Raw genomic sequence first — 57,671 nt, forward strand, 5'->3', positions numbered from 1 at the left:
GTCGAGCGGCCGGTAGGCGGTGAGGCGGTGCAGGTGGGCGGCGCCGTCGACCTTGGGGCGCAGCACCTGTGCGAGGCGCTCGGGGGTCAGGTCGGCCACCACGCCGTCGGCGAGTACCCCGGCACAGTGGACGATGCCACGCAGCGGTGACTCGTCACCGATGCCGGCCAGCAGCTCGGCCACGGCGGCACCGTCCGCGACGTCGCACGCGGCGATCACGACGTCGGCGCCGAGTGCGGCCAGTTCGGCGACGACGTCCGCCGCACGGGGGTCGTCGGTTCCTTGACGGGACGTCAGCAGAAGGCGGGGTACGCCGTTCTCGGCGAGCAGCCGGGCGATGCTGCGGCCCACCGCGCCGAGGCCTCCGGTGATCAGCACCGTGCCGTCGGCGGGGATCGGGGCCGGGCGGCCGGATGGCGCGGGGCGGGCCCGTACGAGGCGCGGGGCGAGCAACTCCCCATCTCTCAGGGAGAGTTCCGGCTCGTCGGCGTGTGCTGCGGCGGCGAGCAGCGGCGGTTCGTCACCGTCGAGGTCGAGGAGGATCAGCCCGAGGTCGGGGTGTTCGACGCGGAAACCGCGGGCGAGACCCCACAGCACCGACTGGGCGAACCCGGGAACCGAGTCCCCGTCGGCCGCCGCGACCGCTCCCCGCGTCACCCAGACGGTGCGCGCGGGCGCCTTGTCCGGTGGAAGATCGATCAGCGCCTGGAGTTCGGCGAGCGCGAGGGCCGCCAACTCCTGTGCCGCTACGGCTGGTTCGGCATCGGGTGCGGTGCGGGGCCAGACGCGTACGACGGTGTCGGCGCCCTCGTCGGTGATCTGGACGCCTGCCGCCCGCAGGTCGCGCAGGGCTGTCGCGACGGCCGGGTCCGACGCCTCGCCGTGGACGGCCCATGCGGAGCCGGGTGTGCCGGCCGGCACCTGCGGTACGGCCGTCCACGCCACCTCGTACAGATGGCGGCCGTTCTCCGAGGCACTGTCGAGGTCGGCCGGGTTCGCGGCCCGCAGGCGTACGCCTTCCAGTCGGCCTGCCGGGAACCCGTCGGTGTCCCACAGGGTGACGTCCAGAGTGATGTCCGGACCGGAGCCGCCGGCCCGGCGCACGGACACGATCAGGTCCGTCGCACTGCCGGGCGGCAGGACACAGCGTGCCATGGCGACGGGCAGCAGTATCCGCTGCTCGGAGCTGTCGAGGGCGGCGGCCACGTGGAGGGCGGCGTCGAGGAGTGCCGGGTGCACCGGGTAGGGGTCGGTCGTGTCGCGGGCCACGGGTGGGAGGGCGAGGCGGGCCAGCAGGGTTCCGTCGCCGGTGACGGCAGCCTGTCGTACGCCCTGGAAGGCCGGGCCGTAACGGAGACCGAGGCCGGTCAGCCGCTCGTAGGTGTCCTCGTGCCAGGCCGGTTCGGCCGTGTCGGGCCACGCCGGTGGTTCATCGGCCGCGGTGGATGCCGGCTCGGCGGCGGACGCTGTGGCGTGCAGGGTCCAGTCCGTGGCCTCCTGGCCGCCGGGGCGGCTGTGGATCGTGATCTCCGGGGCGGCCCCGGCGGTGACCACGTCGACGGACACCTCGACCGTGCCGGTGGCGGGCAGGGTGAGGGGCGCGAGGAGGAGCAGGTCGCAGACGTCTGCGGGGGTGTCCGGGCGGGCGGCGGCGAGCGCGGCGCGGCAGAGTTCCAGCAGGGTGGTGCCCGAGACCACGGTCCGGTCGAAGACGGTGTGGTCGGGCAGCCAGTTCGCGGTGGCCGGGGACCACTCGTCGCGGAAGGTCCAGCGGGTCCGGTCCGCCGACTGGAGCTGGATGCCGAGCAACGGGTGCGCGGCGCGGTCGAAGAGGCCGGGCGCGGCGGCGCAGGCGGCGGGCTCGATCCAGTGGCGCTGTGCGTCCCAGGCGTAGGTCGGCAGGTCCGCCGGGGTGGTGTGCGGGACCGTGCGGCGCCAGTCGATCCGGCCTCCGTGGACGTGGAGTTCGGCGGTGGCGCGGTCCAGGCAGGCGGGGCCGTCCTCGTCGCGGCGGAGTGATCCGACCGCGACCAGATCCTCATCGATGGTGCGCAGCGCGGTGAGGAGCGAGGGGTGGGGGCTGAGCTCTACGAAGCAGCGGTAGCCGTCGGCGGCCATGCGCTCGACGGTGGGCGCGAAGCGGACGGGTTCGCGCAGGTTTGAGTACCAGTAGCCGGCTTCGAGCTCCTCGGTGACCGGCTCGCCCGTGACCGTTGAGTACCAGGTCACGGGCGTCGGGTGGGCGGTGACCCCGTCGAGTTCGTCGAGGATCGTGGTGCGCAGAGGCTCGACCTGGGCACTGTGGGAGGCGTAGTCGACATCGAGGCGGCGGACGAAGACCTGCTGCCGGTCGAGGTCGGTGAGCAGGGCTTCGACGGCGTCCACCGCACCGGCGATCACCGTCGAGCGGCCGCTGTTGACGGCGGCGACGCCGATCTCGTCGCCGTGAGCGGCGAGTCGGGCCTCGACCTCCGAGTGCGGCAGGGCGACGACGGCCATGGTGCCGGTGCCGGACAGTTCGGTCAGCGCCTGGCTGCGCAGGGCGACCACGGCCGCGGCGTCGTTGAGGCTCAGCGCTCCGGCGACGCAGGCGGCGGCGACCTCGCCCTGGCTGTGTCCGACGACCGCGTCCGGCCGTATGCCACGAGCGCGCCAGACGGCGGCAAGCGACACCATCACGGCGAACAGGACCGGCTGGACGACGTCGACACGCTCCGGGTTCGGGGCGCCGGCGTCGCCGCGCACGACGGAGGTCACCGACCAGCCGGTGATCGGTCGCAGTGCGGCGTCGCAGCGGTCGAGTTCGTCGGCGAACACGGGGTCCCGGTCGAGCAGATCGCGGGCCATGCCGTCCCACTGGGACCCCTGGCCGGGGAACACGAACGCCAACTTGCCTGTGGTGAGGGCGCGTTCGGGGCCGGTGAGCAGCTCCGGTGCGGGGCGGTCCGCGGCGAGTTCCCGCAGGGCGGAGAGCAGTTCGTCTCGACCGCTCGCCCGGACGACGGCCCGGTACTCGAAGTGGGTGCGGTGGTGGGCCAGGGTGGCGGCGACTGCGGGGAGCGGCGACTGCGGCTGCTGTTCGAGGCGTTCCAGAAGGCGGCCGGCCTGTGCGCGCAGGGCGGGGAGGCTGCGGGCGGAGAGCGGGAAGAGGGTTGCCCCGGGAAGGCCGCCAGCCGGTTCGCCCGTCTGTTCCTCGGGCGCCTCCTCCAGTACCACATGGGCGTTCGTGCCGCTGATCCCGAACGCGCTCACCCCGGCGCGCCGTACCCGCTCGGGGTGCCGTGGCCAGGCCTGCGGCTCACCGGTCAGGCGCAGTCCGCTGTGCGCCCGGTCGATGTGCTCGGTCGGGGTCTCGGCGTGCAGGGACGCCGGTATGCGTTCGTGGCCGAGGGCGAGGACGGTCTTGATGACGCCGGCGATGCCCGCGGCGGCCTGGGTGTGGCCGATGTTGGACTTCAGGGAGCCGACGCCGAGGGGGCGGTCCGCGGGGCGGCCGGGTCCGAAGACGGCGGCCAGTGCGCCGGCCTCGATCGGGTCGCCCAGCGGGGTGCCGGTGCCATGGGCCTCGATGTGGTCCAGGTCGTGCGGCTGGAGCCCGGCCGCCTCGAGCGCGGCCCGCACCACCCGTTCCTGCGCGGGGCCGTTGGGGGCGCTGAGGCCCTGGCTGCGACCGTCCTGGTTGATCGCCGAACCCTTCACTACGGCGAGGATCCGGTCGCCGTCGCGCCGCGCGTCCGCGAGCCGCTTGAGCAGCACCACACCGCAGCCCTCGGCCCACACGACGCCGTCCGCGTCGGCGGAGAAGGGACTGCACCGTCCGGACGGCGACAGCCCGCGCAGCCTGCTGAACTCGACGTGCCCGCGCGGGGTCACCAGCAGGGTCGCGCCGCCCGCCAGCGCGAGGTCGCACTCGCCGCCCGCCAGGGCCCGCGCCGCGAGATGCAGGGCGACCAGGGAGGACGAGCAGGCGGTGTCGACGGTGACGGCGGGGCCCTGGAGGCCGAGGGTGTAGGCGATCCGGCCGGACGCCACGCTGGACGCCGAGCCGGTGCCGACGTGCCCGTCGAGCTGGTCCAGGGCGGCCGAGGCCAGATAACCGCTGTCGTAGAGGCCGACGTAGACGCCCGTGGAGCTGCCGTTCAGTGTGTCCGGGACGATTCCGGCGCGTTCGATCGCCTCCCAGCCGGTCTCCAGGAGCAGCCGCTGCTGGGGGTCCATGGCGGCGGCCTCGCGCGGTGAGATCCCGAAGAAGGGCGCGTCGAAGCGGTCGATGGCGGAGAGGTAGCCGCCGCGCAGGGAGTACGTCCTGCCGGTGGCGTCCGGGTCCGGGTCGTACAGCCCCCGGGTGCCCCAACGGCCCGCCGGTACCTCGGTGATGGCGTCCTCGCCCGCGGCGAGCAGCCGCCAGAGCGCCTCGGGGTTGTCGGCGCCGCCGGGGAAGCGGCAGGCCATGGAGATGATCGCGATGTCGTCGCCGGCCCGCGGGGCTGTGGGGTCCGTGGGCGGGGCCCCTGCCGCTGCGGGGGTGGGTGTCTCGTCGAACACCGCCTGGGCGAGGGCCGCGATGGTGGGGTGGTTGAAGATCAGGGACGGGTCCGTGGCACGGCCGGTGGACGCGGACAGCTCGGCGGCGAGTGTCACCAACTGGCGTGATCCCAGACCGAGTTCGGCGAGGGGACGCTCCGGGTCGACGGCCGGCGGGTCGAGCCCGGCCGCCTCGGCGACGGCCGACTCCAGCCAGGCCCGCACACCGTCCGGTGTGGTGAGCGACGGCTCGGAGAAGTGCTGCTTCGGGGACTCGTGCGCAGGCATCTGGAGAGGTGTCCTCGTGGATTCGGGCAGGGGTGGTGGCCGTACATCCCGCAGGGCGCGCGTGGCGGCGCGGCGGGACCTACGGCCGGACGGCGGACGGCGTCCGACGCTCGACCGGGCGGTGTCAGCTCGGGTCGGGCGCGGGGACGGCGGCGAGGGTGCCGTTCAGGTAGGCCGCCCGGGTGGCGTGACGCTGGATCTTGCCGCTGGACGTCTTGGGGATGGTGCCCGGCTCGACCAGGACGACGTCACGCACCGACAGGCCGTGGGCCTCGCCGATCTCGCCGCGGACCACATCGGTGATCTTCTCGCCCTCGGGCGCCGCGTCCGGGGCGACCTCGGCGACGATGACGGGCTGTTCCCCACCGGCTCCCGTCCCCGTTGCGTCGACGGAGAACGCGGCGGTGCAGCCGGGGCGCAGGGCCGGGTGGGCCATTTCGGCGGTCAGTTCCAGGTCCTGCGGGTAGTGGTTGCGGCCGTCGATGACGATGAGGTCCTTGAGGCGGCCGGTGACGAAGAGTTCGCCGTGGTGCAGGAATCCGAGGTCGCCGGTGCGCAGGAAGCGTCCCTCGTGGCCGGCGAGAGTGGCGCGGAAGGTCTCGCGGGTGGCGAGGGCGTTGCGCCAGTAGCCCTTGGCGACGCTCGCGCCGCGCACCCAGATCTCGCCGACCTCGCCGTCGGGCAGCTCTTCGTGCCGCTGGGGATCGGCGATGACGACGGTCACGTGCCGGCCGGGGCGGCCGCAGCTGACGGTCGCTGCGTCGGTCTGGCCGGCGTGCGGGCCGGATTCGGCGGGCTGGAGGAGGGTGGGCGCGGTGTGGGCCGTGCTCCCGGTGACCATCAGGGTGGACTCGGCGAGGCCGTAGCAGGGGTGGAGCGCCTCGCGGCGGAAGCCCGCCGGGGCGAAGGTCTCGGTGAAGCGCCGCAGGGTGGCGGCCCGGACCGGTTCCGCGCCGTTGACGGCGACCTTCCAGCTGCTGAGGTCGAGGCCGTCCAGGAGTTCGGGGCCGGTGTGCTTCAGGCAGAGTTCGTAGGCGAAGTTGGGGCCGCCGCTGGTGTGCGGGCGGTAGCGGCTGATCGCGGTCAGCCAGCGCTGGGGCCGCTGGAGAAAATGCAGCGGCGAGAAGAGGGTGGCGGTCACGCCGAGGTAGACCGTGTTGAGGACGGGGCCTATGAGGCCCATGTCGTGGTACACGGGCAGCCAGCTGACGAACATCTCATGGCCGTACTCCTCGATGGTGTCCGGCGTGTGCCCCATGGACTCGGTGAGGATCCGCTCGTTGTCCAGCAGGTTTTTGTGGGTGACCATCACGCCGCGCGGGGCGGAGGTGGAGCCGGAGGTGTACTGGAGAAAGGCGACGGAGTCGGCGGTGAGATCGGGCTCGCGCCAGGCGGCGGACGCCTCGTCGGGGATGTCCTCGGTGGCGACGCAGGTGATGTCGGCGAGCTCGGGCAGTTGCGCCGCCATGCCGGACAGCGCAGTGATCACCGCGCGGTCGCCCAGGATCACCTTGGCGTCGGCGTCGGCGATGAGCCGCTTCATCCTGGTCAGGGCCCGGTGGTTGTGCACACGGCCCTGCGGCGGGACGCCCGGTACGGCGACGACACCCGCGGCGAGGCAGCCCAGGTAGCCGCAGATGAACTCCAGGCCGGGCGGGTAGAGCAGCATGGCGCGGGTACCGGCCAGGCCGCGCCCCTGGAGCCAGGCGGCGACGGCACGGGAACGGGCGGCGAGAGGGCCGTAGGAGATCTCCTGGATCTCGCCGTCGCAGTCGCCGGTGACGAGGTGGCGGTAGGCGGTTCGGTCGGGGTGGTGCGCGGCGTGCTGGGTCAGCAGATCGACCAGGGATCGAACCATGTGGCGAGTCTCACCTGTCTGGATCGGTGGGCGAGGAACTGGAGTTCGAGAGCCGGGCACTGGACGGGCACGGCAACCTCGGTCGACCCGGCCCCCCACCCGTCCCCGTTCGACTTGCTACCGGCGAGTAGCACCATAGCAACTCCGTTCGGTCGACGGGCCGAACGGAGGTAAACCCTATGTGTCCACGGTGGGTTCGCGAAGTGACGCACGCCGCCCACGGCCCGTCACCACTCCCGGCCGGGCGAAGGCCCGCAGGGGCAGACGAAGGCCCGGACACCGGCTTCGCGATGTCCGGGCCTCGAACCGCCGCTCGGTCAGCCGCCGTTCAGCCGCCTGCGCAGGAGCGTCTTCCCCAGCTCGGCGCCCTTGCGGCTGTCCGCCTGGGCCTTGCGGAACAGGTCGGCCACCTCGGTGTCCTTGCCGCGTTCCGCGTCCTCGATGTAGCCCTCCAGCCGCAGGGCGTTGCTGAGGCACGCCTCCACGTACCAGATCAGGTTGTAGTCCTTGTCCTGTGTACCGGTCACGCCACCGGTCTCGATGCCGCTGGTCATTGAGGGCCTCCTCCGGCGTGGTCGTTCCTGGCCTCGCCGAGTACCCGTCGTCCGAGCGGACACACACCGCGCCGGCCGGGACAGACATCCGCGTCAACTCCCGTATGTTGTACGCCAATTCAGACAGTCCGCGCAGAAGTGAGCAGAGTCCCGGCAGTTTCGAAATGAAGTATCGATCGACCGTGCGAGATCGGTCGATGACGGTGTGTACTGTGCTCCGAGCGCCTCGCCCCACGGCCGTGGAACCAGCCCTGCCCGACTGTCCCCGAACCGACTCCTGGGAATCCGACTCGATGATCGAACTACCGGACCTGGCGACCGGCGGTCTCGCCGTCGGCATGCTGTCCGCGCTCGCCCTGGGCGGCGGTCTGCTGCGCGCACAGCGGCAACACGCGAAGCAGCGTGCCGAGATCGACGGGCTGCGCCGCCAACTCAAGGCCGTGCTCCAGGCGTTCACGGCCGAGGTGGAGCACCTGGCGCAGCAGCGCGTCCCCGCCGCCGCCCGGCAGCTGGCGCACCCCCATGTCACCGTGCCGGGGCCGCTGCATCCGCAGACCGCGGGCTCCGAACTGGACCTCGCCCTGGAGCAGGTGCTGACCGGGCTGCGCACCGAGCTGGCCGCACAGCGCACGCGGATCGACGCCGCCGCACAGGCGGGCATGCGCGGGGCGACACGCGAGATCCAGGCAGCCCTGTACCGGCTCCAGGACGCCTTGCGGCAGCTCCAACAGAAGTACGACGACCCCGAGTTGGCGCAGACCCTGTTCCAACTGGACCACGAGAACGAGCAGTCGCTGCGGCGGGCGCAGGTCGCAGCCGTGGTGTGCGGGGCGTGGGTCGGGCTCGCCCGCGAGGATTCGCACCTGGTGGAGGCGGTGACCGGAGGTCAGGCCCGGCTCGCGGGCTACCACCGGGTCCGTGTCCACAACCATCTGGCCGCGGGCACCGGGCTGGTGTCCCACGCGGTGGAGCCGGTCGCGATCATCGTCGCCGAGCTCCTGGACAACGCGCTGCGGCACTCCGCGCCGGACACGGATGTCGTGGTCAACCTGGAGCACGTCCACCACGGCGTCTGCGTCACCGTCGACGACTCGGGCCTGGGCATGACCCAGGACGAACGCGCCCGCGCGCAGCGGCTGGTGGCGGGGTCCGAGCCGATCCTGCTGACCGACCTCGGCGATCCACCGCGCATGGGGCTCGCCGCGATCGGGCAGCTGACCCGGCAGTTCGACCTGAGCGTGGATCTCTCCTCGCCGTCGCCGTACGGCGGGGTACGGGCCGTGCTCCGGGTCGACAGCCATCTGCTCAGCGCCATCGACCCGACCGAACGACCGCCCGCGGCGAGCGCTCCGCGCTCCACCCGGAAGGCATCCCGCGACGAGGCCGCCGTCGAGCCCCGGCCGGAGGCGTCCGGCACCGCGCACGGTCACGGCTACGGCGCCGAGCACGACGAAGCCGCTGACGCCCTGCCCGGCCATCACGCTCCACGCGACGCCGGTGGTCTGCCCCGGCGCCGGCGTCGTACACGCGTGGCCGCCGCGGCGCGGGACGTGCCCGAGGCGCGGCCCGCGGTGCGCCGGCCGGAGCAGGCCGCCGCCGCCCTGGGCGCGCTCCAGGCGGGGACCGCCGCGGCCCGCTCCGACGGTGAGCGCACCGACGGTGCCTCCACCGCCGTACCGGAGACCGAGCGAGCGGCCGGACAGCAGCCCGAAGCCGCAGCGGACCACCTGGACCGGACCGACCAGAACCAACAGAGCGACCAGAACGACCAGAGCGACCCGACCGACCAGAACGTCCACGAAGGGGGGACGGCTCGATGACCAGCCGCGACACGGGAGACACGGCGTGGGTGCTCGAACCGATCCTGGAGGTACCGCACGTGGTGGCCGCCGTACTGCTGACGCGGGACGGGCTGGTCACCGGGTACACGGACGCCCTCACCCAGGCCTCGGCCGAGCGGGTGGCCGCGATCACCAGCACCGTGCAGGGGGCGTGCCGTACGGCGGCTGCCGCGTTCGCCGACCTGGACCGGGCCGAGGTACGGCAGGTCGTCATCGAGTCGGACCACGGATATGTGCTGATCGTGCCGACGGACCACGGCACCTGCGTGGCCGCCTACGGGGACGAGGAGGTGCGCCTGGACCTGCTGGCGCACCGGGTGCACTCGCAGGTGGCGAGACTCGGCGAGAAGGCGATGGCCGCGGCGGCCCGGCATGCCGACGGCGGCGCACCGGCATGACGGGCCGCCCTGGCGGCCGTCCCCTGGTTCCCGCGTACCTGTCGACCGGTGGCGTGGCCCGGCCCAGCCGGCCTCAGCTGGAGCGGCTGTCGGTGCTCACCGGCACCGGAACATCGCCGCCCGCCGGTCTGCCCGCCGCCCAACTCGCCCTGCTGGACGCCCTGGACGACGGGTCGCTGACCGTCGTGGAGGCCGCGGCGCTGCTGCGGCTGCCGGTGTCGGCGGTGCGGGTCCTGGCGGGCGAACTCGTCGACCGGGAGCTGGTGCTGGCCCGCGCGCCGATCCCGCCCGCCGGACGCTTCGACCCCGACCTGCTGGAGAGAGTGGCCGATGGCCTTCGCGCCCTCAAGCACGACTAGCCCCGCACCGGGCACGGCGCAGGGCATCCACCTGCCCGACACCGCCCGTGACCTGGTCAAGATCCTGGTCGCCGGCCCCTTCGGCGTGGGCAAGACGACCCTGATCGACTCCGTCTCCGAGATCCGGCCGCTGCACACCGAGGAGCCGCTCAGCGAGGCGTCCGCGCAGGTGGACGATCTGGCCGGGGTGCGGGACAAGTCGACGACCACCGTCGCCGTCGACTTCGGCAGGATCAGCCTGCCGGGCGGGGTCGTGCTGTATCTGTTCGGCACGCCCGGGCAGGAGCGGTTCCGGGCGCTGTGGGACGACATCGCGTACGGGGCGCTGGGCGCCCTCGTCCTGGTCGACAGTCGTCGGATCGACGCGTCCTTCGACGTGCTGGGGCTGGTGGAGGAGTCGGGGCTGCCGTACGCCGTCGCCTTCAACGCCTTCCCGGACGCGCCCCGGCACCACACCGAGGAGCAACTGCGCGCCGCCCTGGACCTGGAGGCGGGCACGCCGATGGTGACGTGCGACGCGCGGGACGCGGGCTCGTCGGTCGACGCGCTGCTCGCGCTGGTCCAGCACCTGATCGACCGCAACGTTCCGGAGGACGCCCGGTGACCACCCACACCCCCGACCGGCAGGCCTTCACCCGCTCGGCACCCGTGCGGCTGTGGGAGGACGGCTTCGCCCTGGACCCGTATCGCTACTACGAGGCCCTGCGTGCCCAGGGGCCAGTCGGCTGGGCGGAGTTGGCGCCGGGGGTGCCGGCGTACGTCGTCACCGACCGGCAGGCCGCGCTGGATCTGCTGCACGACACGGAGACGTTCTCGCACGATCCGCGGCCGTGGGAGTCCACGGTCGCCGACGATGCGCCGATCCTCGGCATGATGCGCTGGCGGCCCAACGCGCTGTTCGCCGACGGCGCGGCCCATGTCCGGTACCGCACCTCGCTCATCGACACGTTCGACCTCATCGAGCCGCACGATCTGCGGGCGCGGGTGCACCGGGCGGTGCGGGTGCTGGTGGGCCGGTTCGGGCCGAAGGGCGAGGCCGATCTGGTGGGCGACTTCGCGCGACCGCTGATGGCGCTGGTGTTCAACAACCTCTTCGGGCTGCCGGACAGCCAGAGCGACCGGCTGGACGGCGCGCTGGGCAAGATGATGGAGGGCGGCGCCGATGCGGCCGAGGGCGAGGCGGAGTACGGCGGCTACGTACTGGAGCTGATCGCGGCCAAAGCCGAGCGCCGGGGCGACGACCTGCCGAGCCGGCTGCTGGACCACCCGGCCGGGCTCACTCCCGAGGAGGTCACCTGGCAGGTGTTCCTCACCCTGGGCGCCGGGCACGAGCCGACGGCCAACCTGGTGTCCAACGCGCTGTCCCGCATCCTCGGCAACCCGCTGTACTACTCCACCCTCACCAGCGGGGCCCGCCCCGTGACGGACGCGGTGGTGGAGGTGCTCCACCACGAGACACCGCTGGCCAACTACGGCATCCACTACGCCCGGGGCCCGGTGTCCTTCCACGGCACCTGGATCAGGGCCGCGGTGCCGGTGGTCGTCTCCTACGGGGCGCTCGCGTACTTCGCCGAGCAGGAGGTCACCGACGGGCGGCATCCCCAGGACGCCTCGCATCTGTCCTGGTCGGCGGGCCCGCACGCGTGCCCGGTGCGGCAGCACACGCTGCTCATCGCCACCGAGGCGATCGAACGGCTCACCCAGTGGCTGCCCGACCTGGAGCCGGTGCTGCCCCGGGCGCGCCTGACGTGGCGGCCCGGCCCCTTCCACCGTTCGCTGACCTCCCTGCCCGTCCGGTTCAGCCCTCGCTCCCCCGATCAGCCAGGAGTGCCCTCGTGACCGCCACCGACCGCATCGACCGATTCGCCATCGACCCGTTCGGCGCCGACATCGCCGCCGAGAGCGCCCGGCTGCGCGCCCTCGGCCCGATCGTGCCCGTGGAGCTGCCCGGCGGCATCCCCGCATGGGCGCCCACCGGCTACGACACCCTCAAGGAACTCATCCTCGACCCACGGGTCAGCAAGGATCCGCGGCTGCACTGGCAGCTGTGGCCAAAGATCGGCGAACACCCCTCCTGGGGCTGGATCCTGGGCTGGGTCGGCGTGGTCAACATGCTCTCGGCGTACGGCGCCGACCACGCGCGGCTGCGCAAGCTGGTCGCGCCGAGCTTCACCCAGCGGCGCACGGAGATGATGCGGCCCCGCGTGCAGGCCATCACCGCCGAGCTGCTCGACGCCCTCGGCTCCCTCGGCTCCCTCGATGACGGCGGGTCGTCGGTGGATCTGAAGGCCGGGCTCGCGCTCCCCCTGCCGATGCGGATGATCTGCGAACTGTTCGGCGTGCCCGAGGAGTTGCGGGAGGACACCGGCACCCTCATCGCCGCGATCATGGACACCTCCGACCCGAGCCCGGAGCACGCCGCGTTCGTGCAGGAGCAGATCGGCACGGTGCTGGGGGCGCTGATCGCCCACCGCAGCGAGCACCCCGGGGACGATCTGACGACCGAGCTGATCCGGGTGCGCGACGAGGACGGCGACCGGCTCAGCGACGAGGAGCTCGTCTACACCCTGCTGCTGGTGATCGGCGCCGGCTTCGAGACGACCGTCAATCTCATCGGCAACGCGGTCGTCGCCCTGCTGACCCACCCCGAGCAACTGGCCGCCGTACGCTCCGGGGAGATCGGCTGGGACGCGGTGATCGACGAGACGCTGCGGGTGCATCCGTCGATCGCCTCGCTTCCCCTGCGCTTCGCCGTCTCCGACATCGAGGTCGGGGGCGTGACGGTGCCGGCCGGGGACGCCATCATCACGACGTTCGCCGCCGCGGGGCTGGATCCCGTGCACTACGGGCCGGACGCGGACAGCTTCGACGCGTCGCGCGGGGCGGAGGACCATCTGGCGTTCGGGATCGGGGTGCACCGGTGCATCGGCGCTCCGCTGGCCCGCGTCGAGGCCCGGACCGCGTTGCCCGCGCTCTTCGACCGCTTCCCCGACCTGCGGCTGGCTGTCGACGAGAAGGAGCTGCGTCAGGTGCCGTCGTTCATCGCGTTCGGCTGGCAGGAGATCCCGGTGCGGCTGCGGGCCTGAACGGGTGCGTGCGCGGGGACGCGACCGGTCCCCCGTTCCGGTCGTGCCCCCGCGGGAAGTCGAACCTACGTCTGCGGCGGAGCGCTTGGGTATCGCGTCGGTGCCCGATGCGCCGCCGCGGGGACTCACCTGTGCACAAGTGAGTCCGGAAGGCCCGGTTTCGTCGCCGGCAGTGCGGGCTGATCCAGATCGCCCACCGCGAGATGGGCCAGGACGACCTCGTACAGGTCGCTGCCACCGGCGAGGAGCTGGCGTTCCAGGACGGGTTCGGCGCTGCGGACGTGCTCACGGACGGTCTGGGCGTGGACGCCGAGGGTCTGCGCCGCGCGTTCGGCGTTGCCGCCCTCGGCGATCCAGGTGCGCAGGGTGCGGCGCAGGTCCCGGGTGTCCTTGTCCAGGCGTGCGAGGACGTCCTGCGCCCAGGTGTGCATGGCGGGTCCGGAGAGCAGGTCGCGCAGCGAGGCCTGGCTCTCTTCCGACGTGCGGTCGTCGGCGGGGGCGTCCGCGAGGCTGACCTGGGTGTTGAGCGCCAGGTGGACCACGGCACGGGCGGTCAGGTCGGAGAAGTCCGTGCGCAGGAGGGTTTCCACGCGTTCCATGCGGGCGCGGACGGTGTTGCGGCTGACGCCGAGGACCTTGGCGGCGCTCACGGCGGTGAACTCCAGGCCCAGCCGGGTGGTGGCGAGCAGTTCGGCGCGGGTGTGGTGCGCCAGGGTGTCGAGCGGGTGCAGCAGCCGGGCGGCCCAGCCGCGCAGGGGCGCCGGGTCGATCAGGCGCTCGGGGTGGGTGCGTTCGGCGTAGACCGCGGCCTTGTCGGGGCGGAAGTGCGCGACGGCCAGGGCGCTGACGGCCTGCCCGTACGCGGCGGCGGTGCGGGCGAGGCTCTGCCGGGCGCTGCCGCCGATGAAGGTGCGGGGGCGCGGGCCGATCAGCGACCGCAGTACCCGGGCCTCGCCGTCGTCCGGCGTCACGACGATGACGTGCTCGTCCACCGCCGGGCAGAGCACGACCAGGGCCCGCTCTGCGGTCACGTCCAGGCATTCCTCGGCAAGCCGGTCGCGCTCGTCGGCGGGGGTCTCGACCACATGGACGCAGGCCGTGTCGGTGTCGAGCAGACCGGGCCACAGTCCGGCGGCGACGCGGCGGGCGGAGACGGTGTCCTCCACCATCAGCAACTGAAGGATGGCCAGGCGCAGATCGGAGGTCGCCTGCGCGAGACGGTGACCGGCCGCGACCGTCTCGCTCGCCTTCAGCAGGAGTTCGATGACCTGGACGGTACGCGTGATCATGTCGGAGGCGCGCCGGTCGAAGGGCACCTCCCGCGACACCGCGAGCACACCGGCGGACACGGGGTTCGGGTACGCGACCCTGACCAGCCGCAGGTGGCGGCCCTGGCCCTCCCAGGCGGCGGAGGCGATGCGTCCGGCGGCGACGGCCGCGACGAGGCTGTCGTCCAGGTCCGGCCGTGTTCCGCCGAGCAGGGTGCCGGTGTCGTCCTGGAGTGAGGCGGTGCCCCGCACGGCGTCCGCGAGCCACGCGACGACCCGGCCGACGTCCCGCCCGTTCGGCCGCAGGTGGTCCAGCAACTCCTGCGCCCACACCGAGGTGTCGGCGCCGCCCGTCCCTGTCTGACGAACCCCGTCCTCTCTGCCAGCCACGTCGGCCTTCACCTCGCCCTGCACTTCACTCACGGCATACCGCTCGGGACGTTACCTCACCCGCGCGCGGCGGCAAGTCGGCGCCGGGCCGTGGACGGGTTTCCCGGGAACCCGGCGCGCAATCCGCCGGTCTGCCCGGGCCTGCGTCGCCGCAGGGGGCTCAGGGCATAGGCTCGGCGAATGGCGAAGTACTTCGACGTGCACCCCGACAACCCTCAGTCGCGCACCATCTCCCAGGTCGCCGACAGCATCCGCTCCGGTGCGCTCATCGCGTATCCCACGGACTCCTGCTATGCGCTGGGCTGCCGGCTGGGCAGCCGTGACGGCATCGACCGGATCCGGGCCATTCGCCGCCTGGACGACCGGCACCATTTCACCCTCGTCTGCCAGGACTTCGCACAGCTCGGCCAGTTCGTGCGGGTCGACAACGACGTGTTCCGCGCGATCAAGGCGTCGACGCCCGGCAGCTACACGTTCATCCTGCCCGCGACGAGGGAGGTTCCGCGCATGCTCCAGCATCCGAAGAAGAAGACAGTCGGCGTGCGCATCCCCGACCATGTCGTCACCCAGGCGCTGCTCGCCGAGCTCGGGGAGCCGCTGCTGTCCAGCACGCTGCTGCTGCCCGACGAGGACGAGCCGATGACCCAGGGCTGGGAGATCAAGGACCGGCTGGACCATGTGCTGGACGCGGTGGTCGACTCCGGGGACTGCGGCACCGAACCGACGACGGTGATCGACTTCTCGGGTGGCGAGGCCGAGATCGTGCGGAAGGGAGCGGGCGACACGTCCCGGTTCGAGTAAAGCGGCCCCCAAGCGGTCCTCAAACAGCAGGGGGTGCCGTGGGTCGTTGAATGCTGCATGAAACCATGTGCGCGACCCGGTTCCACCGGGTGGCGACCCGTTCGCCGTGAACTGCGCAGAGAGGCAGCCCCCATGACCTCCGTACTGGGCACCGCCGTCGACATCCCCACCGAGGACGGCACCGCCGACGCCTATCTGACCCGTCCCGCCGACGGCGAGCCCCGCCCCGCAGTGCTGCTGTACATGGACGCCTTCGGCCTGCGGCCGCAGCTGCGGGCGATGGCGGACCGGCTCGCCGAGGCCGGGTACACGGTGCTGGTGCCGAACGTGTTCTACCGTCACGGGCGCGCTCCGGTGTTCGAGTTGCCCGAGTTCATCGACCCCGGGGCCCGGCCGGAGATCTTCCAGAGCATCATGCCGGTCATGCAGGCGCTGACGCCCGAGGCGGCGATGCGGGACGCGGACGCCTATCTGCGCCGGCTGGCCGACTGCCCGGTCGCGGCCGACGGCCCGGTGGCGCTGACCGGTTACTGCATGGGCGCCCGGCTGTCCCTGCTCACCGCCGGCACGTTCCCGGACCGGGTCGCGGCGGCGGCCGGGTTCCACGGCGGCCGGCTCGCCACCGAGGAGCCGGACAGTCCGCACCTGGTGGCCGAACACATCACCGCCGAGCTGTACTTCGGCCACGCCGACCAGGACCCGTCCCTGCCCGTCGAGCAGATCGAGCGCCTGGAGGCCGCGCTCACCGGGGCAGGGGTCCGGCATCGCTGCGAGGTCTACCCCGGTGCGGGGCACGGGTTCACCCAGGCCGACACCGCTTCCTACCATCGCGAGGGCGACGAGCGGCACTGGGCGGCGCTGCTGGACCTGCTGAAACGCACCTTCTGACCGCCGGGGCCGGCACTTCCGCGGACGACCAGGTGGGCCCGGTCATTTGACGAAGCGGTACTTGAGATGGGTGGCGAGGGGGGTGTCGACCACCCGGACCGGTTCGAGGTCCCGCCGCCCGAGGCCCGGCCCCTCGAAGAGCCGCAGACCGTCGCCGAGGAGCGCGGGCACCACGTGCAGTTGCAGCTCGTCGATGAGCCCCTCGCCGAGGTACTGCCGCACGGTGCTCGCCCCGCCCGCGATGTCGACGTTCCTGTCACCGGCGGCGGCCTTGGCCTGGTCGAGGGCGCTGTGGATGCCGTCGGTGACAAAGGTGAAGGTGGTGCCGCCCTCCTTGAGGAGGGTCGGCCGGGGGCGGTGGGTGAGCACGAAGACCGGGGTCCGGAAGGGCGGGTTCTCGCCCCAGAACTCCTCGCCCGTGTCGTACATCATCCGGCCCATGACCACAGCGCCGGTGGCGTCGAACCACTCGCGCATCAGCTCGGAGTCCCGGTTCTCCTCCCCTCCGGTCATGCCCTGGCGCTCCCGCCAGCTCGCCAGGTTGTGGATCCACTCGAAGAGCGGCTCGGCGCCGTCCCCTCCCGGGTTGTCGAGGGCGACATTGGGTCCGGCGATACAGCCGTCGAGGGAGATGGCCATGTCCGCGGTCACGATCACGATGGGTGCTCCTGGTTCCTCGGGTGTATTGACTCCACTCTTACGTCGATCGGGGACCGGCACGTTCGACAGGCACCGTGGCGCGGACGATGGCGGAGCGCATGCCGTCCGCGACGGGCAGGTCGGGGTGATCTCGACGACGGTGTCCGAGGGCAGCGGGATCGATTCACGTCATCAGCCTCTGTTGTGCGGCCCCCTGCGTGGTGGCCGTGTATGCCGCGACGGTCATGACGGCCGTCGCGGTCATGACGATCCCGGCGCCGACGTAGAGCGGTGCCGTGCAGCCGGCCCGCGGTGATGGCCAGGCCTCCGAGCCAGGCGCCGAGGGCGTTGCCGATGTTGGACGCCGAGACGTTGGCGCCGGCCGCGAGTGCCGCGCCCTGGGCGTGGTCGGTGCCGCGGGTGACCAGGCCGGGTCACCGGCGAACCCGGTCAGTCCCAGCAGGAACACGAGGACGACTGACGCGACGGCGCTCTGCGCCAGGAGACCGAACACGGCCAGGGTGACGGTGAGGCCGAGCAGGGAGAGGACCAGGGTGCGATCCTTGTCATGGTCGGCCGCCCGGCCGCCGAACAGGTTGCCGACGACCAGACCGACGCCGTAGACCATCAGCAGCCAGGCGACGTCCGCCGAGGAGAAGCCCCCGGCCTCGGTGAACGTGTGGGCGATGTAGCTGAAGGCGCCGAACATCCCGCCGTGGCCGAGCGCGGTGGCCGCCAGGGTCAGCCAGACCTGCCAGGACCGCAATGCCCGGAGCTGGGCCCGCAGGGCGGCGGGCCGTGCTGTCGGCGGCAGTGCCCGGTCCACCCGGCCCGGGACGAGCGTGACGATTCCCGCCGGCGCCAGCACGCCGATCGCGGTGACCGCCCAGAAGGCCGCCCGCCAGCCCCGGCGCTCCCCGCACAGCGCCCCGAAGGGCACGCACAGCACGTTCGCGACGGTCAGCCCGGCGAACATGACGGCCACCGCGCGGGACTTCTTCTCCGGCGCCACCATGTCGCGCGCGACCAGCGAGCCGATCCCGAAGAACGAGCGGTGGCAGAGCGCCGCGACGATCCGACCGAGCAGCATCACCGGATAGCTCGGCGCGACCGCCGACAACAGGTTGCCGATGACGAACAACACCAGCAGGCCCACCAGGACCTGCTTCCTGGGCAGCCGTGCCGTCGCCGCGGTCAGCGCGATGAGGCCGCTCGGCATGCGTGGCCGTTCGCTCGCGCGCCGCTGTAAGAGGAAGTCCGTGTCCCCGGCCCTGAATTCGCTCATGGTCCCACCCTCACGCGTGAAGGCGGATGCGCCCATGGACAAAGATCGACGGCCCTTGGACGAAGGTCACAGCCCGGGTGCGCAGGCGCACGTGCGGCAGCGCAGGGGCGAGCGCAAGCTGGAGGTGGACCCGCCTTGTCCGTCGGCAGCGGTGCCTTCGGCAGCGCCACCCGTGGGAGGACCTGGATGACTTCGATGCCGAACCTGCCGGACGTGGTTTCGCGTGAGGAGTGGCTCGCCGCCCGCAGGGAGCTGCTGGACAGGGAGAAGGAGCTGACGCGGGCACGGGACCGGGTCAACGCCGAGCGGCGGCGGCTGCCGATGGTCCGCGTCGGCAAGCCGTACACCTTCGAGGGTCCGGACGGGCGGGTCGGTCTGCTCGACCTGTTCGAGGGGCGGCCCCAGCTGGTCGTGCACCACTTCATGTGGACGTACGACATCGACGACGACGGCACCGAGCACCCCCGTGACACGGGATGCAGCAGTTGCTCCTCCGCGGCAGACCAGATCCCCGCCAGGCTGCGGCAGCTGCACGTCCGTAACACGTCGCTGGCCGCGGTGAGCCGGGCACCGTACGAGAAGCTGGCCGCGTACCGCGCGCGGATGGGGTGGACCTTTCCCTGGTATTCGTCGGCCGGCAGCGACTTCAACTACGACTTCCACGCCACCGTCGACGACCGGGTCGCGCCGGTCCAGGTCTGCCTCCGCTCCGAGGCCGAGCTCGCCGAGGCGGGCACGCCGTGGTCGGCGGGGATGCGCGGCGACTACCCCGGCATCAGCGCGTTCCTGCGGGTCGAGGACGAGGTCTTCCACACGTACGCCACGTTCGGTCGCGGCATCGAGGAGTTCCACAACTGCTACCCGTACCTCGACCTCACCGCCCTCGGCCGCCAGGAGGCTTGGGAGGAGCCGCAGGGCCGCGCGGAACCGCTCGGGCTGGAGGTCGGCGGGCCCGGTCTGCGGGTGCCCGACGAGTACGACGCCTGACGGGCGAGGGCGTGCCGGGCCGGGTCCGGGCGGTGCGCGGCGTTACCGTCGGCGGCATGGACGGTGAGCGCCGACGGTGGCGTGCGTGTGTGCTGGCCGGCGCGGTGTTCGCCGTGTGCATGGCCGGCACCACTCTGCCGACGCCGCTCTACGGCCACTACCAGGACAAGTTCGGTTTCTCCGAGCTGATGGTCACCGTGGTGTACGCCGTGTACGCCTTCGCGGTCATCGGTGTGCTACTGCTCGTGGGCAACGCCTCGGACGCGGTGGGCAGACGCCCGGTGATCCTGTGGGGCCTGGGCTTCGCGGCCGCGAGTGCCGTCTGCTTCCTGTGCGCCACCGGGCTGGGCTGGCTGTTCGTGGGGCGGCTGCTGTCGGGGCTGTCGGCCGGCCTGCTCACCGGGGCCGCCACGGCGTACGTGATGGAGCTGGCACCGCCGGGCGGCGCCTCCCGGGCCACCCTGGTGGCGACCGCCGCCAACATGGGCGGGCTGGGGTGCGGCCCGCTGCTGGCCGGAGTGCTGGCGCAGTACGCACCCTGGCCGCTGTACCTGCCGTTCGCCGTGCACCTGGCCCTGGTGGGATGCGCGGTCGCGGTCCTGCTGGGACTTGTGGAGACCGTGCGGGAGCGGAGGCCGCTGCGTACCGTGCGGCCGCAGCGGGCCACTCTGCCGCCGCAGGTGCGGGCAGTGTTCGGGCCGGCGGCCACCGCCTCGTTCGTGGGCTTCGCCCTGTTCGGGGTGTTCACCTCGGTCAGCCCGGCGTTCCTCGCCGAGTCCCTGAACGAACGCAACCACGCCGTGAGCGGACTGGTCGTGGCGCTGGCGTTCTTCTCCTCCACCGCCGGGCAACTGGCCGTCGGCCGGGTCGGGGTCGGGCGGTCGCTGCCGCTGGGCTGCGCCGGTCTGCTCGCCGGGCTGGCCCTGCTCGCGGGCGCGCTGCGCTGGGATCTGCTGGCGCTGGTGGTGCTGAGCGCGATCGTCGGCGGGGCCGGGCAGGGGCTGTCGTTCCGCGGGGCGCTGTCCGCGGTCGCGGCGTCGTCTCCGTCGGAGCAGCGCGCGGCCGTCATCTCGACGCTGTTCGTGGTGGCCTACACGGGCATCTCGGTCCCGGTGATCGGTGTGGGCGTGCTGGCCGATCCCATGGGCCTGGAGGGCGCGGGACTGGTGTTCATCGCCTGCATGACCGTCCTGGTCTCGACCGCGGCCGCCTATCTGCTGCGGCGACCGGTGCCGGCGAGGACATGAGCGCCCAGCCCTGCGCCGGCGGTGCCCTGGATGCCGCGAGCGAGCCGCGATGAGTTCCGCGCCGTCCGGCGGTCTTACTGACGAACCCGGTACCGAGGAGGATCCCTGATGCGCAGCGTTACCTATTCGATGAACGTCTCATTGGACGGCTACATCGTCGGGCCGGACGGCGGCATCGACTGGGGGGCGCCCGACGAGGACGTCTTCCGCTTCTGGATCGAAGACATCCGCGGGGTCGACGTCCACCTGCTGGGACGACGGCTGTACGAGACGATGCTGTACTGGGAGACCGCCGACCAGGATCCCTCGCTCGACGAGGCTCAGCTCGAGTGGACCGCGCTGTGGAAGCCGCTCCCCAAGGTGGTGTTCTCCACCACGCTGTCGACGGTGCAGGGCGCTGCCCGCCTGGCCTCCGGCGGCGTGGCGGAGGAGATCGAGCGGTTGCGAGCCGAGCCGGGAGAGGGCGAGATCGCGATCGGCGGCGCGACTCTCGCCGCCGAGGCGGCCGCGTCGGGTCTGATCGACGAGTACCGGGCCATGGTCTACCCGGTGCTGGTCGGCGGTGGCATCCCGTTCTTCCCCCAGCACGAGCGCCGGGTGGATCTCGAACTCGTCGAGACCCGCACCTACAACTCGAAAGTCGTCTACCTCCGCTACCGCGTGGTCCGCTAGGCCCTGTCGTGGCCCTTGACGGGTCGTCGGTCCGTGCGCGCCGACAGGCCTCGGCGCAGGCACTCGACGAGTCGGCCGGCGATCGTGCCGTCGGGGTCCAGGCAAGGGTTGAAGATCGTGACGTCCAGCCCGACGGCTCCCGGGTCGCTCAGTGCTGTGCGCAGCACCGCCTCCAGCTCCTCCCAGCTCAGACCGCCGGGGAGTCGGTAGTCGACGGCGGGCATGATCGCGTCGTCCAGGACGTCGACGTCCAGATGGACCCAGAACCCGGCGCCGCTGCCGGTGCCGGCGGTGAGCCGGTCGACCGCCCGCCGTGCTGCCGTGGCCGCGCCCGACGCCCGTACGTCCTCGAGGTCGATCGCGTGCAGCTCGGGCGGAAGCGGCTGCATACCGGCCTGCTCCGATTCGTCGGCGTCGCGGAAACCGAGGGCGACGACGTCCTCGTCCCGCACCAGGGGGCCGCGGCCCTCGAGGTCGGTGAGCAACCGGGGCCCGCGCCCGGTGGCCAGGGCGAGGTCCATCGAGGCCGCCTCACCGTACGGCTCCGCCGAGGGCTGGTAGAAGTCGGTGTGGCCGTCGAGGAACAGCAGGCCGGGGCGTTGTCCACGGCGGCGCAGGGCGAGGAGGTTGCCGAGCAGGATGCTGCAGTCTCCGCCGAGGACGACCGGGAAACGGCCCGTGTCCAGGACGTCGCCGACGGCGTCGGCCAGTCGGGCGGAGTAGTCCGCGATGCCGTGGGGGTTGAGTACTCCGGTGTCGGCGTCCCGCATGGGGTCGTAGCCCGGGGGTTCGACCCGGCCGGCCCGGACGGCGTGGAGACCGGACGGCAGACCGGCGTCGAGCAGCGCCGTCGGCAGTTCCTGGACTCCGGAGGGCCGCAGGCCGAGCACGGACGGTGCCTCGATGATCGCGAGTTCCCGCATGTCCGGCCCTTTCCTGCGCTGCCGCCCTCTTCGCCCGCACTTCTGAGTCCATCTGTGCCACATCCTGAGCACGGGCACCACTCGTGGCGCCGTCGGGGCGGGGCGGGTCACGACTCGCCGGTCGGTCCAGGCGACCACCCGTCTCGTAGCAGGTCGTAGCCGTTCGTAGCAGGACCTCGCGAGCAAGGCGTCCGTCTGGCCGGAACTCGCCCCTGCGTGACCGGAGTTGACCCAAGGTGATGCAGCTTTCAACTGCTACCAGCGGTAAAGGCTTGCTTTACGCACCCTTGACACGTAGACCTTGCTCCACGACTGGCACCACAACTGGCCAGAACTCTGGGGGGAGTTGGCTTATGCAAGGCACGGTGGACGGGTTCCGCTATGGCGCGGTGACCCCGGTTGCGGCCTATCTGATGGCCTGCCTGGGAGGGGCGCTGGGACTGCGGTGCATCGTCCGCTCCCTGCTCAACGGACAGTCCTGGCGACCCGGTTGGCTGGCGCTCGGCGCCGCGTCGATCGGGTGCGGCATCTGGACGATGCACTTCATCGCGATGATCGGCTTCCAGGTCGAGGAGGCCCGGATCCGTTACGACACGGGCCTCACCGTCCTCAGCCTCGCCGTGGCGATCGTCGTGGTCGGCATCGGCGTGTTCATCGTCGGCTATCGGGGCGCGGGCAAGGGGGCGCTGACCGGCGCGGGCGTGATCACCGGGCTCGGTGTGGCGGCGATGCACTATCTGGGCATGGCGGCGCTGCACCTGGACGGCAGCATCCGGTACGACGTGTTCACCGTGAGCCTCTCCGTCCTGATCGCGATCGTCGCCGCGACCGCCGCACTGTGGGCGGCCGTCACCGTCCGCGGCTTTCTGACCAGCCTCGGCGCCAGCCTGGTCATGGGCATCGCCGTGTCGGGCATGCACTACACCGGCATGGCCGCCGTGAGCGTGCATCTGCACGACACGAGCGGCTCGTCGTGGGCGGGCGACTCGCCCTCCTCCCTGCTGCTTCCCATGCTCCTGGGCCCGGTCATCTTCCTCGTCCTGGCCGGAGTGGTGGTGATGTTCGACCCGCTGCTGGTCCTCGGCGAGGGCGAGCCCAGCCGGTCCGGCACGGCTCGGCGCACCGGGACGACCGCCGGCGTCTTCGCGCAACGACCCGCCCCTGACGCCGAGTTCGAGACCCCGGTCGGCACGCGCCGGCCCCATCGGGCCCCCTACGCCCGCAAGGGGTGACCCGGGAGCGGGAGCACGGCGACGCACCCGGGCCATGCTCCCCCCCTCTCGGCGTTCTCTAGATCATTGTTACGGTGCACGAGTGTCTGACTCCTCACGCGATACCGCCGAAGGCGCCGGCTGGGGCGCCACCGAACTCGGCACGTACAAGCGGCTGATGCCGCACCAGGTCGAGAAGATCTCCTGGCTCGACCCCAGAATGCTGTGGGCCGCCCGCAACGGCGTACTGGCGTCCTGGTTCGGTGACCCCACGGGCCGTACCCGCAACCGCTGGGTGGCCCAGCGGGCCGCCGCGGGAGCGCCGGCCGACAAGGTGATCCGGCGTGACGATCCGGACCGGTTCTCCTTTCTCGTCATCGGGGACACGGGAGAGGGCGACGACCCCCAGTACGCCGTCGTGCCAGGGTTCTTGAAGACGGGTCGGGATACGAGGTTCGCGATCCTCGCGAGTGACGTGATCTATCCGGTCGGCAGCGCAGACGACTACGGCAGCAAGTTCTTTCGGCCGTACCAGGAGTACCAGGCACCGATCTACGCGATACCGGGCAACCACGACTGGTACGAGGACCTCGGCGCGTTCATGCGCGTCTTCTGCGACGACGCCCCGCCCCTCGCGCCCGAGCCGGCGCCGCGTCCGCTCAGCCGGGCCGGGCTGCGGTCGCTGCTGTGGCACCGCCCGCGCAAGGGCGACGGCCAACGGCTCGCGCAGCAGCGGACGTTGAGGTCGGCCGCGGCCCAACAGGCCGTCCAGCCGGGGCCGTACTGGGCGATCGACGCCGGGCCGGTACGGATCGTCGGCATCGACACCGGACTGCTCGGGACCCTCGACGCCGAGCAGGGCGCGTGGCTGCGCGAGGTGTCGAAGGATCCCCGCCCGAAGATCCTCGTCACGGGCTCGCCCCTGTACGTGGACGGCGAACACCACCCGTGCGCGATCGAGGGCGGCGGGACCGTCGACGAGATCGTCCGGGACCCGGCGCACCGCTACGTCGCGGCGATCGGCGGCGACATCCACAACTACCAGCGCTATCCGGTCCAGGTGGACGGCCGCACGATCCAGTACGTGGTCTCGGGCGGCGGCGGGGCGTTCATGCACGCCACGCACACCATCCCGCGCGTCGACATCGCGGGCGTCACCGAGAAGGAGTTCCGCTGCTATCCGCTGCGCGGTGACTCCCTGGCCTTCTACAGCAGGCTGTACGGCCGTCGGCTGCGTATGCGCCGCCTCTTCACGCTCAGCGAGGCCGAGGCGTCGGCGGTCGTCGCCGAGCGGCTCGGCATCCCGCTGACCCGAGCCCAGCAGCGGACGGACCGCATCACCTGGCGCACCCGTCTGGTGGCCGCCCTGCTCGGCGCGGGCCGCCGTCCCGACCGCACCGCGCGCTTGCGTCTCCCGGTGCGCAAGATCTACACGTCGTTGTTCTCCCCGAGCTCGGCGACGTACAGCCCGCCGTTCTTCAAGCAGTTCCTCCGTCTCGACGTCACCCCGGAGACCATCCGTCTGCGCTGCTACGCCGCGACGGGCAGCCGCGCCCAGGAGCTGGAACCGCCGGTCGAGGACGAGGTGACGATCCCGTTGATCTGAGCGGGGGCAGCGGGAACAGGGCGGGGCGTGACCGGGTTGGCACTGAGGCAATCCCATTGAAAGTTCAATGATGGAGGAGTCCATGCCGTCGCCCTCACGCCCGCTGCGCAAGCTGGGCTTCCTCACCATCGGGCTCTTCGACGAGGCGGATCCACGCCGGGGCCATGAGTCCACGCTGGAGATCATCGAGCTCGGCGAACGGCTCGGCTTCGACAGCGCCTGGCTGCGCCACCGTCATCTCCAGTACGGCATCTCCTCCCCCCCTCGCCGTCCTGGCCGCCGCCTCCCAGCGCACCAGCCGTATCGAACTCGGCACCGCGGTCATCCCGCTCGGCTGGGAGAACCCGCTGCGGCTGGCCGAGGATCTGGCGACGGTCGACCTCCTGTCGGGCGGCCGCCTCAACCCGGGCGTCAGCGTGGGCCCGCCCATGCACTACGACCGGATCAAGGAGGCCCTTTACCCCGACACGGCCGACGCGGAGGACTTCGGCTACGAGCGGGCGCGGCGGCTGCTCGACTTCGTGCGGGGCAGGCCGGCCACGGACTTCAGCGGGGCGGAGGGCTTCGAAGCCGCGCGGCAGCCGCACATCGAATACAGCTCCGAACGGGTTCAGCCGCAGTCCCCCGGTCTCGGCAGCCGACTGTGGTACGGCGGTGGCAGCCTGAGTTCGGCGCGGTGGGCCGGCGAGCACGGGATGAACTTCCTGACCAGCAGCGTCGTCAAGGCGGAGGGCCCCGAGGGCGCGGCGTCGACGGCACCGGACTTCGCGGAGATCCAGCTCTCCCACATCCGCGCCTTCCGCGCCCACCACCCCGACGGCGACAAGGCCCGCGTCTCCCAGGGCCTCGTCGTCATCCCCACCGACTCCGCGACGCCGCGGCAGCGCGCGAAGTACGCGGAGTACGTCGCCCAGCGCACCCCGCGGACCACGTCACCGCAGGGTCCGGCGCGGCTGCTGTTCGCGCCGGACCTCGTGGGCACCTCGGCTCAGATCGCCGAACGCCTCCACGCCCACGCGGCGTTCCGCGAGGTGGACGAGGTGGCGTTCGCGCTGCCGTTCACCTTCGAGCACGAGGACTATGTGCAGATCCTCACCGACATCGCTACCGGGCTCGGTCCGGCGCTGGGCTGGCGCCCGGGTGAATGACCCGGTCGAGCAGGTGCAGCGGCGCGGGCCGGACCCCGGCGGCCGCCACCGCGTCCCAGTGGGCGAGGGCGCGGGGCAGGTCGACGAGGCCATGCGTCAGGGGCAGTTCGCTCGCAGGCCGGCCGGAACTCCTGAGGTGCGCGTGGAGCAGTGACTCCAGTCGGCACGAGGCCAAGGTGCCCTCGATCCCGGGCGGCCGTACGGCGAAGCCGGCGCTCGCCACGGCCGGTAGGTCCTCGCTGAGCCGCGTCTGTGTCCGGTCGAGGGCCAGCAGGCCGCCTCCGACGACCAGCACGTCCTGCTCGCGGCTCATACGGTCCAGTGCGCTCGCTGTGTCGAAGCAGTGCGGGAAGGAGTCGTCGACCACGATCGTGCCGGGTCGCAGGCGATCGACCTCCAGCAGACGTGTCGCACCGCTGACGGCCGTGACGATGACCTCGGCCCCGTAGACGGCGGCGGGCAAGGCCTGCCCGGACTCGACGACCTCGACCGGCATCCCCGGGTGCTCGGACGACAGCTCCACCGCCAGACGTTCGAGCCGCGCGGTGCTGCCGGGCAGGTCGCACAGCAGCAACCGGGCCGGCGGACGGGGCGCGGTGGCCAGCAGCAGCCGTAGGGACGACACGCCGATCGACCCGCAACCGACGACGGCCAGGGACAGTTCGTCCAGGCGTCGGCCGGTCGCCGCGAGCGCTGCGCCGACGGTCTTGACGACGGCGACGGTCGTCGAGGCGTGGCCGGTGGTGAGCGCCACGCCGGACGTCGTCTCGCGCAGGACGTCATAGCCGTAGCCGGTGAGCGACGGGATCATGCCCGCGAGTGAGACACAGCGCGCGCCCAGCGAGGCGGCGTGCTCGACGGCGCGGGCGGTGCGGGCCGCCAGATCGCCGGCCGGGGCCAGCTCGTCGGCGAAGAGCGGGAGGGCGACGAAGCCGGAGTTCCCCAGCGGGGTCCCGGTCTCCTCCAGCAGACGGGCGCGGCCGTCCGGGAAGAGCAGCGCTCGGATCTGTTCACGGCCGAGGCCGGGGGTGTCGTGCGGGAGTCCGGCCAGGGCGGCGAGGTGGTGTGGAGCGGGCAGATATCCGACGAGCGCGGCGTCGAGCCGGGGGCGGTGGCCGCCGGAGCCACGGACGGCCTCCCGCAACTCCCTCTCCAACTCCTCGGCGAACCCGGTCACTTCAGTGGCCGTGAGGGCGGCTGCCGAGGCCCGCACGGTGACGCGCAGTCCCTCGCCGTCGGCCACCGGACGCACCGCCAGGAACACGTCGGTGCCCAGCGGCGGTGGGGCGAGGGAGGTGTCGGACTCGTCGGCGTGCAGGGACAGGCCGCCGCCCGCCTCGAAGCCGAGGGCGGTGAAGTCCAGGAAGGTGAAGAAGAACTGGGCGTGGCACGGCAGTCCCGCCGCCGTGCGCACATCGCTGGGCCCTTCGGCCCGTGCCAGATCGGCCTCGGCCGACAGACGCCGCAAGTCGTCCTCGAAGGCAGTCGGTCGGTTCCCGGCGCCCGCAGGCAGGGTGGGGCGCAGCGTCACCGCCTCCGCGAACGGGCCGAAGACCCGGTGTGCGTCCGCCGTGGAATCCTCGCGTCCGGTGACGGCGAGCCCGAGCATGAGGTCGCGCTGTCCGGTGAGTTGCGCGAGGGCCCGGTAGTACGCGGTGAGCATCGGTGCGTACAGGGTGCGGTGTGCGGCTCGGGCGAGTCGGCGCAATGCGGTGGTCGTGGTGACGTCCAGGGTGAAGCCCACGGTGTGGAACGTCCGTGGGGAGCCGGTGCTCCGGTCGGTCGGTCGGCGCAATGCGGGTGACGTGTAGGGCGCGCCGAGACGGGCGCGGTACGCCTCGGCCTCGGGGCCGCGCGGGCGCGGTCGTACGGCGGACCGGGTGACGTGGTCGCGGAAGGTGCCGGCGAGGGGCGGCAGGCCGTGCGGCAGACCGCGGTCGAGGCGGTCGTACGCGGTGAGCAGTTCTCCGGCGAGGAGGGCGGCGCTGTAGCCGTCACCGATGAGGTGGTGCGCGTGGACCAGGAGCACGTGCTCGCCGGGTGCCAGGGTGAACAGCCTCAGCCGCAGCAACGGCCAGGCCCAGGGCTCCAGTCGGCGCCCGGCCTCCTCGGCGATCCGCTGCTCCAGCAGGTCGGGGTGTGCGAGGGTCTCCGTCTCCACGGGCAGCCGCAACGAGTCCGGCAGTTCCTGCTGCACGGGCGGGCGGGCGCCTGTCGGGAAGACGGTGCGCAGCATCGGATGACGGGCCACCAGCACGTCCACGGCGCGCTGGAAGACGTCGTGGCGCAGCGGACCGGTCAACCGGAATCGGGCGAGCCAGCCGGAGCCGGCCCCCGGGTCGATGGTCTCGGCGAGCAGGAAGCCGCGTTGGGAGGGCGTGAGGGGGTACGGGGTCGGTGATCGCACCGGCACGGGGTCGGGGTTCGGGTGCTGCGACGCAGCGGTGGCGGCCGCACTGTCGACGGCCGCCGCGAGTGCGCTGAGCGTGCGGTGGGTGTAGACGGTGGTCGGCCGTGGGACCTCGGGCAGCTCGTCGCGCAGACGGGCGAAGAGTTCCAGCACCATGATGGAGTCGCCGCCGAGCCCGAAGAAATCGTCCTCGCGGGAGATGTCGGGTACATCCAGCAGGGCCGACCAGATACGGGCCAGGGTGCGCTCGGTCGGGGTGGCGGGCGGGGTTCGGGGGCCGGACTGCGAGGGCTCAGGGGCGGGTTCGGCCTGACCTGGGCCGGACTCGGAGGCCAGCAGCTTGCGATCGATCTTGCCCGTGCCGGTCAGCGGGATCGCGTCGACCGGGCGGATGCGTCCGGGCAGCATGTACGGCGGCAGCACACGGGACAGGAAGGCGCGTATCGCGCGCGCGTCCGGCTCCGCCGAACCGGAGCGAGGCTCGACGTACGCCACCAGGCGTCCCTCGACGAGCAGTACGGCGGCGCGGGCGACGTCCGGGTGGGTGAGCAGCGCGGCCTCGACCTCGCCGAGTTCCACCCGGTGCCCGCGGACCTTGACCTGGTCGTCGAGGCGGCCGAGGAACTCCAGTACGCCGTCCGGCGATCGGCGGACCCGGTCACCGCTGCGGTACCAGCGCCGCCCGTCGCGCTCGACGAAGGCCTGCGAGGTGAGCTGGGGCTCGCCGAGGTAGCCGGGGGTCAGCCCGGTTCCGGCGATGAGCAGTTCACCGGCCTCGCCGGGCGCGCAGGGACGTCCGTCCTCGGTGACGACGGCCAGTTCGGTGCCGGCCACCGGCCAGCCGATGGGCAGCTGTCGTACGTGGTCGGCCGGACGGGCGTCGATGATGTGGCAGGTGGCGTTGATGGTGGACTCGGTGGGCCCGTAGAGGTTGGAGATCCGGTGCTCCGGTCCCTCGCGTCCGTCGAGCAGGTCGAACCATCGCCGCACGTGCGCGGCGGGCAGTGCCTCGCCGCCGACATGGACCCAGCGCAGTGCCGACAGGTCCGGGGGCGTCCCGTCCCGCCTCGCCCGGGACTCGGCGGCGGTCAGCAGCCGCTCCCACAGCGTCGGCACCGAACTCCACACCGTGATCCGGTCGTCGACGATCCGGTTCAGGAGCTCCTCGGGGTCGCGCAGGAGGTCCCGGGTGAGGGTGTGCACGGTGGCGCCGGCCAGCAGTGGTGCCAGCAGCTGGCGTACGGAGGCGTCGAAGGAGACGGACGCCGTCTGCATGAGCCGGTCGCCGGGCCGGTAGCCGAAGGTGGTCAGTGCCCAGTCGAGGTAGTTGAGCATGGACCGGTGGGTGATCGGGACGGCCTTCGGGCGGCCCGTGGAACCCGAAGTGAAGATGACGTAGGCGATGGCGTCCGGATCAGGGGGCGTCGTCGCCTCGTGTTGGACCGGCGCAGCAGCCGTCCGGTGGTCGACCGCGACAGGTGTGGTCCCGTCCAGCGCGGTAACGGCCTCGCGCGTCGCGGTGTGGCAGACGACCACGCCGACGCCGGTGCGTGTCACCTGGTCGCGCACTCGGGCCACGGGATGCGTGGCGTCCAGCGGGACCCAGCCCGCGCCCGCCCGGAGGATGCCCACGACGCCGACGACGGTGTCCGCGCCCGGTTCGGTGAGCAGGCCGACCAGATCGCCGGGGCGTACGCCACTCGCTCGCAGTCGGGCCGCGAGCGCGCAGGAGGCGGCGTCGAGTTCGGCGTAGGTGAGCGAGGTACGGCCGGTGTCCACCGCCACGGCCCGCGGTGCGGCTCGGAACCGGGCACGGAGGCGGTCGACGATGCCCCCGTCGGTGTCGTGCCGCTGGGGACGGCCGGTTGACTGGCCGGCCGCTGCCCGCAGCTCCTCGAGGTACTCCGCCGCCAGGCGTTCGACGGTCTCGCGTCGGAAGAGGTGCGCGGGGTGGTTCCAGGAGAAGTGCAGGGCCGCGTCCGCTTCCCAGCACAGCAGTCCGAGCCGGGTCGCGGCGGAGGCGGTGGCCGCCGCGGTCGGGGTCACGGTGACCGGCCAGTCCCGGCCGTGGCGCACCGGGAAACGGGCGAAGCTGAACCCGGCCGGGGCGACCGTGCGCGGGGCGGGGCCGGTGGTGGGCAGCAGTGCGGCGATGTCGGGGCTGGCCAGCGTCGCGTGGGACTCCACCTCGCGCCAGATCCGCCGCAGCCGCCGGGCCAGCACGGGCACCGGCTCGTCGCGGTCGACGGTGGCGAACACCGGCAGAGTGTCGGCGAGCGGGCCCACGAGCCGGTCGATCCCGGGTATGGGAGCCTCACGGCGGGCACGGGCCACGTTCACGGCGATGCCCCGCTGCCCGCTCCAGCGGGCCAGGCAACGGCCGTACACCGCGAGGAGCAGATGGAAGAGGGAGACCTCATGGCGGGCGGCCACCGCACGCAGCGCGTCCGTGAGCGCGGCGTCGACGGTCGTCTGGTGGTGGGTGAGCGGCGGCGCCGGGAGTGCTTGCGGGTCGCCGTCGTACGGCAGTGCCCCGGCCGTGACCGCCGCGGTGTGCTCCGCGATGCGGTCGCGCCAGTACTGCTGGTCCCGGGTGAAGGCGGGGGTCCGCCGGTCGGCGGCGGCCCGGGCCGCGTAGTCGGCGAACTCGGTCCGGAGGTCGGGGAGTTGGGGTGACCGGCCGTGGGCGAGCTCGGTGTAGAGCTGCCAGAGTTCCTCGCACAGCACCTTGAGGCTGAAGCCGTCCGCGGCGCTGTGGTGGACGACCAGCAGCAGCTGAGCGAGATGGGCGTCCCGCCGGTCGCGGACCAGGACGGCCCGCACCGGGTCCTCGGTGGTCAGGTCGAACGGCCGGTTGTACAGCCGCTGTTCGAGGTCCGGCAGGGGCGGCGTGGTGGCGTCCGGCTCGTGGACCTCGTACCAGCGGGGAGCCCGGTCGGTGGGCTCGGCGGGCGCGGTGTACTGGCTCGGCGGTGTGCCGTCCCCGGTGATCCGCAGGCGCAGCATGGGGTGACGGGCCGCGAGGTGGGCGAGTGCGCGGCCGAGAAGGCCGGGGTCGAGGGGACCACGGACGGTCTGGCGCAGATAGCCGTAGGCGGTGACGCCTTCGTACAGCGCCTCGGTGGTGAGGAAGGCGCGCTGGAGGCGGGTGAGGGGACGGGGGGCGTGCGCCGGGCCGCTGTGCACGGTGGTGGTGGCGGGCGAAGTGGACGGCAGTGGGTTCTGTGTGCCGAGGTAGGCGGTCAGTTCGCCGATCGTGCGGTGTTCGAAGAGCAGAGTGGCGGGCAGAGGCAGCCCGAGTTCTGTCTCCAGGCGGCGTGCGAGGTCGACGGCGGTCAGAGAGTCCAGACCGAGGGTGAGGAACTGTTCGTCGTCGCCGATGTCGTCGGGGGCCCGGTGCAGGGCCTCGGCCAGCAGGCGGCGGATCAGGTCGGTCGTGCGGGCCGGGTCGGTCACGGTGGTGGTGGCGGCTTCGGCCGGTGAGGAGCGGGTCGGGGGCGGCGAGGCGTCCGCCGAACGGCCCGAGAGGACGGTCGCTGCCACGGAACTCGCGGCCGCCTCCACGCGCCGAGGCGCGGGACTCACCAACACGTGCGCGGCGCCGGTGGCCACGGCGGCCCGCAGCCCCGCGATGGCGGCCCGCGTGGTCATGGGGCTCAGTCCGCGGGCGCGCAGCCGGGTCTCGGCCGGTGACCCGGCGGCCAGCCCCGCTTCGGCGACCGGGCCGAACCCGATCGACTGCCAGGGCCGGCCGGCCGCGCGCTCGGCGGCGGCGAAGGCGTCCAGGAAGGCGTTGGCCGCCGCGTAGTCGCCGAGCCCGCCTGCGAGGCCGGGCAGCACCGAGGAGACGGAGGAGAAGGCGACGCGCACGGCCGGTTCCTGGCCGTACCGGCGCAGTGCCCCGGCGAGCAGCATGGTGCCCCGTACCTTCGCGGCGAGCACCTGCTCGATCTCCGTGTCGGTCTTGGCGCGGAGACTGCCGGGCCGGACCGTGCCCGCGGCGTGGAAGACCCCGTCCAGCGGGGGCAGGGTGGCGAACAGGGCGTCGACGGCGGCTTCGTCGGACACGTCGGCCGCGTGGTACCGGGCGCGGACGCCCAGGGCACGGAGATCGGCGAGCAGTTCGTCGGGCGCGGTCCCGGAACGCCCCGTCAGGATCAGTTCGCAGGCGCCACGGCCGGCCAGGTCACGGGCGAGCGCGCAGCCGAGCCCGCCGGCACCGCCGGTGATCAGGTAGGTGCCGTCCGGCGGCAGGTCCCCGGTCGGCGTGGCGGCGTCCGGCGCCGCGACCGGCGTGCGGCCGAGCCTGCGCCCTGCGCGCCAGGCCACCGCACCCTCGGCGCCTGGCTCGTGTGCCGAGTACAGCTCCCGTTCCAGGGCGTCGGCGCGGGCGTCGAGCGTGTCGTGGGAGGACAGGTCCACGCTGCGGGCGGCGAGCCCCGGGTGCTCGTCCGGGAGTGCGAGTGCGAAGCCGTGCAGGAGTGCCTGGGAGGGGCGCGGCTGTTCCGCCGGGGTACCGGTCACGTACGCGTCCTCGGTGACCAGCAGCAGCCGGGAACAGTCGATGGACAGCAGGTCGAGTACGTGGCGCAGGGAGGCTGTCGCGGTGCCTGGGCCCTGCTGTCCTTCGGCTCCGGCGCCCACGTCTTCTCCCAGCCACACCACGGTGTCCGCCGACGCGAGACTGCCCGTCCCGTCCGCGAGGTCCTCCCCCAGGACCGTCACCCCACGGCCGGTGAGTCGTTCGGCCAGAGCCTGGCCGAGTGCCCGCTCGGCACCGATCAGCCGGACCACGCCGGGGCCGTCCGCAGGCGTGAGCGGTGCGGTTCCCCAGTCGAGCCGGCGCACCAGAGGCGTCCCGCTCGCCCTGCGCGGCCAGTGGCGGGTGCGCTGGAACGGGTACGTCGGTACCGGCACCCTCGGGCGCCCGGCTGCGGGGGCGGTCCGGTCCGCAGCGGCCGGCTCCAGCGCGGCCCGGTTCAGGGTCGCCCCGCGGGTCCACAGCCGGCCCGCAGTCTCCAGCAGCGCCCGCGCTCCCGAGGACTCCGCGTCACGGCCCGGCGCTGAGGAGAGTCCTGGCGTCAACACCGCCACGCCCGACGCCCCTTGCGCGCCCGCGACCGCGCGGACAGCCTCGCCGAGGGTGTTCCCCGGGCCGAGCTCGACGAACGTGTCATAGCCCTCCTCCACCAGCTTCGCGACAGTCGCACCGAACCGCACGGGCCGTACGGCATGTGCCTGCCAGTAGGCGGGCGTGAGGCCGGGCCGCCAGGTGCCGGTGACCGTGCTCAGCATCGGTACGGCCGCCGGCTTGACGGTCATGGCCTTCGCCGCGTCCCGCAGCGGGTCGAGGAGCGGCTCCAGCAGCGGTGAGTGGAAGGCATGGGACACGCGGAGCCTCCGTACGGCGACGCCACGCCTCGTCAGCTCCGTGAGCGCACGATCGACAGCGTCCTCGGCGCCCGAGATCACCACCTGCTCGGGCCCGTTGACGGCGGCGACGCTCAGCGCGCCGTCGGATGCGGAGACGAGACCGGCGACGGTGTCCTCGTCGCCCCGGACGGCCGCCATGGCTCCGGGGAGGGCCAGTTCGGCCACCAGCCGTCCGCGTTCGGCGGCGAACCCCACCGCCTCGTCCAGGGGCAACGAACCGGCGACACACGCGGCCGCGATCTCGCCCACGCTGTGCCCGGCGACCGCGTCGACCGGCACGCCCCACTCCGCCAGCTGCCGGGCCAGCCCCACACCGAAGGTGACGAGCAGCGGCTGAGCCACCTCGGTCCTGGCCAACTCCCTGGGATCCGTCCGGGGATCGAGGCACCACTCGGCGAGCGAGCGCCCGCGGATGGGCCCCGTCAGCGAGGAGGCCTCGTCCAGGACCTCCCGGAACACCGGCGCCGACCGGTACAGGTCGCGTCCTTGGCCGGGTCGCTGGGCCCCCTGGCCCGGCAGGAGGAACACCGTCCGTGGGCGGGACCGGACGGGTGCGGGGTCCGCCGTGGCCGTGCGGGCGGCGTCGAGACGGTCCGCCAGGTCACCGTCGGCGAGCACGGCGAGCCGGTAGGGGCCGTCGTCGCGTGCGGTGTTCACGGCGGCGCAGATGTCCGCCTCGTGCGCGTCCGGGTGCGCGCGGACATGGGCGGCCAGGTCGGCGGCGGCCTCGCGCAGGGCGTCGGAGCTGCGGGCCGACAGCGTGAGCAGGTGGGGACCGGGGGCAGCGGGATGTACGGAGGTGGTCCGTGCGGACGGCCCTTCCGGCTCCCCCGCCTCCCCCGCTTTCCCCGACTTCCCCGGCTCCTCCAGGACGGCGTGCGCGTTGGTGCCGCCGAAGCCGAAGGCGTTGACGCCGGCGATCAGGGGCCCGGGGGCGCGCCATTCCCGCTGCTCGGTGACGAGTTCGAAGCCGGGGGCCACGCGCTCCAGGTACGGGGCGGGCGGGGTGGTGTTCGGGGAGGGCGGGAGCCGCCGGTGCTGGAGTGCCAGGACCGTCTTGACCAGGCTCGGCATGCCGGCCGCGTTGAGCAGGTGCCCGATGTTCGCCTTGACCGAGCCGAGCAGGCGGGGAGTCCCGTCCGCGCGGGGTGGGAAGGCGTGCCCGAGTGACCGCGCTTCGACGGGGTCGCCGACCGGGGTGCCGGTTCCGTGCGCTTCGACGTACGAGACCGCGTCGGGGTCGATGCCGCACTCGGCGTACGCCTGGGTGATGACCTCGCGCTGGGTGCGCGGGTTGGGGGCGAGCAGGCTCAGCGACCGTCCGTCGTTGTTGACGGCCGTCGCACGGACCAGGGCGAGTACGGGGTCGCCGTCGCGCGCCGCGTCGTCCAAGCGGGCGAGGACGAGGGCCGCTCCGCCCTCCCCCGGCACGAGGCCGTCGGCGGTGGCACCGAAGGGCCGGCTGCCGCCCGTCGGGGACAACGCGCCCGCGCTGTCGAGGAGTCGGTGCGCGGTCGGCGTGAGGGCGAGCTGGACGCCGCCGACCACGGCGACATCGCACTCGCCGCTCAGGAGGCTGCGCCGCGCCAGGTGGAGTGCGACCAGCGCCGAGGAGCAGGCGGTGTCCACCGCGAGGGCGGGGCCGTCGAGGTCGAGTGTCTGGGAGAGGCGGGCGGCGATCAGGTTGGGCAGGTTGCCGGTGAGGGCGCCGGGGTGGGCGGCGAGGTCGCCGTCCGTGGCGTCGGCGAGGATCTCGCGGTACCCGCTGTCGCCGACGGCGGCGAACACGCCGATCCTGCGGCCGGTCCGGCGCGGCCCCGCGTACCCCGCGCGCTCCAGCGCCTCGTGGGCCAGCTCCAGGAAGATCCGCGCCTGCGGGTCGGTCGCGCGGGCCTCCTCCTCGTCCATGCCGAAGCAGTCGGCGTCGAAGTCCGCGGGGCCGGGGAGGAAGGAGCCGAAGAAGCCGGGGGCGTCGCCCCAACGGTCGTCGGGTACGGCCGTCAGCGTGTCGCGGCCCGTCAGGAGCAGGTCCCAGAAGGCCTCGGGGGTCTGCGCGCCGGGGAAGCGACAGGACATGCCGAGTACGGCCACCGGTCCCTGCCCGGGGCGCTCGCCGGCCGGCGTCGAGGCTCGCGTCCCCTCGGATGCTCCGTCGACGTCCCCGAGCAGGGCCAGCACATGCCCGGCAAGGGCGGCCACGGTGTCATGGTCGCGCAGGACGCGGGGCTCCACCGTGACGGAGAAGGCGTCCTCGATGCCCGCGAGCACCGCCATCGCCTTCAGTGAGGAACCTCCGAGGGCGAAGAAGCGCTCGTCCCGGTCGACGGCCGTCGGGGAGAGGCCCAGTTCCTTGGCCCAGATCTCCCGGATCGCCTCCTCGACGTCACGCCGTGAACGCGGCACGTCACCCTGCGGACCGCGGTCGTCACGACGTGCGGTCGCACGCTCGGCCCGTGCCCTCGCCCATCGCTGCTCGACGGCCGCGTAGGCGCCCGCCTCGAACCGTTCGCGCATCAGCGCCCGTCGCAGCTTGCCGCTCGTCGTCCGGGGAAACGCCCCCGGCGGCAGCGGCACCACCCGTACGTCGTCGTGGCCCAGCGCCTCACGGACCCGGGCCGCCACCGCGTCCAGCACCGCGAGCGCCGTGGCCGGGGCGGGCCGCGCCCACTGCACGAACACCACCACCCGATCGCCGCCGGCGTCCGGTTCGGTGGACCCGATCACCGCCACGGTCCCCTCCGGCACCCCCTCGGTGGCGGCCGCGGTCTCCTCCAGGTCGGCGGCGTGGAAGGTACGCCCGCCGACGAACACGACGTCCTTGTGCCTGCCGGTGACACACAGTCGGCCCTCGCTCAGGAAGCCCAGATCGCCGGTGCGCAGCCAGCCCTCACGGAACGCGGCCGCGCTCGCCTCGGGAGCGCGGTGATATCCGCGCGCCAGTTGCGGACCGCGTATCTCGACATGTCCGGTCCGCCGGTCGGCGAGGGGCTTGCCCGAGTCGTCGGTGACCCGGATGCGGCAGTCCGGGACGGGGCGGCCCACATCCATGAACTCGACCGTGTCCGCGCCGGGTTCCGCGGGGACGGCCCTGCCTCGGCTCAGCGCGGCGCGGTCCAGGCACAGGGGCGTGGCGATCTCGCCGAGCGGGGGCACGGTCACGGCGAGCGTGGCCTCGGCCAGCCCGTACACGGGAAGCATGGCCGTGGCGTCCAGCCCGGCCGGCAGCGCCTTGGCGGTGAACTCCCGCCACACACGCGGGGCGATGGGCTCGGCGCCCACGAGCATCAGGCGTACGCGACTCAGGTCCAGTCCGGCCCAGCTGCTGTCCGGCACCCGCCGCACCGCGAGGGCGAGCGCGAAGTTCGCCGCCGACAGCAGGGTGGCGCGGTGTCGTGCCGCCGACTCCAGCCACAGGGCGGGGCGTTTGGCGAAGGTCAGGGGTTCGAGCCGTATCTGCTTCAGACCGGCCGCCATGGGGACCAGATGGGTGCCGATCAGCCCCATGTCGTGGAAGTACGGCATCCAGGTGGCGATCACGTCGTCGGGCGTGATCTCCATGGCGGCGCGGATCTGCCGGAGGTTCGCGAGCACGGCCTCGTGGGTGAGTTCCACGCCCTTGGGGTCGCCGGTGCTGCCGGAGGAGAACTGGAGAAACGCCAGGTCCTGCGGGTTGCGGCGAGGCAGGGCGCGCAACGGGCGGGCCTCGCGCAACGCGCCCAGCCGCAGCGCCCGCACCGGTTCCGGCAGCTCGGCGAGCAGTTCCTCGGTGGCGTCGTCCACCATGACGGCGGGCCGGCCGAGGAACTCCCGCACCGGTCCGACCCGACGCGCCTGCGGGGCGAGCGGCACCGGCACGAGCCCTGCCGCCAGCGCTCCCCAGAACATCGGCTGGAAGGCCTCGCCGGAAGCCGCCAGGAGCGGGACGGCGGTGCCGGGCCGAAGTCCCGCGGCGTGCAGGCCGCCCGCCACGCGCAGTGCGTCGTCCCGGAGTTCGGCGAAGGTCACGGTGTGCTCGCCGCCGTCCGCCCGGACATGGACGACGACCTGACCGGGGTTCTCCTCGGCGGCGCGCAGCAGTACGTCGAGGAGTGTTCCGGCGGTGCGGGGCCCGGGAGTCGGCATGTGCTTCCTTCCTCGTCGCACGCGGCGAGGGGCACGCGGGCGCGCCCCGCCGACGTCGGGTACCCGGCGGGAGCGTTGTCGATCATTCACCTGTACGACGACGAGTCTCGCCGAACGGTTCACGCGCATCCAGCGCTCTCCACCGTCACAGGGGTGCGCACCCGGAGAATAAGTTTCAGGCTGGAACTGAAACAAATAATGTTATGCTGCCTCTGAAGCAGCCGGGCCAAGATGCAAGCCACGAAGGGGACCCGCAGATGACTTCCACTCCGAGTCGAGCGCTGGCCAACTACCCCAACAGGTTCGACCCCGCAGCGCTCGGTGAACTGCCCGAGCGGCTGCGGTCCACCATCAAGCGTCGAAACAGCGCGCTGGGCCCCGGTTACGCACTGAACTACCGGGAGCCGGTCGAGTTCGTCTCCGGCCGAGGTGCTCACCTGTTCGACCGGGACGGCAACGACTACCTCGACGCCTACAACAACGTGCCCTGCGTCGGTCACGCACACCCGCACGTGGTCGAGGCCGTGTCCCGCCAGATGGCGGCGGTCAACACCAACACGCGCTACGTGCAGGAATCGCTCGTCGACTACGCCGAGCGCCTCCTCGCGACCATGCCCGAAGCGCTCTCGAGGGTCAGCTTCGCGTGCAGCGGGTCGGAGGCGAACGACCTGGCCATGCGAGTGGCTCGGTTCCACACGGGCGGCGAGGGAATCGTGGTGACTCGCTGGGCATACCACGGTCTCACTCGCGAGGTCGCGAGCTTCTCGCCGACTCTCGGCGCGGGCTCACCGCTCGGGCCGAACGTGCGGCTCATCGATGCCCCTGATCCGCGGCTCGTCCCGCCGGGTTCATCGCTTCCCGACCACATGCGAAGCCAGGTGCGCGGCGCGATCAACGACCTCGAGCGCCACGGCTACCGGCTTGCGGCGCTGATCACCGACTGCGCGTACTCCAGCGACGGCCTCTTCACCGATCCCGTCGGTTACCTGCGTGACATGGTCGAGGAGGTGCATGCCGCGGGCGGCGTGTACATCGCCGACGAGGTCCAGTCGGGATTCGCCCGGCTCGGTGAGTCGATGTGGGGGTTCAGCCGCCATGGGGTGCTTCCGGACATCGTCACGATGGGCAAGCCCATGGGCAACGGCATGCCGATCTCCGGTGTGGTTTTCAGGCCCGAGGTGTGCGAGGAGTTCGGGCGGAATGTCCGTTACTTCAACACCTTTGCGGGCAGTTCGATCGCGGTTGCCGCCGGTGCCGCGGTGCTGGACGTCTTCGAAGCTGAGAACGTGCAGCAGCGGGTCCTCGACAACGGCAGGGCGCTTCGAGCCGGCCTCGAGGAGATCACTCGCGAGTCTCCCCACGTCGCGGAGGTCCGCGGCAGTGGTCTGTACGTGGGCGTCGAACTCGTGAAGGACCGGGAGTCGCTGGAGCCCGATCGAGTCCGCGCCGACCACGTCATCAACGACATGCGCGAACGTCGAGTCCTCATCAGCGGCACCGGGGAAGCAGTCAATGTGCTCAAGATCCGACCCCCGCTGGCCTTCGACTCGGCCGACGTGACGCGATTCCTGGAGACCTTCGCTCAGATCGCCGAGACGCGCCTGTAGCGGGCCGGAAGCCGAAGGGACCGAACGGTGAACACCTCGCCCCCCGCACGTATCGCCCAGCAGCTGTTCGAGGAGAGCGGCCTGGCATCGTCCCACGAGCCCATCGAGACGAACGTGGTGGACGCCCTCCTCGCCCGGCACTACCGGCTGAGCGGACATCTCGAGCGGCTGGCGACCGAGAAGGACGACACGTTCCGGCTGCGCACCGGCACGGCCGGCCATCTCGTCAAGGTTTCCCCGCCCGACGAGGCGGTAGCTGTCGTAGCTCTACAGACGGCTGTGATGCGTCACCTCGAAGCCGAAGCTCCTCATCTCCCCGTCCAGCGGGTCAAGGAGACCACCGAAGGCAGCGACAACGTACCGATAGAGACGAAAGACGGCCGGGTTCGAGTCCTGCGCGTCTTCGACTTCGTCGAAGGTGCCGTCCTGGCGCGGACGAACCCCGATCCCCACCAGCTTGCCAGGGCCGGGCAGATGCTCGGGCGAGTGGATCTGGCTCTGCGGTCATTCAGGCATCCGGCGGACGAGCGGCGCCTTGTGTGGGACCTTCGGCACTTCGACCAGCTGCGGGAGATCATCGAGTACACGCCCGGCGCCGCGCACCGTCGGCTGGCTCAAGAGGTGTTCCGCCTTTTCCGCGAGGCAATTGTTCCGAGGCTGGGTGATCTCGAGACCCAAGTGATCCATGGTGACTACAGCCCCTACAACGTCCTGGTGGATCCGCGGACAGACAGCTTCGTCACCGGAGTGATCGACTTCGGTGACAGCATGCGCAGTGCTTTGATCTTCGATCCTGCCGTGTCTCTCGCGAACCTTCTCGGCCGGACACCGCGGGATCCCTGGCGCGAGGCATGCAGCTTCGTCGCGGGATACGAGCGGGCCCGGCCGATCAAGGACACCGAACTCCCGCTCCTGCCTGTTGCCGCGCTGGCACGCCTGACACTTCGCGCGCTGGTCACCCATTGGCGCGCGGAACGAGTGCCGGAGCGTCGCGACTACCTGCTCGAGCACGCCAGAGACGACTGGACCAACGTGGAGCGGGCCATGGCCGTCGCCATGGAGGAGGTCGTGGCCCGCTTGCTCGGCACCCGCGATGACACGCCTTGAGCGGCGCCCCTGAGGCGACACTCCTCGGCGTCCGGCACGGCCGACCTGACCTCACTCGACGAGATCGTCACCCCGGCGACGGCCTCGGCTGCCGATGCAGGCGGAGCTGAGCAAAAGCGCAGGCGAGCCAAGGATCCGCGCCTTTGCCGACGCCCACGGGCGGTTCGGCAAGTCCGGCAGAGACCACTGGTTCGGGCTGCGTACGGTCTCGCTAAGGTCATGAGGTGAGCAGCATCAACCCCACACCGCGCGACTACAACAAGGCACGTGTCCTTGACGTGGTCCTCGCCCACGCGCCGTTGACCCGGAACAAGCTCATCGAGCTCACGGGGCTGAGCAAGGCGACGGTGTCGCGGGCCGTCGAGGAACTACGCACCGACGGGTTCGTCGTGGACGGCGAAGTGGACGCCGTCGCCGGGCGTGGCCGTCCGTCGACGTACCTCGATGTGCCCGAGACGGCCGGACACGTCGTGGGCGTCGGCTTCGGCGCAGTGACCACCGGCGTGCTCGTGACCGACCTACGCGGCCGTGAGATCGGACACGTGATCGTGCCGACGGCCGAGCACCACGACGTTCCCGCTGCCGGCCGGTGGCTGGTCGACCTGATCGCGCGGACCAGCGCATCCGCACGAGGGCCGCTGCGCCAGGTCGTCGTGGCACTGCCGGCCCATGTCCGCGACGGCGCCGAGGTCTTTCGGCCTGCCGATCCGATGAAAACCTTCTCCGGCAGAGACCTCCAGCGAACCGTCGAAAAGCTCGTCGACGCTCCAGTGACCTTGGACAGTGACGCGAACGCGTCCTTGCTCCAGGTGCTCACGGACGACGCGAGCCTCCGTAACGCTGCCCTGTTCAGCGTCAGCAGCACCCTGAGTTTCGCCACCTGCGGGGACCAGGAACTGGCTCGGGGACGTACTCCCGCGTTCGGCGACATCGGTTCCCTGTCCTCGGGCATCGGCGACCGCACCCTCAACGGGCTGCTGAGCGCCTCAGGGCTGGTGACGTTCGCTCGTGAACACGGACTGGACGTCGGACGCGTCGAGGACCTGTGGCTGACGTCTCAGGACCATCGAGCCCGTGCGGAGATGCTCAAGGCGTTCACGACGGCGGTCACGACCGCCGTGAGCATCGTCGCCGTGACACTCGATCCCGAATCCGTCTACTTCGTCGGCCGGTTGCGCCCCTTGGTGGACGAAGTGCTCCCCGAGGTACGCAAGCGACTCGAACAGACCTTGCCGGCCATCCCCCGGATCACGACGGTCTCCCAGGTTCTGGGACTCTCGGTAGCACGCGGCGCGATGCACGCCAGCCTGGCCATGACCCACAACCGCCTACGGGACACGCTGCTCAAGGCACGCAGTCAGGGACCACGGCAGGAGCAAACCGCGCCGGCATTTTGATTGGGAGTATCCGCCGATACCAATCCAGGATGTCGGGAGGGCGCGCGGCAGCCAGGTGGGCCGCGGCGCGCAGGTGGGCGCGCTGCTCCGACTCCTCCTTGGAGACGAGTTCGGGCATGGGCTTGCCGGTGTTCCGGCCCCCCGTCCAGCGGGCCTCGGGATCCGGCTTCCGCGGTACGCCTCAGGCCGGCGCCGCCGTGGGTGGCCGGTCGGTGAGGGTGGTGCGCAGTTGTCTACGGGAGGTGATGCCGAGTTTGACGAACACCTTGCGCAGGTGCCATTCGACGGTGTGCGGGCTGATGAACAGGTGCGCGCCGACCTCGGGGTTGGTCATGCCGTCACGGGCCAGATGCGCGATCTGTGCCTCCTGCGCGGTCAGCGTCACCGGTGCCGCGACCGCACGTCTGAGGACGGACTCGCCGGTTCCCTGCAACTCGCGACGGGCCCGCTCGGCGAACCCGGCGGCGCCGAAGCCGGAGAACATCTCGTACGCGGTCCTCAGCTGCTCGCGCGCGTCGCTGCGGCGGTTCTCCCGGCGCAGCCACTCCCCGAACAGCAGGTGAGCCCGGGCCAGTTCGGCCCGCATCCGGGTACGGCCGAGCCGCTCGATGCCCTCCCGGTGGAGCGCTTCGGCGGCCTCCCCGTCGCTGAGCAGGGCACGCGAGCGTGCCTGGACGCCCAACGCCCAGTGCGTCCCCGCGGCCTCGGTCACCTCGGTCAGCAGCTCCACCGCGGTGAGGGCCGCGCCGCGCTCGACCACCCGGACAGGGTCACGCATCTGGCGTGTCTCGACGTCCTGCCGACCCTGGACATGTGGGAGGTGATGCACGGCGTGAGCGCGGCCGTCGGCTTCCATCTCTATCTGCTGGCCCAGCCGCCCGGTCTGCCCGAACGACTGATCAGCGCCGCGCCGGACGCCTTCTTCGGCCACACTTCCTCGACACCTGGGCGACCGGCCGGCGAGCCGTCCCGGACGAGGTCCGCGGCCGCCTACCTGGCCGCCTGCCGCGAGGCCGTGCCGTCGATCGTGGCCGACTTCCGGGCCTCGGCCCGCGTCGACGTCGAGCACGACCGGGCCGACCGGGCGGCCGGAAACACGCTCCGGTTGCCCGTCAGCGTGCTCCAGCAGGACTGGGGCGCGGCCCTCGGCTTCGACGCGGCGGCGCTGTGGCGGGCCTGGGCGCCCGATCTGGTGCACACCACGGTGACCTGCGGCCACTTCGTGGCGGAGGAGGCGCCGGACGTCGTGGCGAAGGCGCTGCGGGAGCTCGTCGGCCGCTGAGCCCGCCGAGCAGAGCCCGGCGTCGCCTACCAGCGTCCCGGCTCGGTCCCGACGATCGCCTCCGACGGTTTGCCGTCCACCCCCACCGGTACGTCCCCGGCGAGCATCACCCGGTGCATGGTCCGGGGGAAGTCGAGGTGGGCGTTGTCGCTGGGGGCGAGGTGGATGGTGGCCCGGTTGTCCCAGAAGGCGACGCTGCCGGGCTCCCAGCGGAAGCGGACCGTGTACTCGGGGCGCACGGCCTGCTCCAGCAGCATCTCCAGGATCGCGCCGCTCTCGGCCCGCGAGAGGCCGGCGATCTGCTCGACGTAGTAGCCGTTGACGCAGAGCACCCGCTCCCCCGTCTCCGGATGGACGCGCACGAGCGGATGCAGCGAGGCGACCTGGTGGTCCAGCAGATGGCGGACGTACGCGTCGTCGCCGGGCCGGGGCTGGTAGCCGACGCCGAGGCGGTGCTCGGCGCGCAGGCCGTCCACGAATTCCTTCACCGGGCCGGACAGTCCGGCGTAGGCGGCCGCCAGGTTCGACCAGGTCGTGTCGCCGCCGTACGGGGGTACGGTCTCGGCGCGCAGGACGGTCGCGGCGGGCGGGTCGATACGGGCGCCGTGGTCGCAGTGCCAGCCGCGCAGCAGGGTGTGGCGGCGGCGCCGTAGCCACTCGTCGTGCTCCATGCCGAACCTCCCGCCCAGCTCCAGCCGGTCGGCGGTCGTCTCGATCTCGGGGAAGCCGGCCGGCGAGGCGCTCCCCCGCTTGCGCAGGACGACCGGCTCGCCGAACCGGCGCGCGAACGCCACATGCCCGGCGTGGTCCAGCCGCTGCCCCCGGAAGAAGACCACCTTCCAGCGCAGCACCGCCGCCCGGATCGCGGCGACCACGGCGTCGTCCGGTTCCCCGGCCAGGTCGACGCCCGTGATCTCCGCCCCGATGTGCCCGGCGACCGGTCGCACCTCGATCCCCGTGCCGTCCGCGATGGTGCTGTCCGTCGTCATGCCCGCTCCGTCGGTCGTCCGTCCCCGCCGGCTCCGTTCCGAGCCGGTTACAGGGAAGATCGTGACAGCGTTCGGCGGGCATGGCGACAGGGCCTCGGGGCACAGCGGCTCGAAGCGGCTTCAGACGGCGAACTCCCGTATCACCGTGTTCCGGAAGACCGCCGTGCCGCCGATCGTGAACAGCGCCAGCCCGGTGTCGGACGGATCCGGGAAGACCTCGGTCGAGTGCGTGTAGCGGCCGTCGTCCACGAACATCTCGATGGAAGTCCGGTCGATCAGAATGCGCAGCCGCACCGTGCCCGCGGACGCGTCGAAGGGACTCCGGCTCTCCTGCCACCGGCCGCTGCTGTCGGGGCTCACGGTGTATCCGCGGTTGACGAAGGCGTAGTCGCCGTAGATCCCGGCGTCGATGTGGCGGCCGCCGTCGGAGGAACGCCGCAACTGGAGCCCCGCGCCGGTCAGTTGGTCCCAGGTGATGTCGGTGGACACCTCGTACGCGGCGCCCGTGTAGTCGAGCAGGAGGGTCCCCTCGACCTCCAGGTCACCGAGGTCGACCGTGCGGGAGACATGGGCGTCGAGACCGGCGACCGGCTGGGAGGCGAGATAGTACGTGCCGCCCGCCGCCCGCTTCAGCGTGATCTCGCGGACGATCGAGTCGGTGCCGTTGAAGCCGTCGCACTCGATGGTGGGCGTGGTGTTGGCGTAGTCCCAGTGGTTCATCCAGCCGATCGCGTACCTCGCCGCCGGGTCGAGCGTGCCGCCGGCGTGCCGCTTCTCGAAGGTGACGGCGGCGTACCAGTCCCAGCCGTGGTCGAGCCATTGCGGATCGCTCAGGTCGGGCGTGAACGTGGTGCCGTCGAAGGACCCTGTCCAGTAGGCGTACGTGCTCGGCAGTCCGGATCCCTTGCCATTGGCGCTCACGCCCAGGACCCACTTCCAGGTGCCGTCCGCCGCCCGGATGCGGAACAGGTCCGGGCACTCCAGCACTCCGATGCCGCCTTTGATGAAGCCGCCGACGTACGTCCACGACTTGAGATCGGCGGAGTGGTAGAAGCCCACTTTGTCGTTCTCGGCGAGCGTCATCACCCAGCGCCCGCGTTCCTCGTCGCGGATGACCTTGGGATCGCGGAAGTCCCGGACACCGGGGTTGGGCAGGACCGGGGCGGTGCCGTGATTGGTGAACGAACGGCCGCCGTCGGTGGAGTAGTACAGGTACTGCGCCTGCGTGACGTCGTCGGGCGCCATGGTGGCGAGGACGATCACCGCACCCGCGCCGAAGCCCGCCGTGTTGTCGGTGTCGATCACCGCCGAGCCGGACCAGACGTCGCCGTTGGGGGTGGTGTTCTTCGGCACGGCGATCCCGCGGTCGGTGAAGGACACCAGGTCGGTGCTGGTCGCTAGGCGCCAGGCCGTGCCCGCGGTCGTGCCGCCTGTCGAGTAGTCGGGGTTGTAGAGGTAGTAGTAGTGGTACTCACCGTCGATCCACACCGGCCGCTGCGGGTCGTTCATCCACTGGTCGGGAACCGTGAAGTGGTACTCGGCGCGGTAGCTTCCGGTGCAGGCGGCGGCCGTCGTGGCCGCGGAGGACACCGGCGCCGCCGACGCGGATCTCGAACCGGCGGGAAGTAAGGCACCGGCCGCGCCCACGGCCGAGGCGATGAACAGCGACCTCCTGGATATTCCGGGCATGCCGGATATGCCACGCATGACGAGGCTCCTTTCCCTGACGTCGTCGTCAGGACTGCGGCTCATAGAGATCCGAACCGGATCCGAACTGGCCCCCAGAACCGGAGTCGTTCAATCCCGGACCGGTCGGCCTGGATCGGAACTGTGAGGCCTAACTCGTTAAAGGTCAAGCCGTTCACGACTCTTGACAGGGTTGCGATGGCCTTCACATCATCTGGGCATCAGATTCTGGCTAACACGAGTTAGGCCCGTTCAGATGACCGACTCGCACCTCACCCGCCGCACCTTGCTGCGGTACGGCGCCTACGGCGCGGGAGCCGCCGCGCTCGCCGGTACCGCCGCCGGCTGGGACCGGCTCACCGGAGCCGACATACCCGGCCGCGACGACGGCTCGCTCGTCGTCGCCACCCTCGGCCCCGCCTACGGGCCGGAGGCCATCCGCACGCTCACCGAGGGCTTCAAGCAGGTCCACCCCGACATCAAGCTCCGCATCAACGCCGTGCAGGCCGTCGACTGGTCGGACTTCTTCGCGAAGATCCTCACCCAGATCGCGGCGGGCACCGCTCCCGACCTCGTGTATGTCGCCACGGAGGGCGTCCAGCTGTTCGCGCAGCGCCTCGGGGTCCCGCTGGACGACTGGGTGAAGCGGGACGCCGAGGAGCTGCGCGAGTACTTCACCGACGTCCACCCGTCCCTGGTGGAGTCGATGATGTACGAGGGGAGCCTCTACCAGCTGCCGGTCGAGTTCAACGCCGCCGACATGTACCTCAACAACCAGGTGCTGAAGCGAGCCGGAGCGGACTTCCCTGCGGCCGACTGGACACGGGACGACTTCACCGGCCTGCTGCGGGACATGAAGCAGTCCAGCGGCTCCCAGTTCACGCCGTACTTCTGGACCAACCGGCTGTGGGGCGGCGTGGTGCCCTGGCTGTTCGCCAACGACACCAATCTGCTCAGCGAGTCCAAGGCGCCGGGCGGGGGGTGGCTGTGGGACTCCTTCTATCCGGCCGCCGCACGGCAGGGGCGCGGGGGCGGCTTCCGCTGGACGACGCCGCAGGCCACCGACGCGCGCGTGGAGGAGGCGTACGACTATCTCGCCTCCCTCGTCCAGGAAGGGCTGTGCACCCGCCCCGAGGGCGGCAACGGCCAGAACCTGATCGGTGTGTTCTCCACCGGCCGGGTCGGCGTCACGCCCGCGGGCGGCTTCTGGGCGGGCGGCCTGCACCTGGCGGGCATGAAGGCGGACGGCTTCGACGTGCAGTACTTCCCGCGCTGGCGCACGCAGCGCATGCAGTACGGCGCCGCCGGCTATGCGCTGCTGCGCACCTCGAAGCGGCAGGAGGAGGCCTGGGAGTTCATCAAGTACGCCGCCCGCAAGGACACCCTGACGCGGCTGTTCGAGACCAACCAGACCACCCCGGCGCGCCGCTCGATGCTGACCGCCGACCGCTACCGCGAGACCGGCCCGGACCACTGGCAGGTCTTCTACGACACCCTCGACAAGTTCCCCGACACCGGGCCGATCCCCGCCCCGCCGCAGGTCGCCGAGGTCGAGCAGGTGCTGCTCAAGCACACCGGTACCGCCCTGGCGTCGCGGCGCTCGGTCGCCCCCGCGCTGCGCCGGATGCAGAGCGATCTGGAGAAGGCCATGGAGCGTGACGTATGACGAACACCCAGATACCGGCCGTACGGCCCGAGCAGCCGACCGTGCCACCGGCGCCCGCACCCCGGGCCTCCGCCCGCGACCGTGGCTCGCGGCTGCTGGCCACGCTGTTCCTGACGCCCACGATCGTCGGCATCGTCGTCTTCACGGTCGTCCCGATCATCGGCTCGGTGGTGCTGAGCCTCTTCCACTGGAACGTGATCGACGAGCCGAGCTTCGCCGGGGCCGCCAACTACCGTGAGGTCTTCACCGATTCCACGGTGCTGGTGTCCTTCCGCAACACGCTTGTGTTCATGGTGTTCGCGGTCGCGCTGCAACTCGTCGTCGCCCTGGTGCTGGCCCTGGCGGTGAACGGGCGGATGCCGGTGTGGCTGCGCTCGGTGTTCCGGTCGGCGTTCTTCTTCCCGCTGGTGCTGTCCGCGGCGTCGATCTCGGTGGTGATGAAGTACCTGTTCAACCAGGACTTCGGGGTCGTGAACTGGCTGCTCGGGCTGGTCGGGATCGCTCCGGTGCCGTGGCTGACGTCCGAGAACGCGGCGATGGCCACAGTGATCCTGGTCTACGTCTGGCAGCAGTTCGGGTTCTCGTTCCTGCTGTTCGTGGGAGGCCTGAACAACATCCCCAAGGAGATCCACGAGGCCGCCTCCCTCGACGGCGCGACCGGCCTGCGCAAGCACCTGAACGTGACGCTGCCGCTGCTGTCCCCCACGCTGCTGGTCGCGTCGGTGGTCGGCATCATCAACGCGCTACAGGTCTTCGAGCAGCCGTACGTGCTCACCAACGGCGGTCCCGGTGACGCCACCCGCACCGTGGTGATGGTGATCTACGAGAGCGCGTTCGAGCAGCTGCGCTTCGGTGAGGCCTCCGCGGTGGGTGTGCTGCTGTTCGTGCTGATCATGGCGGTCACCGCCCTCCAGTTCCGGCTCAGCCGGCGTTTCGTCCACTACCAGTGAGCCGGGTGACTTCCATGAGCCAAGCAAGCCTGTCCCTGAGCCGCACCCGGCACTCCCTCGCGCCGTGGGCCCGTATCGCCGCGCTGGCCGTGTGCGCACTGCTGACGCTGGGCCCGGTCGTCTGGACCGTCTCCACCTCGCTGCGCGCCCCGGCCGAGGCCTTCGACCTGCCGCCGAGGATCATCCCGACGGACCCGTCCCTGGAGGCGTACAGCGGGGTCTTCGACCAGATCGACGTCTGGCTTCTCGCCCTGAACTCCACGCTGGTGACGGCCCTCATCGCGGTGGGCCAGATGATCACCGCGGGTCTCGCCGGGTACGCCTTCGCGCGCCTCGAATTCCGGTTCAAGAAGCCGCTGTTCGGGCTGGTCCTGGCGACCATGATGGTGCCGTTGCAGGTCACGATCGTGCCGGTGTTCCTGGTCCTTAAGTCGATGGGCCTGACCGACACCCTGCTCGGTCTGATCATCCCGGCCTTCCCGACCGCGTTCGGGACCTTCCTGATGCGCCAGTACTTCCTGGGCATGCCCAAGGACCTGGGCGAGGCGGCGATGCTGGACGGCTGCGGGCCCTGGCGGATCTTCCGGTCCGTGTACGCCCCGCTGGCCGCGCCCGGCCTCGCGATCGTCGGCGTCCTGGCCTTCAACTACCACTGGAACGAGTTCTTCCGCCCACTGATCCTGGAGACCTCCGGCCAGAACTACACCCTCCCCCTGGGTCTGGTCTCCCTCCAGGGCAACCTGGGCACCGGCTCCATCTCGGTGGTGCTCGCCGGTGTCGTCCTCTCCATGATCCCCGCCGTCGCCGTGTTCGTCGTCGGTCAGCGCCCTCTCCGCGAGGGCATCACGTCCGCAGGAGTCAACCGTTGAGCCTCACCGCTCAGTCCACGGACCCCGCAGCCCCGCGCTTCCGGGTCCGTCCCCCGGCCAACTGGATCAACGACCCCAACGGGCCCTTCCGCTGGCGGGACCGGTACCACCTCTTCTACCAGCACAATCCCGACGCTCCCGTGCACGCGAACGTCCACTGGGGGCACGTCTCCAGTGCCGACCTCGTCGAGTGGGAGCACCATCCGATCGCGCTCACCCCGACGCCCGGCGGTCCGGACGAGGCGGGCTGCTGGTCCGGGTGCATGGTCGACGACGACGGCGTGCCGACGGCGGTGTACACGGGCGTCGACCGCCACCACGCCGGCCTGGGCACGATCTGCCTGGCCCGGGCCGTGGTCCCGCAGGACGAGACGCTCACCGACTGGAAGCCGCTGCCGACGCCGGTGGTGACCGGTCCGCCCGCCGACCTGGACGTGGTCATGTTCCGCGACCCCTTCGTGTTCCGGAGCAGCGGGCGCCGCTGGGCGCTGGTCGGCGCGGGGCACGCCGACGGGACCCCGTCCGTGCTGCTGTACGACTGCGACGACCTGACCGACTGGCGGTTCGCCGGGGTGTTCCTGGACGGCACCGATCCGGTCGCCGCGGATGCCTTCGGCGACAGGGCGGTGGGCTGGGAGTGCCCGCAGCTGTATTCGGCACAGGGCGGGGACTGGGTGCTGGTGCTGTCGCTGTGGGACGGAGATCCGTGCGGCACCGGGTATCTGACCGGTGGCCTGGAACTCGACGCCGAAGGCGGGTTGCGCTTCGCACCCCGCATCGGCGGGCGGCTCGACCACGGCCGTGACTTCTACGCCCCCGCCGTGCTCCAGGAGCCCGACCGGGCGTTGATGTGGGGCTGGTCGTGGGAGGCCCGCGACCAGGACGAGGTCGACCGGGCGGGCTGGGCCGGGGTCCTGACCGCGCCGAGGGTGGTGGACGCACACCCGGACGGGTCTGTGCGGGTCCTGCCTGCACCGGAGCTCGAACTGCTGCGCGCGGCCGAGCCGTTCGTCACCGCGCCGGGTCGACGCACCCCGCTGCCGCAGGCCTACGACCTGACCGTCACCGCGTCCGACCGCACCACCGTGAGCCTGCTGCGGTCGGCCTCGGGCGCGGCGCTGACGGTCGTGCTGGACCCGGACGAGGACGCCGTGACGCTCAACCGGGCCGACTGGCCCCGGACCGGACCCGGGGGTTCGGCACCGATCGTTGTGCGGGCGCCGGCCCGGGAGGTGCGGATCCTCGTCGACGGCTCACTCTTCGAGCTGTTCGTCGGCGATCGGGCGACGGTCACCGAGCGGATCTACCGGCGAGCGGACGACGTGCCCGAGCTCGTCGTGTCGGGCGGCCCCGGGGTCACGGTCACCGGCTGGGAGCTGGTCCCACCGGCGCAAGGCTGATCACCGTGCGGGCCTGAAACCGTCCCCTCGCGGGCGGTCTCCCCGCACGAGCGGTACCGTCACCGGGCCGTTAGGCGGTCCCGGTGACGCACGGTTGATCACCACGCCGGCCGGGCACCGTCACGCCGCGGACGGCGTCCGGCCCGCAAGAGCCACCGTCCGGGCGCCTCACCGGCCGGGAGCCGGTCCCACCGACGCGCGGCTCATCACCGGGCAGGCCAGGCGTCGTACCGTCGCGGGCGGTGTCCTGCCCGTGTCGATGGCGCCCAGGAGCAGCCGCGCTGCCGCCTCGCCCATCGCTCGGTGGGGCAGGGCGACGCTGGTGAGGGGTGGGGTGAGGAACGCGGCCATGTGTTCCTGGTCGTCGTAGCCGACCACCGACAGGTCCTCGGGGACGGTGATGCCGAGCCGGGTCGCGGCGTGCAGGACGCCGGCCGCGACCCGGTCGTTGTAGCAGAAGAGGCCGGTGGGGCGCCGGTCGGCGGGGGTGCCGTGCAGGATGCGCATCGCGCCCTCGTAGCCGCCGGCGATCTCGCCGCCGGTGCGGACGACCCACTCCTTGGGGACGGTGATGCCCTCGGCGCGCAGCGCGTCCCGGAAGCCGCGCAGGCGGTCGACGGAGGCGAGGTCGTCCTGGCCGCCCACCATGGCGACCCGGTGGTGCCCCTCGTCCAGCAGGAGCCGGGCCGCCGTACGACCGCCCGCGCGTTCGGCGGGGATGACGGCGGGCAGGGAGTCGTCCTCGGGCAGGCAGTTGGCGAGCACGGAGTGGGTGCGGTGCAGTCCCTCGGGGACGCGGACGCGGCGCAGCGACATGGCCGCGTAGATGATGCCGTCGACGCGTCGGTCGAGGAGTTCGGCGACGGCTGCGTCCTCCTTGGCCGGGTCCCCGCCGGAGTCGATGGTCAGGACGAGGTGGTCGCTGTCCCAGGCGGTCTCCATGGCGCCGCGCAGCAGCCGGCCGGCGAAGGGCGAGGAGGCGATCTCGTCGGTGACCAGGCCGATCACGGCCGTACGGCGGCGGCGCAGGCCGCGGGCGACAGGGTCGGGGCGGTAGCCGAGCCGGGCGGCGGCCCGGCGGATGCGTTCCTGCGTGGCGGGCGAGAGGTTGCCCTCGGCGCGGCCGTTGAAGACGAAGGAGACCGCGGTGTGCGACACGCCGGCGAGCCGGGCGACATCGCGTGACGTGGGCCGTCCGGATCCCGTCGGCTGCTTCTCGTCAGTGCCGCCCATGCCGTCCGCTGCCCTCATCCCCACCCGTCCGGTTGATCGATCCTCACCCTATCCGTGACGCTGGGTGTACGGCACAGTCGAGGGAAGGTCCGACAGTGATCAGCATTCCGCTGCACACGCCCAACGACGGTACGACGATCCCCGCGATCGGCCTGGGCACCTGGCCGATGGACGACACGCAGGCCGAGCAGGCGGTTGTCGACGCCCTGGAGCTGGGCTACCGCCTGGTCGACACGGCGACGAACTACCGCAACGAGACCGGCGTCGGCGGCGGCATCGCCCGCAGCGGCGTCCCGCGCGAGGAGGTGGTCGTGACGACGAAGCTCCCGGGCCGGCACCACGGCTACGAGGAGACCCTCGCCTCCTTCGAGGAGTCCCGCGCCCGGCTCGGCCTGGACTACGTGGACCTCTACCTCATCCACTGGCCGCTTCCCCGCGTCGACAAGTACGTGGACTCCTGGAAGGCCATGATCAAGCTGCGTGAGGACGGCCTCGTCCGGTCGGTCGGCGTCTCCAACTTCACGGCCGGGCACATCGAGCGGCTGGGCAAGGAGACCGGGGTCCTGCCGTCCGTCAACCAGATCGAGCTGCACCCCTACTTCCCGCAGGCGGAGCTGCGTGCCTTCCACGCCGACAGGGGCATCCTCACCGAGAGCTGGAGTCCGCTGGGCCGGGGCACGGACCTGCTGGACGATCCGGTCGTCGGCGCGGTCGCCGAGGCTCACGGGGTGACGCCCGGGCAGGTCGTGCTGCGCTGGCACGTCCAGCTCGGCGCCGTCCCGATCCCGAAGTCGGGCGATCCGGGCCGGCAGCGCGCCAATCTCGACCTCTTCGGTTTCGAACTGAGCGCCGCCCAGATGACGGCCGTCGCGGACCGCGCCCACCGGCGCGTCGGCGGGGACCCCGAGGTGCACGAGGAGTTCTGACCGTGCGTCGCGGGCGCCGCCGCGGGTACTCGGGGCGCTCGGGAAGGAGGCGCTCGTGGGTGAGAAGGACCGGTTGCGGGACTACCGGGGCAAGCGTGACTTCGGACGGACCCGGGAGCCGGAGGGCCACGGTGCCGCCTCCGGTGACCGGCCGCGGTTCGTGGTGCAGATCCATGACGCCAGGACTCTGCACTTCGACTTCCGGCTCCAGGTGGACGACGTACTGAAGTCCTGGTCGGTGCCGAAGGGGCCCTCCGACGACCCGCAGGACAAGCGGCTCGCCATGCCCACCGAGGATCACCCTCTGGAGTACGAGGAGTTCGAGGGCGTGATCCCGAAGGGCGAGTACGGCGGCGGCACGGTGATCGTCTGGGACCACGGGACGTACGAGCCCCTCAGCCACGACCGCAAGGGGCGGCCCGTCGACTTCGGGGAGTCGTTGGAGCACGGTCATGCCACGTTCCGGCTGAGCGGGTCGAAGCTGCACGGCGAGTACGCCCTCACCCGGATCCGCGGCGGGCGGGACGGCGACCGGGAGGCGTGGTTGCTGGTGAAGGCCCGCGAGGGCCGGGCGCGCGGGCACGGCACGCCCGACCCGTACCGGGCGCGTTCGGTGCGGTCCGGTCGGACCCTCGCCCAGGTCGCCGCGGCCGGCGACGAGGGGTGACGCTGGCGATCGGTCTCCTGGACGTCATACGGGAGCGGCCGAGGGGCGGCGCGGCCGCGTGAGCCTTGCGGATCTTCGGGTTCCGCCCCCAACTGGGGCCGTCTGCCTTTATGTTCGCGGCGGAACCCATGTCCCCAGGAGGCTCCCCGTATGCGCACCGCACTCCGTGCCGCCCTCACCGGCGCCGTCGCCACCGCCACCGTCCTCGTCTGCGGCCCCGCGCAGGCGACACCCCCGGGCCCGGGCGTCACCGGCCGGACCATCAGTCAGACCACCGTCGGCGACACCGACTACGTCCTGCGAGAGGTCACGGTGCCGCCCGGCCAGGCCACCGGCTGGCACTACCACGACGGTCCCGTGTACGGGTACGTGAAGCAGGGCACGCTCAGCCACTACCACTCCGACTGCGCCTCCGACGGCGTCTATCCGCAGGGCACCGTCGTGCGCGAGCCGGGCGGTCCGAGCGATGTCCATCTCGGCCGGAACCTGGGCGACACCACGCTCGTCCTGGAGGTGTTCTACATACTCCCGCACGGCGCGCCGTTCTCCGAGGACGTGCCCAACCCGGGCTGCCCGTTCGAGTGATCACACCGGCGGCAGCGGCTGTTCGGCCCAGATCGTCTTGCCGCTGCCGGTCTGCCGGCTGCCCCAGCGCCGGGTGAGCTGGGCGACCAGCAGCAGTCCGCGGCCACCCTCGTCGTAGGCGTGGGCCCGGCGCAGATGCGGGGAAGTGGAACTGCCGTCGGAGACCTCGCAGATGAGGGTGCGGTCGCGGATCAGGCGGAGCTGGATGGGCGGGGCGCCGTAGCGGATGGCGTTGGTGACGAGTTCGCTGACGACGAGTTCGGTGACGAAGGACGCCTCGTCCAGTCCCCATGCGGTCAGTTGGTCCGTGGCGGCCTGCCGGGTGGCCGCCACGTGCTCGGGGTCCGGCAGGACGTCCCAGGTGGCGATACGGTCCGCGCCCAGGGCCCGGGTGCGGGCCAGCAGCAGGGCCACGTCGTCGCTGGGGTCCTCCGGCAGCACGGCCTTGAGCACGGTGTCGCAGAGGGCGTCGAGGGACTCGGCGGGCGCGGTCAGCGCGTGGCACAGTTCGGCGATGGCGTGGTCGATGTCGCGGTCGCGGTCCTCGATGAGGCCGTCCGTGTACAGCGCGACCAGCGAGCCCTCGGGCAGTTCCACCTCCATCGCCTCGAACGGCAGCCCGCCGACGCCGAGCGGGGGTCCCGCGCTCATCTCGATGACCTGCGTGGTGCCGTCGGGCAGGACCAGGGCCGGTGGTGGGTGGCCGGCGGCGGCGAGGCTGAGGCGGCGGGTGACGGGGTCGTAGACGGAGTAGAGGCAGGTGGCCCCCAGTTCGGCGACCTCGTCTCTGTCGTCCCCGGCGAGATGGGTGACCAGGTCGTCGAGATGGGTGAGGAGTTCGTCGGGCGGCAGGTCCACGTCGGCGAGGGTGCGTACGGCCGTGCACAGACGGCCCATGGTGGCCGACGACGGGATGCCGTGTCCGACGACGTCCCCGACGACGAGGGCGACGCGGCCACCGGACAGCGGGATCACGTCGAACCAGTCGCCGCCGATGCCGGCCTGTGATCCGGACGGCCGATAGCGGTGTGCCACCTCGACGGCCGCCTGACCGGACAGGCCCCGGGGCAGCAGGTTGTGCTGGAGGGCGAGCGCTGTGGTGCGTTCGCGGGCGAAGCGGCGGGCGTTGTCGATGCAGACGGCGGCCCGGCTGGCGAGTTCCTCGGCGAAGACGGCGTCGTCCTCGCCGTATTCGTCCGGCTGTCTGATGCGCACGGCCACCGCGACGCCGAGCGTGATGCCGCGGGCCCGCAGCGGCACCGCCATCATCGAGTGGGCGCCCACGCGGTGCGGCCGGCCCTCCGGAGCGCGGGCGTTGCGTTCCGCGACCCACCGTATGAAGGCCGGATCGCCCGCCTGGCTCTGCATCACCCGGCCTTCCAGGATCGCCCGCGCCGGCGGCGAGAACGGCGGGTAGAAGTCCACCTCGCCCAGGTGTACGGCGGCTTCCGGGGTGCCCTCGGTACCGGAGCCGTGGGCGACGCGGCGCAGGGCGATGTCGGTGCCGGACAGGGCCGGCGGCTCCTCCGCTCCGAGGACCCAGTCGAACAGGTCGACGCTGGCGAAGTCGGCGAACCGGGGCACCACGATGCCGATGACCTCCTCGGCGGTGCGCACCACGTCCAGGGTGGTGCCGATGGCGGCCGCCGCCTCGTTCAGCAGGGCCAGCCGCTGCCGTGCCCGGTACTGGTCGGAGCTGTCGAACGCCGCCAGGGCGGTGCCCCGGACAACGCCGGAGTCGTCCCGGACCGGCCACATCTCGATGCTCCAGGCGTGCTCCCGGTTCAGGGCCGGGGCTCCGGTGAAGCTCTCGTAGCGGACGGGTACGCCGGTCTCGGCGACCTTGCGCAGATGCCAGTGGAAGCCGCGGCTGTGCTCGGCGTCCTCCACTGTCTCCAGGAAGTCCCGGCCGATCAGGACGTCCTCCGGTACGCCCATCACCTGGCAGGCGGCGCCGTTGAGCCGCAGATAGCGCTGGTCGGTGTCGAGGACGGACATCGACATGGAGGCCTGCTGGAAGGCGCGCTCGCCCAGGTCGGGTCGCTGGTCGCCGGGGGGTTCGCCGGTGAGCATGTAGCCGTCGGGTTCGCCGTCGGCGGCCAGCACGAGGTAGGCCCGCAGGACCAGGGGCACCTGCGAGCCGTCGCGGTGGCGCAGGGTGACGGTGCCGGTCAGCGCGGCCAGGTCGGCGGGCGACGGTTCCTCGGCGAGCAGGTCCCGCGCGGGCCGTCCCACGACCTCCTCGGCCGTGTGGCCGGTCAGCCGTCGGGCACCCTCGCTCCACCCCTTGACCACTGCCTGGGCGTCGAGGACCGCCACGGCGCAGACGCGCTCCATGTCGTCCAGCATGAGTCCTGCGCCGCACCGCATCAACCGCGACGGCAGGACGGTCAGGCCCGCCGGGCCCCGCCGGTCGCGCCGACCGGGGCCGGGGTGGTCACTTGCGCAGGGCGGCGAGGGCCCGGTCGGCGTGGGTGTTCATCCGCAGTTCGCTGCGGACGACCTCCAGGACCGTGCGGTCCTGCCCGATGACGAAGGTGACCCGTTTGGTGGGGGCCAGTGAGAAGCCGCGTGCCACGCCGAACTGCTCCCGGACCGTCCCGTCGGCGTCGGAGAGCAGGGTCATGCCCAGCGTGTGGCGGTCGGCGAACTCCTGCTGGCGTTCGACCGAGTCTGCGCTGATGCCGACCGGCCGTGCCCCGACTGCGGCGAACTCGGCGGCGAGGTCCCGGAAGTGGCAGGCCTCGGCGGTGCAGCCGGGGGTGAGGGCGGCGGGGTAGAAGAAGAGGACCACCGGCCCTTCGGCGAGCAGCTCGGTGAGGCTGCGGGTGGTGCCGGTCTCGTCCGGCAGGGCGAAGTCCTCGACCTTGTCGCCGGTCTTCAGCTGTGCGCTCATGCCCGGCCCTCCGCGTTCTTCGCGACGCCCCGGGCCCACAGCACGAGGGGGATCTGGAGCGGCAGCCTGCCGAACGCGGCGGCTTTCTGGGGGGTGGGGCGGTGCCGCCAGTCGGCGGCCATCTTCACATTGGCGGGGAACACACCGACGAAGAAGGCCGCGGTGGCCAGCGCGGCGGCCTTGCGGGTACGCGGCGACGCCAGACCCGCCGCCAGCGCGAGTTCGGCGACGCCACTGGCGTACGTCCAGGTCCGGGGCGTCCCCGGCAGGGAGCGCGGAACGGTCGCGTCGAACTGGCGGGGGACGGCGAAGTGCGCGACGCCCGCGGTGGCCAGCAGGCCGGCGAGCAGCAGGGGTGAGCGTTCGGACCGGGGCACGGATCCTCCTTGGATGGCCTGCCGCCGGATGCTACCGGAGGGTAGGCGAGGGCCTGCCACCGCCCCTGCCTGTTCATCGGCCCTGTGGCGAGCGGC

At 72.1% G+C, this 57,671-nt stretch carries 39 protein-coding genes and 2 pseudogenes (2 of these 41 running past the window's edge); 25 read left to right on the top strand and 16 right to left on the bottom strand.

What is annotated here, in order from left to right; translation table 11 throughout:
* The 3 genes from KUM44_RS30790 to KUM44_RS30800 form a co-directional block, all read right to left on the bottom strand.
* Nucleotides 1–4,812, bottom strand: the 5' portion of a protein-coding gene (locus KUM44_RS30790; RefSeq protein ID WP_217213030.1) for a type I polyketide synthase. Its footprint begins 8,961 nt before the window's first position; 4,812 of the gene's 13,773 nt are visible here — the first part of the coding sequence; its start codon is at nt 4,810–4,812; its stop codon lies beyond the left edge, outside the window.
* A 124-nt stretch (nt 4,813–4,936) separates the two neighbouring features.
* Complete coding sequence (locus KUM44_RS30795; protein WP_217213031.1) at nt 4,937–6,670, bottom strand: fatty acyl-AMP ligase; 1,734 nt, start codon at nt 6,668–6,670, stop codon at nt 4,937–4,939.
* 317 nt (nt 6,671–6,987) lie between these two features.
* A complete protein-coding gene (locus KUM44_RS30800; protein WP_217213032.1) occupies nt 6,988–7,224 on the bottom strand; it encodes a hypothetical protein in 237 nt (78 codons plus the stop codon).
* 293 nt (nt 7,225–7,517) lie between these two features.
* Between KUM44_RS30800 and KUM44_RS30805 the strand changes: the two genes are divergently transcribed.
* Genes KUM44_RS30805 through KUM44_RS30830 form a run of 6 tightly spaced genes read left to right on the top strand, consistent with a single transcriptional unit; the run spans nt 7,518 to nt 12,908 of the window.
* A complete protein-coding gene (locus KUM44_RS30805; RefSeq protein WP_254390322.1) occupies nt 7,518–9,044 on the top strand; it encodes an ATP-binding protein in 1,527 nt (508 codons plus the stop codon).
* Nucleotides 9,041–9,463, top strand: a complete 423-nt coding sequence (locus KUM44_RS30810; protein ID WP_217213033.1) for a roadblock/LC7 domain-containing protein — start codon at nt 9,041–9,043, stop codon at nt 9,461–9,463. Before KUM44_RS30805 ends, KUM44_RS30810 begins: the two co-directional genes overlap by 4 nt.
* On the top strand, nt 9,460–9,822 hold the full coding sequence (locus KUM44_RS30815) for a DUF742 domain-containing protein (protein ID WP_217213034.1): 363 nt from the start codon (nt 9,460–9,462) through the stop codon (nt 9,820–9,822). Before KUM44_RS30810 ends, KUM44_RS30815 begins: the two co-directional genes overlap by 4 nt.
* Nucleotides 9,794–10,426: an ATP/GTP-binding protein gene (locus KUM44_RS30820; RefSeq protein ID WP_217213035.1), complete on the top strand. Its 633-nt coding sequence runs from the start codon at nt 9,794–9,796 to the stop codon at nt 10,424–10,426. Before KUM44_RS30815 ends, KUM44_RS30820 begins: the two co-directional genes overlap by 29 nt.
* The gene (locus KUM44_RS30825; protein WP_217213036.1) at nt 10,423–11,661 is read left to right on the top strand and encodes a cytochrome P450; all 1,239 of its coding nucleotides are present in this window, start codon (nt 10,423–10,425) and stop codon (nt 11,659–11,661) included. Before KUM44_RS30820 ends, KUM44_RS30825 begins: the two co-directional genes overlap by 4 nt.
* Entirely contained in the window at nt 11,658–12,908 is a 1,251-nt protein-coding gene (locus tag KUM44_RS30830; protein WP_217213037.1) for a cytochrome P450, read from the top strand. The genes KUM44_RS30825 and KUM44_RS30830 overlap by 4 nt, the downstream gene beginning before the upstream one ends.
* Nucleotides 12,909–13,033: 125 nt before the next feature.
* Here the strand turns inward: KUM44_RS30830 and KUM44_RS30835 are convergent, their stop codons facing one another.
* On the bottom strand, nt 13,034–14,566 hold the full coding sequence (locus KUM44_RS30835) for a helix-turn-helix domain-containing protein (RefSeq protein WP_217213038.1): 1,533 nt from the start codon (nt 14,564–14,566) through the stop codon (nt 13,034–13,036).
* A 180-nt stretch (nt 14,567–14,746) separates the two neighbouring features.
* On the opposite strand from KUM44_RS30835, the gene KUM44_RS30840 reads away from it, so the two are divergent.
* Both KUM44_RS30840 and KUM44_RS30845 read left to right on the top strand, forming a co-directional pair.
* Nucleotides 14,747–15,367, top strand: a complete 621-nt coding sequence (locus KUM44_RS30840) for an L-threonylcarbamoyladenylate synthase (RefSeq protein ID WP_217213039.1) — start codon at nt 14,747–14,749, stop codon at nt 15,365–15,367.
* Between the two features lie 132 nt (nt 15,368–15,499).
* A complete protein-coding gene (locus tag KUM44_RS30845; RefSeq protein WP_217213040.1) occupies nt 15,500–16,255 on the top strand; it encodes a dienelactone hydrolase family protein in 756 nt (251 codons plus the stop codon).
* Nucleotides 16,256–16,297: 42 nt separating this feature from the next.
* Here KUM44_RS30845 and KUM44_RS30850 read toward each other — a convergent pair whose 3' ends face one another.
* Complete coding sequence (locus KUM44_RS30850; RefSeq protein ID WP_217213041.1) at nt 16,298–16,912, bottom strand: dihydrofolate reductase family protein; 615 nt, start codon at nt 16,910–16,912, stop codon at nt 16,298–16,300.
* A gap of 166 nt (nt 16,913–17,078) precedes the next feature.
* Nucleotides 17,079–18,179, bottom strand: coding sequence for an MFS transporter (locus KUM44_RS30855; RefSeq protein WP_302186070.1), 1,101 nt, complete (start codon nt 18,177–18,179; stop codon nt 17,079–17,081).
* A gap of 186 nt (nt 18,180–18,365) precedes the next feature.
* Between KUM44_RS30855 and KUM44_RS30860 the strand changes: the two genes are divergently transcribed.
* The 3 genes from KUM44_RS30860 to KUM44_RS30870 all read left to right on the top strand — a co-directional run bounded on the left by KUM44_RS30860 (nt 18,366) and on the right by KUM44_RS30870 (nt 21,085).
* Nucleotides 18,366–19,166: a DUF899 domain-containing protein gene (locus KUM44_RS30860; RefSeq protein ID WP_217213042.1), complete on the top strand. Its 801-nt coding sequence runs from the start codon at nt 18,366–18,368 to the stop codon at nt 19,164–19,166.
* Nucleotides 19,167–19,222: 56 nt separating this feature from the next.
* The gene (locus KUM44_RS30865; protein ID WP_217213043.1) at nt 19,223–20,413 is read left to right on the top strand and encodes an MFS transporter; all 1,191 of its coding nucleotides are present in this window, start codon (nt 19,223–19,225) and stop codon (nt 20,411–20,413) included.
* Between the two features lie 108 nt (nt 20,414–20,521).
* A complete protein-coding gene (locus KUM44_RS30870) occupies nt 20,522–21,085 on the top strand; it encodes a dihydrofolate reductase family protein (protein WP_217213044.1) in 564 nt (187 codons plus the stop codon).
* On the opposite strand, the gene KUM44_RS30875 is transcribed toward KUM44_RS30870, so the two are convergent.
* The gene (locus KUM44_RS30875) at nt 21,082–22,008 is read right to left on the bottom strand and encodes an arginase family protein (RefSeq protein WP_217213045.1); all 927 of its coding nucleotides are present in this window, start codon (nt 22,006–22,008) and stop codon (nt 21,082–21,084) included. The two genes, KUM44_RS30870 and KUM44_RS30875, sit on opposite strands and share 4 nt — an antisense overlap.
* Nucleotides 22,009–22,361: 353 nt before the next feature.
* Between KUM44_RS30875 and KUM44_RS30880 the strand changes: the two genes are divergently transcribed.
* From KUM44_RS30880 to KUM44_RS30890, 3 genes and pseudogenes are all read left to right on the top strand, one after another.
* On the top strand, nt 22,362–23,240 hold the full coding sequence (locus KUM44_RS30880) for an MHYT domain-containing protein (protein WP_217213046.1): 879 nt from the start codon (nt 22,362–22,364) through the stop codon (nt 23,238–23,240).
* Between the two features lie 82 nt (nt 23,241–23,322).
* The gene (locus KUM44_RS30885; RefSeq protein ID WP_217213047.1) at nt 23,323–24,825 is read left to right on the top strand and encodes a metallophosphoesterase; all 1,503 of its coding nucleotides are present in this window, start codon (nt 23,323–23,325) and stop codon (nt 24,823–24,825) included.
* A gap of 82 nt (nt 24,826–24,907) precedes the next feature.
* Nucleotides 24,908–25,973 (top strand): annotated as a pseudogene (locus KUM44_RS30890) (LLM class flavin-dependent oxidoreductase).
* Here the strand turns inward: KUM44_RS30890 and KUM44_RS30895 are convergent.
* Nucleotides 25,930–37,938, bottom strand: coding sequence for a non-ribosomal peptide synthetase/type I polyketide synthase (locus KUM44_RS30895; protein WP_217213048.1), 12,009 nt, complete (start codon nt 37,936–37,938; stop codon nt 25,930–25,932). The pseudogene KUM44_RS30890 and the gene KUM44_RS30895 overlap by 44 nt on opposite strands.
* A gap of 257 nt (nt 37,939–38,195) precedes the next feature.
* On the opposite strand from KUM44_RS30895, the gene KUM44_RS30900 reads away from it, so the two are divergent.
* The 3 genes from KUM44_RS30900 (at nt 38,196) to KUM44_RS30910 (ending at nt 42,049) form a co-directional block, all read left to right on the top strand.
* Entirely contained in the window at nt 38,196–39,545 is a 1,350-nt protein-coding gene (locus tag KUM44_RS30900; protein ID WP_217213049.1) for an aspartate aminotransferase family protein, read from the top strand.
* 114 nt (nt 39,546–39,659) lie between these two features.
* A complete protein-coding gene (locus KUM44_RS30905; RefSeq protein ID WP_308402772.1) occupies nt 39,660–40,652 on the top strand; it encodes a phosphotransferase in 993 nt (330 codons plus the stop codon).
* Nucleotides 40,653–40,876: 224 nt separating this feature from the next.
* Nucleotides 40,877–42,049, top strand: coding sequence for an ROK family protein (locus KUM44_RS30910; RefSeq protein ID WP_308402773.1), 1,173 nt, complete (start codon nt 40,877–40,879; stop codon nt 42,047–42,049).
* A 181-nt stretch (nt 42,050–42,230) separates the two neighbouring features.
* Here KUM44_RS30910 and KUM44_RS30915 read toward each other — a convergent pair whose 3' ends face one another.
* Nucleotides 42,231–42,905 (bottom strand): helix-turn-helix transcriptional regulator, encoded by a 675-nt coding sequence (locus KUM44_RS30915; RefSeq protein ID WP_217213051.1) that lies wholly within the window; start codon nt 42,903–42,905, stop codon nt 42,231–42,233.
* On the opposite strand from KUM44_RS30915, the pseudogene KUM44_RS30920 reads away from it, so the two are divergent.
* Nucleotides 42,792–43,331 (top strand): annotated as a pseudogene (locus KUM44_RS30920) (alpha/beta fold hydrolase); the annotation flags it as partial. The gene KUM44_RS30915 and the pseudogene KUM44_RS30920 overlap by 114 nt on opposite strands.
* A gap of 26 nt (nt 43,332–43,357) precedes the next feature.
* Here KUM44_RS30920 and KUM44_RS30925 read toward each other — a convergent pair.
* The gene (locus KUM44_RS30925; RefSeq protein WP_217213052.1) at nt 43,358–44,320 is read right to left on the bottom strand and encodes a TauD/TfdA family dioxygenase; all 963 of its coding nucleotides are present in this window, start codon (nt 44,318–44,320) and stop codon (nt 43,358–43,360) included.
* A gap of 120 nt (nt 44,321–44,440) precedes the next feature.
* Nucleotides 44,441–46,009 (bottom strand): glycoside hydrolase family 32 protein, encoded by a 1,569-nt coding sequence (locus KUM44_RS30930; RefSeq protein ID WP_217213096.1) that lies wholly within the window; start codon nt 46,007–46,009, stop codon nt 44,441–44,443.
* 253 nt (nt 46,010–46,262) lie between these two features.
* Here KUM44_RS30930 and KUM44_RS30935 point away from each other — a divergent pair, with 253 nt between their 5' ends.
* From KUM44_RS30935 to KUM44_RS30950, 4 genes are read left to right on the top strand one after another with little or no spacing between them, the layout of a single operon-like run.
* Nucleotides 46,263–47,672 carry an extracellular solute-binding protein gene (locus tag KUM44_RS30935; RefSeq protein WP_217213053.1) on the top strand — a complete coding sequence of 470 codons (1,410 nt, stop codon included), beginning with the start codon at nt 46,263–46,265 and terminating at the stop codon, nt 47,670–47,672.
* Nucleotides 47,669–48,622 carry a carbohydrate ABC transporter permease gene (locus KUM44_RS30940; protein WP_217213054.1) on the top strand — a complete coding sequence of 318 codons (954 nt, stop codon included), beginning with the start codon at nt 47,669–47,671 and terminating at the stop codon, nt 48,620–48,622. The genes KUM44_RS30935 and KUM44_RS30940 overlap by 4 nt, the downstream gene beginning before the upstream one ends.
* A gap of 14 nt (nt 48,623–48,636) precedes the next feature.
* Complete coding sequence (locus KUM44_RS30945) at nt 48,637–49,491, top strand: carbohydrate ABC transporter permease (protein ID WP_217213055.1); 855 nt, start codon at nt 48,637–48,639, stop codon at nt 49,489–49,491.
* A complete protein-coding gene (locus KUM44_RS30950) occupies nt 49,488–50,891 on the top strand; it encodes a glycoside hydrolase family 32 protein (RefSeq protein WP_217213056.1) in 1,404 nt (467 codons plus the stop codon). The genes KUM44_RS30945 and KUM44_RS30950 overlap by 4 nt, the downstream gene beginning before the upstream one ends.
* 168 nt (nt 50,892–51,059) lie before the next feature.
* Here KUM44_RS30950 and KUM44_RS30955 read toward each other — a convergent pair whose 3' ends face one another.
* Nucleotides 51,060–52,124 carry a LacI family DNA-binding transcriptional regulator gene (locus KUM44_RS30955; protein ID WP_217213057.1) on the bottom strand — a complete coding sequence of 355 codons (1,065 nt, stop codon included), beginning with the start codon at nt 52,122–52,124 and terminating at the stop codon, nt 51,060–51,062.
* Between the two features lie 95 nt (nt 52,125–52,219).
* Here KUM44_RS30955 and KUM44_RS30960 point away from each other — a divergent pair, with 95 nt between their 5' ends.
* From KUM44_RS30960 to KUM44_RS30970, 3 genes are all read left to right on the top strand, one after another.
* The gene (locus KUM44_RS30960) at nt 52,220–53,050 is read left to right on the top strand and encodes an aldo/keto reductase (RefSeq protein ID WP_217213058.1); all 831 of its coding nucleotides are present in this window, start codon (nt 52,220–52,222) and stop codon (nt 53,048–53,050) included.
* Nucleotides 53,051–53,105: 55 nt separating this feature from the next.
* Nucleotides 53,106–53,717: a DNA polymerase ligase N-terminal domain-containing protein gene (locus KUM44_RS30965; protein WP_217213059.1), complete on the top strand. Its 612-nt coding sequence runs from the start codon at nt 53,106–53,108 to the stop codon at nt 53,715–53,717.
* Between the two features lie 150 nt (nt 53,718–53,867).
* Entirely contained in the window at nt 53,868–54,302 is a 435-nt protein-coding gene (locus tag KUM44_RS30970; protein WP_217213060.1) for a cupin domain-containing protein, read from the top strand.
* On the opposite strand, the gene KUM44_RS30975 is transcribed toward KUM44_RS30970, so the two are convergent.
* The 4 genes from KUM44_RS30975 to KUM44_RS30990 form a co-directional block, all read right to left on the bottom strand.
* The gene (locus KUM44_RS30975; protein ID WP_217213097.1) at nt 54,303–56,639 is read right to left on the bottom strand and encodes a SpoIIE family protein phosphatase; all 2,337 of its coding nucleotides are present in this window, start codon (nt 56,637–56,639) and stop codon (nt 54,303–54,305) included.
* Between the two features lie 100 nt (nt 56,640–56,739).
* Nucleotides 56,740–57,198, bottom strand: coding sequence for a peroxiredoxin (locus tag KUM44_RS30980; protein WP_302186071.1), 459 nt, complete (start codon nt 57,196–57,198; stop codon nt 56,740–56,742).
* A complete protein-coding gene (locus KUM44_RS30985) occupies nt 57,195–57,575 on the bottom strand; it encodes a DoxX family protein (RefSeq protein WP_217213061.1) in 381 nt (126 codons plus the stop codon). The genes KUM44_RS30980 and KUM44_RS30985 overlap by 4 nt, the downstream gene beginning before the upstream one ends.
* A gap of 73 nt (nt 57,576–57,648) precedes the next feature.
* Nucleotides 57,649–57,671, bottom strand: the 3' end of a protein-coding gene (locus tag KUM44_RS30990) for a helix-turn-helix transcriptional regulator (protein WP_217213062.1). Its footprint extends 736 nt past the window's final position; only the last 23 of its 759 coding nucleotides appear in the window; its start codon lies beyond the right edge, outside the window — the gene reads right to left on this strand; its stop codon occupies nt 57,649–57,651.

Source organism: Streptomyces sp. AC550_RSS872, assembly GCF_019049285.1.
Taxonomy (GTDB): domain Bacteria; phylum Actinomycetota; class Actinomycetes; order Streptomycetales; family Streptomycetaceae; genus Streptomyces.

Excerpts from the sequence above, each read along its gene's own strand:
- KUM44_RS30795 (WP_217213031.1), bottom strand. The coding sequence starts at position 6,670 with ATGGTTCGATCCCTGGTCGATCTGCTGACCCAGCACGCCGCGCACCAC.
- KUM44_RS30800 (WP_217213032.1), bottom strand. The coding sequence starts at position 7,224 with ATGACCAGCGGCATCGAGACCGGTGGCGTGACCGGTACACAGGACAAG.
- KUM44_RS30805 (WP_254390322.1), top strand. The coding sequence starts at position 7,518 with ATGATCGAACTACCGGACCTGGCGACCGGCGGTCTCGCCGTCGGCATG.
- KUM44_RS30810 (WP_217213033.1), top strand. The coding sequence starts at position 9,041 with ATGACCAGCCGCGACACGGGAGACACGGCGTGGGTGCTCGAACCGATC.
- KUM44_RS30815 (WP_217213034.1), top strand. The coding sequence starts at position 9,460 with ATGACGGGCCGCCCTGGCGGCCGTCCCCTGGTTCCCGCGTACCTGTCG.
- KUM44_RS30820 (WP_217213035.1), top strand. The coding sequence starts at position 9,794 with ATGGCCTTCGCGCCCTCAAGCACGACTAGCCCCGCACCGGGCACGGCG.
- KUM44_RS30840 (WP_217213039.1), top strand. The coding sequence starts at position 14,747 with ATGGCGAAGTACTTCGACGTGCACCCCGACAACCCTCAGTCGCGCACC.
- KUM44_RS30845 (WP_217213040.1), top strand. The coding sequence starts at position 15,500 with ATGACCTCCGTACTGGGCACCGCCGTCGACATCCCCACCGAGGACGGC.
- KUM44_RS30855 (WP_302186070.1), bottom strand. The coding sequence starts at position 18,179 with ATGAGCGAATTCAGGGCCGGGGACACGGACTTCCTCTTACAGCGGCGC.
- KUM44_RS30860 (WP_217213042.1), top strand. The coding sequence starts at position 18,366 with ATGACTTCGATGCCGAACCTGCCGGACGTGGTTTCGCGTGAGGAGTGG.
- KUM44_RS30865 (WP_217213043.1), top strand. The coding sequence starts at position 19,223 with ATGGACGGTGAGCGCCGACGGTGGCGTGCGTGTGTGCTGGCCGGCGCG.
- KUM44_RS30870 (WP_217213044.1), top strand. The coding sequence starts at position 20,522 with ATGCGCAGCGTTACCTATTCGATGAACGTCTCATTGGACGGCTACATC.
- KUM44_RS30875 (WP_217213045.1), bottom strand. The coding sequence starts at position 22,008 with ATGCGGGAACTCGCGATCATCGAGGCACCGTCCGTGCTCGGCCTGCGG.
- KUM44_RS30880 (WP_217213046.1), top strand. The coding sequence starts at position 22,362 with ATGCAAGGCACGGTGGACGGGTTCCGCTATGGCGCGGTGACCCCGGTT.
- KUM44_RS30895 (WP_217213048.1), bottom strand. The coding sequence starts at position 37,938 with ATGCCGACTCCCGGGCCCCGCACCGCCGGAACACTCCTCGACGTACTG.
- KUM44_RS30900 (WP_217213049.1), top strand. The coding sequence starts at position 38,196 with ATGACTTCCACTCCGAGTCGAGCGCTGGCCAACTACCCCAACAGGTTC.
- KUM44_RS30915 (WP_217213051.1), bottom strand. The coding sequence starts at position 42,905 with ATGGAAGCCGACGGCCGCGCTCACGCCGTGCATCACCTCCCACATGTC.
- KUM44_RS30925 (WP_217213052.1), bottom strand. The coding sequence starts at position 44,320 with ATGACGACGGACAGCACCATCGCGGACGGCACGGGGATCGAGGTGCGA.
- KUM44_RS30930 (WP_217213096.1), bottom strand. The coding sequence starts at position 46,009 with ATGCCCGGAATATCCAGGAGGTCGCTGTTCATCGCCTCGGCCGTGGGC.
- KUM44_RS30935 (WP_217213053.1), top strand. The coding sequence starts at position 46,263 with ATGACCGACTCGCACCTCACCCGCCGCACCTTGCTGCGGTACGGCGCC.
- KUM44_RS30940 (WP_217213054.1), top strand. The coding sequence starts at position 47,669 with ATGACGAACACCCAGATACCGGCCGTACGGCCCGAGCAGCCGACCGTG.
- KUM44_RS30945 (WP_217213055.1), top strand. The coding sequence starts at position 48,637 with ATGAGCCAAGCAAGCCTGTCCCTGAGCCGCACCCGGCACTCCCTCGCG.
- KUM44_RS30955 (WP_217213057.1), bottom strand. The coding sequence starts at position 52,124 with ATGGGCGGCACTGACGAGAAGCAGCCGACGGGATCCGGACGGCCCACG.
- KUM44_RS30970 (WP_217213060.1), top strand. The coding sequence starts at position 53,868 with ATGCGCACCGCACTCCGTGCCGCCCTCACCGGCGCCGTCGCCACCGCC.
- KUM44_RS30975 (WP_217213097.1), bottom strand. The coding sequence starts at position 56,639 with ATGGAGCGCGTCTGCGCCGTGGCGGTCCTCGACGCCCAGGCAGTGGTC.
- KUM44_RS30980 (WP_302186071.1), bottom strand. The coding sequence starts at position 57,198 with ATGAGCGCACAGCTGAAGACCGGCGACAAGGTCGAGGACTTCGCCCTG.